50 protein-coding genes and 1 rRNA gene (1 of these 51 running past the window's edge) are annotated in these 57,671 nt (G+C 59.7%); 25 read left to right on the top strand and 26 right to left on the bottom strand.

What is annotated here, in order from left to right; translation table 11 throughout:
* Together AB5Z02_RS01340 and AB5Z02_RS01335 are read right to left on the bottom strand one after the other, a co-directional pair.
* Positions 1 to 169: the 5' portion of a sigma-70 family RNA polymerase sigma factor gene (locus AB5Z02_RS01340; RefSeq protein ID WP_005355542.1), read on the bottom strand. 401 nt of this gene lie to the left of the window's left edge; the window shows 169 of its 570 coding nt (coding positions 1-169); its start codon is at positions 167 to 169; the stop codon falls past the left edge of the window.
* 141 nt (positions 170 to 310) lie between these two features.
* Entirely contained in the window at positions 311 to 877 is a 567-nt protein-coding gene (locus tag AB5Z02_RS01335; protein WP_368215049.1) for an LON peptidase substrate-binding domain-containing protein, read from the bottom strand.
* Between the two features lie 310 nt (positions 878 to 1,187).
* Between AB5Z02_RS01335 and argS the strand changes: the two genes are divergently transcribed.
* The 14 genes from argS to mgtE all read left to right on the top strand — a co-directional run bounded on the left by argS (position 1,188) and on the right by mgtE (position 18,741).
* Positions 1,188 to 2,933 (top strand): arginine--tRNA ligase, encoded by a 1,746-nt coding sequence (argS, locus tag AB5Z02_RS01330; RefSeq protein WP_005355547.1) that lies wholly within the window; start codon positions 1,188 to 1,190, stop codon positions 2,931 to 2,933.
* A gap of 3 nt (positions 2,934 to 2,936) precedes the next feature.
* Positions 2,937 to 3,782 carry an SPOR domain-containing protein gene (locus AB5Z02_RS01325; RefSeq protein ID WP_005340771.1) on the top strand — a complete coding sequence of 282 codons (846 nt, stop codon included), beginning with the start codon at positions 2,937 to 2,939 and terminating at the stop codon, positions 3,780 to 3,782.
* Positions 3,783 to 3,969: 187 nt separating this feature from the next.
* Positions 3,970 to 4,503, top strand: coding sequence for an ATP-dependent protease subunit HslV (gene hslV, locus AB5Z02_RS01320; RefSeq protein ID WP_005342555.1), 534 nt, complete (start codon positions 3,970 to 3,972; stop codon positions 4,501 to 4,503).
* Positions 4,504 to 4,569: 66 nt separating this feature from the next.
* Positions 4,570 to 5,898, top strand: coding sequence for an HslU--HslV peptidase ATPase subunit (gene hslU, locus AB5Z02_RS01315; protein ID WP_124928187.1), 1,329 nt, complete (start codon positions 4,570 to 4,572; stop codon positions 5,896 to 5,898).
* 259 nt (positions 5,899 to 6,157) lie between these two features.
* Positions 6,158 to 6,799, top strand: a complete 642-nt coding sequence (locus AB5Z02_RS01310; protein ID WP_041209771.1) for a TetR/AcrR family transcriptional regulator — start codon at positions 6,158 to 6,160, stop codon at positions 6,797 to 6,799.
* The gene (gene hlyD, locus AB5Z02_RS01305; protein ID WP_368215047.1) at positions 6,796 to 7,764 is read left to right on the top strand and encodes a secretion protein HlyD; all 969 of its coding nucleotides are present in this window, start codon (positions 6,796 to 6,798) and stop codon (positions 7,762 to 7,764) included. The genes AB5Z02_RS01310 and hlyD overlap by 4 nt, the downstream gene beginning before the upstream one ends.
* Entirely contained in the window at positions 7,761 to 9,530 is a 1,770-nt protein-coding gene (locus AB5Z02_RS01300; RefSeq protein WP_368215046.1) for an ATP-binding cassette domain-containing protein, read from the top strand. The genes hlyD and AB5Z02_RS01300 overlap by 4 nt, the downstream gene beginning before the upstream one ends.
* On the top strand, positions 9,527 to 10,636 hold the full coding sequence (locus tag AB5Z02_RS01295; protein WP_139459629.1) for an ABC transporter permease: 1,110 nt from the start codon (positions 9,527 to 9,529) through the stop codon (positions 10,634 to 10,636). The genes AB5Z02_RS01300 and AB5Z02_RS01295 overlap by 4 nt, the downstream gene beginning before the upstream one ends.
* A 3-nt stretch (positions 10,637 to 10,639) precedes the next feature.
* The gene (locus AB5Z02_RS01290) at positions 10,640 to 11,728 is read left to right on the top strand and encodes an ABC transporter permease (RefSeq protein WP_156854376.1); all 1,089 of its coding nucleotides are present in this window, start codon (positions 10,640 to 10,642) and stop codon (positions 11,726 to 11,728) included.
* Positions 11,729 to 12,023: 295 nt separating this feature from the next.
* Complete coding sequence (gene nirB, locus AB5Z02_RS01285; protein WP_368215043.1) at positions 12,024 to 14,570, top strand: nitrite reductase large subunit NirB; 2,547 nt, start codon at positions 12,024 to 12,026, stop codon at positions 14,568 to 14,570.
* Positions 14,570 to 14,887, top strand: a complete 318-nt coding sequence (gene nirD / locus AB5Z02_RS01280; RefSeq protein WP_123174093.1) for a nitrite reductase small subunit NirD — start codon at positions 14,570 to 14,572, stop codon at positions 14,885 to 14,887. The genes nirB and nirD overlap by 1 nt, the downstream gene beginning before the upstream one ends.
* A 57-nt stretch (positions 14,888 to 14,944) precedes the next feature.
* Positions 14,945 to 15,757 (top strand): nitrite transporter NirC, encoded by an 813-nt coding sequence (gene nirC, locus AB5Z02_RS01275; RefSeq protein ID WP_123172128.1) that lies wholly within the window; start codon positions 14,945 to 14,947, stop codon positions 15,755 to 15,757.
* Between the two features lie 12 nt (positions 15,758 to 15,769).
* Positions 15,770 to 17,170 carry a siroheme synthase CysG gene (gene cysG / locus AB5Z02_RS01270; RefSeq protein WP_123172127.1) on the top strand — a complete coding sequence of 467 codons (1,401 nt, stop codon included), beginning with the start codon at positions 15,770 to 15,772 and terminating at the stop codon, positions 17,168 to 17,170.
* Positions 17,171 to 17,316: 146 nt separating this feature from the next.
* A complete protein-coding gene (gene mgtE, locus AB5Z02_RS01265) occupies positions 17,317 to 18,741 on the top strand; it encodes a magnesium transporter (RefSeq protein WP_139494638.1) in 1,425 nt (474 codons plus the stop codon).
* Between the two features lie 80 nt (positions 18,742 to 18,821).
* Here mgtE and AB5Z02_RS01260 read toward each other — a convergent pair whose 3' ends face one another.
* Positions 18,822 to 19,763, bottom strand: coding sequence for a hypothetical protein (locus tag AB5Z02_RS01260; RefSeq protein WP_368215040.1), 942 nt, complete (start codon positions 19,761 to 19,763; stop codon positions 18,822 to 18,824).
* 361 nt (positions 19,764 to 20,124) lie between these two features.
* Between AB5Z02_RS01260 and AB5Z02_RS01255 the strand changes: the two genes are divergently transcribed.
* Entirely contained in the window at positions 20,125 to 22,116 is a 1,992-nt protein-coding gene (locus AB5Z02_RS01255; RefSeq protein WP_368215038.1) for a bifunctional 2',3'-cyclic-nucleotide 2'-phosphodiesterase/3'-nucleotidase, read from the top strand.
* Between the two features lie 266 nt (positions 22,117 to 22,382).
* On the opposite strand, the gene AB5Z02_RS01250 is transcribed toward AB5Z02_RS01255, so the two are convergent.
* From AB5Z02_RS01250 to AB5Z02_RS01235, 4 genes are all read right to left on the bottom strand, one after another.
* Positions 22,383 to 23,348, bottom strand: a complete 966-nt coding sequence (locus AB5Z02_RS01250; RefSeq protein ID WP_021230728.1) for an ABC transporter permease — start codon at positions 23,346 to 23,348, stop codon at positions 22,383 to 22,385.
* 2 nt (positions 23,349 to 23,350) lie between these two features.
* The gene (locus AB5Z02_RS01245; protein WP_368215036.1) at positions 23,351 to 24,469 is read right to left on the bottom strand and encodes an ABC transporter permease; all 1,119 of its coding nucleotides are present in this window, start codon (positions 24,467 to 24,469) and stop codon (positions 23,351 to 23,353) included.
* On the bottom strand, positions 24,469 to 26,034 hold the full coding sequence (locus AB5Z02_RS01240; protein ID WP_075116180.1) for an ABC transporter ATP-binding protein: 1,566 nt from the start codon (positions 26,032 to 26,034) through the stop codon (positions 24,469 to 24,471). Before AB5Z02_RS01240 ends, AB5Z02_RS01245 begins: the two co-directional genes overlap by 1 nt.
* A gap of 85 nt (positions 26,035 to 26,119) precedes the next feature.
* Positions 26,120 to 27,118 (bottom strand): BMP family protein, encoded by a 999-nt coding sequence (locus AB5Z02_RS01235; protein ID WP_005340803.1) that lies wholly within the window; start codon positions 27,116 to 27,118, stop codon positions 26,120 to 26,122.
* Between the two features lie 506 nt (positions 27,119 to 27,624).
* Here AB5Z02_RS01235 and uvrD point away from each other — a divergent pair.
* Positions 27,625 to 29,796: a DNA helicase II gene (uvrD, locus tag AB5Z02_RS01230; protein ID WP_368215034.1), complete on the top strand. Its 2,172-nt coding sequence runs from the start codon at positions 27,625 to 27,627 to the stop codon at positions 29,794 to 29,796.
* 465 nt (positions 29,797 to 30,261) lie between these two features.
* Here the strand turns inward: uvrD and AB5Z02_RS01225 are convergent, their stop codons facing one another.
* From AB5Z02_RS01225 to ydfZ, 4 genes are all read right to left on the bottom strand, one after another.
* A complete protein-coding gene (locus AB5Z02_RS01225; RefSeq protein ID WP_158653277.1) occupies positions 30,262 to 30,408 on the bottom strand; it encodes a hypothetical protein in 147 nt (48 codons plus the stop codon).
* A 413-nt stretch (positions 30,409 to 30,821) separates the two neighbouring features.
* Positions 30,822 to 31,352, bottom strand: coding sequence for a transposase (locus tag AB5Z02_RS01220; RefSeq protein ID WP_139408915.1), 531 nt, complete (start codon positions 31,350 to 31,352; stop codon positions 30,822 to 30,824).
* Between the two features lie 209 nt (positions 31,353 to 31,561).
* Positions 31,562 to 31,999 carry a DUF2846 domain-containing protein gene (locus AB5Z02_RS01215; RefSeq protein ID WP_362785704.1) on the bottom strand — a complete coding sequence of 146 codons (438 nt, stop codon included), beginning with the start codon at positions 31,997 to 31,999 and terminating at the stop codon, positions 31,562 to 31,564.
* Positions 32,000 to 32,204: 205 nt separating this feature from the next.
* On the bottom strand, positions 32,205 to 32,402 hold the full coding sequence (ydfZ, locus tag AB5Z02_RS01210; protein ID WP_005357022.1) for a putative selenium delivery protein YdfZ: 198 nt from the start codon (positions 32,400 to 32,402) through the stop codon (positions 32,205 to 32,207).
* Between the two features lie 311 nt (positions 32,403 to 32,713).
* Here ydfZ and AB5Z02_RS01205 point away from each other — a divergent pair, with 311 nt between their 5' ends.
* Positions 32,714 to 33,214, top strand: coding sequence for a DUF1993 domain-containing protein (locus AB5Z02_RS01205; RefSeq protein ID WP_111901569.1), 501 nt, complete (start codon positions 32,714 to 32,716; stop codon positions 33,212 to 33,214).
* Between the two features lie 101 nt (positions 33,215 to 33,315).
* Here the strand turns inward: AB5Z02_RS01205 and AB5Z02_RS01200 are convergent, their stop codons facing one another.
* The 7 genes from AB5Z02_RS01200 to AB5Z02_RS01170 form a co-directional block, all read right to left on the bottom strand.
* Positions 33,316 to 33,828, bottom strand: coding sequence for a cupin domain-containing protein (locus AB5Z02_RS01200; protein WP_236358646.1), 513 nt, complete (start codon positions 33,826 to 33,828; stop codon positions 33,316 to 33,318).
* Between the two features lie 124 nt (positions 33,829 to 33,952).
* On the bottom strand, positions 33,953 to 34,315 hold the full coding sequence (locus AB5Z02_RS01195) for a cystatin domain-containing protein (protein WP_362785710.1): 363 nt from the start codon (positions 34,313 to 34,315) through the stop codon (positions 33,953 to 33,955).
* A 100-nt stretch (positions 34,316 to 34,415) separates the two neighbouring features.
* Positions 34,416 to 35,072 (bottom strand): DUF3313 domain-containing protein, encoded by a 657-nt coding sequence (locus AB5Z02_RS01190; protein ID WP_368215032.1) that lies wholly within the window; start codon positions 35,070 to 35,072, stop codon positions 34,416 to 34,418.
* Positions 35,073 to 35,462: 390 nt separating this feature from the next.
* On the bottom strand, positions 35,463 to 36,593 hold the full coding sequence (locus AB5Z02_RS01185; RefSeq protein WP_362785713.1) for a PotD/PotF family extracellular solute-binding protein: 1,131 nt from the start codon (positions 36,591 to 36,593) through the stop codon (positions 35,463 to 35,465).
* A 57-nt stretch (positions 36,594 to 36,650) separates the two neighbouring features.
* Complete coding sequence (locus tag AB5Z02_RS01180) at positions 36,651 to 37,286, bottom strand: LysE family translocator (protein ID WP_058059345.1); 636 nt, start codon at positions 37,284 to 37,286, stop codon at positions 36,651 to 36,653.
* 40 nt (positions 37,287 to 37,326) lie between these two features.
* Positions 37,327 to 38,148, bottom strand: coding sequence for an AraC family transcriptional regulator (locus AB5Z02_RS01175; RefSeq protein WP_005357044.1), 822 nt, complete (start codon positions 38,146 to 38,148; stop codon positions 37,327 to 37,329).
* A 60-nt stretch (positions 38,149 to 38,208) separates the two neighbouring features.
* The gene (locus tag AB5Z02_RS01170) at positions 38,209 to 38,925 is read right to left on the bottom strand and encodes a transporter substrate-binding domain-containing protein (RefSeq protein ID WP_362785716.1); all 717 of its coding nucleotides are present in this window, start codon (positions 38,923 to 38,925) and stop codon (positions 38,209 to 38,211) included.
* Positions 38,926 to 39,224: 299 nt separating this feature from the next.
* Between AB5Z02_RS01170 and AB5Z02_RS01165 the strand changes: the two genes are divergently transcribed.
* Positions 39,225 to 39,764, top strand: a complete 540-nt coding sequence (locus tag AB5Z02_RS01165) for a hypothetical protein (protein ID WP_362785719.1) — start codon at positions 39,225 to 39,227, stop codon at positions 39,762 to 39,764.
* A gap of 43 nt (positions 39,765 to 39,807) precedes the next feature.
* On the opposite strand, the gene AB5Z02_RS01160 is transcribed toward AB5Z02_RS01165, so the two are convergent.
* The 5 genes from AB5Z02_RS01160 to rfaD all read right to left on the bottom strand — a co-directional run bounded on the left by AB5Z02_RS01160 (position 39,808) and on the right by rfaD (position 46,322).
* The gene (locus AB5Z02_RS01160; protein ID WP_362787043.1) at positions 39,808 to 41,007 is read right to left on the bottom strand and encodes a 3-deoxy-D-manno-octulosonic acid transferase; all 1,200 of its coding nucleotides are present in this window, start codon (positions 41,005 to 41,007) and stop codon (positions 39,808 to 39,810) included.
* Between the two features lie 116 nt (positions 41,008 to 41,123).
* Positions 41,124 to 42,131, bottom strand: a complete 1,008-nt coding sequence (locus tag AB5Z02_RS01155) for a glycosyltransferase family 4 protein (protein WP_368215029.1) — start codon at positions 42,129 to 42,131, stop codon at positions 41,124 to 41,126.
* Positions 42,132 to 42,183: 52 nt separating this feature from the next.
* Positions 42,184 to 43,503 carry an O-antigen ligase gene (locus AB5Z02_RS01150; RefSeq protein ID WP_230599610.1) on the bottom strand — a complete coding sequence of 440 codons (1,320 nt, stop codon included), beginning with the start codon at positions 43,501 to 43,503 and terminating at the stop codon, positions 42,184 to 42,186.
* A complete protein-coding gene (locus AB5Z02_RS01145; protein WP_368215027.1) occupies positions 43,487 to 45,247 on the bottom strand; it encodes a polysaccharide deacetylase family protein in 1,761 nt (586 codons plus the stop codon). Before AB5Z02_RS01145 ends, AB5Z02_RS01150 begins: the two co-directional genes overlap by 17 nt.
* Positions 45,248 to 45,365: 118 nt before the next feature.
* On the bottom strand, positions 45,366 to 46,322 hold the full coding sequence (gene rfaD / locus AB5Z02_RS01140; RefSeq protein WP_005340846.1) for an ADP-glyceromanno-heptose 6-epimerase: 957 nt from the start codon (positions 46,320 to 46,322) through the stop codon (positions 45,366 to 45,368).
* Between the two features lie 158 nt (positions 46,323 to 46,480).
* Between rfaD and AB5Z02_RS01135 the strand changes: the two genes are divergently transcribed.
* The 5 genes from AB5Z02_RS01135 to AB5Z02_RS01115 all read left to right on the top strand — a co-directional run bounded on the left by AB5Z02_RS01135 (position 46,481) and on the right by AB5Z02_RS01115 (position 52,529).
* Positions 46,481 to 47,125, top strand: a complete 645-nt coding sequence (locus tag AB5Z02_RS01135; protein ID WP_005340848.1) for a TetR/AcrR family transcriptional regulator — start codon at positions 46,481 to 46,483, stop codon at positions 47,123 to 47,125.
* Between the two features lie 115 nt (positions 47,126 to 47,240).
* Entirely contained in the window at positions 47,241 to 48,431 is a 1,191-nt protein-coding gene (locus tag AB5Z02_RS01130) for a glycine C-acetyltransferase (protein WP_265776511.1), read from the top strand.
* A 55-nt stretch (positions 48,432 to 48,486) separates the two neighbouring features.
* Entirely contained in the window at positions 48,487 to 49,515 is a 1,029-nt protein-coding gene (tdh, locus tag AB5Z02_RS01125; RefSeq protein ID WP_368215025.1) for an L-threonine 3-dehydrogenase, read from the top strand.
* 197 nt (positions 49,516 to 49,712) lie between these two features.
* A complete protein-coding gene (locus AB5Z02_RS01120; protein ID WP_041234042.1) occupies positions 49,713 to 50,168 on the top strand; it encodes a cytochrome c5 family protein in 456 nt (151 codons plus the stop codon).
* An 84-nt stretch (positions 50,169 to 50,252) separates the two neighbouring features.
* A complete protein-coding gene (locus tag AB5Z02_RS01115) occupies positions 50,253 to 52,529 on the top strand; it encodes a putative bifunctional diguanylate cyclase/phosphodiesterase (RefSeq protein ID WP_368215023.1) in 2,277 nt (758 codons plus the stop codon).
* A 2-nt stretch (positions 52,530 to 52,531) separates the two neighbouring features.
* On the opposite strand, the gene rep is transcribed toward AB5Z02_RS01115, so the two are convergent.
* Positions 52,532 to 54,544, bottom strand: a complete 2,013-nt coding sequence (gene rep / locus AB5Z02_RS01110; protein WP_368215022.1) for a DNA helicase Rep — start codon at positions 54,542 to 54,544, stop codon at positions 52,532 to 52,534.
* 180 nt (positions 54,545 to 54,724) lie between these two features.
* On the opposite strand from rep, the gene AB5Z02_RS01105 reads away from it, so the two are divergent.
* Together AB5Z02_RS01105 and AB5Z02_RS01100 are read left to right on the top strand one after the other, a co-directional pair.
* A complete protein-coding gene (locus AB5Z02_RS01105) occupies positions 54,725 to 55,945 on the top strand; it encodes a SufS family cysteine desulfurase (protein ID WP_231721668.1) in 1,221 nt (406 codons plus the stop codon).
* A gap of 13 nt (positions 55,946 to 55,958) precedes the next feature.
* Complete coding sequence (locus AB5Z02_RS01100; protein WP_231721667.1) at positions 55,959 to 56,393, top strand: SufE family protein; 435 nt, start codon at positions 55,959 to 55,961, stop codon at positions 56,391 to 56,393.
* A 21-nt stretch (positions 56,394 to 56,414) separates the two neighbouring features.
* Here AB5Z02_RS01100 and tcdA read toward each other — a convergent pair whose 3' ends face one another.
* Positions 56,415 to 57,251 (bottom strand): tRNA cyclic N6-threonylcarbamoyladenosine(37) synthase TcdA, encoded by an 837-nt coding sequence (gene tcdA, locus AB5Z02_RS01095; protein WP_231721666.1) that lies wholly within the window; start codon positions 57,249 to 57,251, stop codon positions 56,415 to 56,417.
* Positions 57,252 to 57,445: 194 nt separating this feature from the next.
* Positions 57,446 to 57,560: ribosomal RNA gene (gene rrf, locus AB5Z02_RS01090) — 5S ribosomal RNA — on the bottom strand.
* Positions 57,561 to 57,671: the final 111 nt, after the last annotated feature.

Below are 57,671 nucleotides of genomic sequence, written 5' to 3'. Positions count from 1 at the left end.
TGGTCTCCTGCACCAGCTCCATGGCGTTGGCTTCGCTGCCGAGGTGGCGCAGGCCGTAGCTGCGAATGCGCGGCGCAAAGTGTTGGAACAGGCGGGCAAAAGCAGCCTTGTCGGCCTGCTCTGCCACCCTGATCAGCAGAGATTTGAGGTCGCCATCCGGGTTATCCATCACGGGCGAGGTCCTGCGTATGGTCGAGTGTGGTTGGCCAGTATATGCCATTGCGCCATCCCTTTGGTGTGCTGTCGAACATGCTGTGGTGATGACTTGTACGGCGCTGCGGCAGTGGCGGATCAGCGGGTCAGGAAAAAATCAGTGGCTGGCCACCAGTACCCCCTTGAGCAGGGCGATGGCGGGCTGATTGTCGGCGGCGGCCAGCAGCAGTTGTTTCTGTTCAGGGGGGATCGGCAACACCTCCAGCCAGCGCTGGGCCACCCAGTTGCCATCGTCCCAGCGGGGGGCGGGATAGAGGGCGGCATAGTCGGGATAGTCGGCAAACACCTCCCGCAGCGCATCAACCAGTGGTTGCTGATCGGGATGGAGCCGGCGGGGCGGCCAGGCCGGCAGCGGCGTCACCTCGCCGATACGCAGGCCATCCTGCTCCTGCCACAGATCCTCTATCTGCACCCGCTCCATCCCCTGCACCGTGATCCCCAGCATGCCGTCCGGCAACCGGTCGAAGTCGATGATGGTGACCCGGGTGGCGATGGGCAGCATGTTGCGCAGGGCGTCGGGCTGGCGAGGGTCCACCATGCAGAGGGCAAAGCCGGACTCCCCCGCCTCGGCGATCATCCGCTGGTATCTCGGTTCGAAGATCCGCAGCGGCATGATGCCGCCGGGCAGCAGGTGGGCAGATAGGGGAAACAGCGCCAGTCGCATCGCAAACTCCTCGGTTGGGAACGTATGTTGATACGCTGGGCCAGAGGGAGGAGATCATTCCCGTCAGCGGAAAGGAAAAACCCTTAACAATCAGGGGAAAATAGCCTGGACAAGCCGCTTCGATATGCAGTAGAAATGGATAAGCACCGTAATTTCCGCCCAATATTCTGGAATATGGCGCCAAACGCAGTGAAATATCCGCCCGACAGCGAGCGGCGGGTCATCCCTATAGTTTTCTCGAGCCGATGCGGGTAAAATTCACGCCCTTATATATCAGTCATTTTTCGACGCGCAACCTTGGTGGTCAGTTATGAAAGAGCATATTCATCATCTACTTGAACAAACGGTAGCCAATCTCAAGTCAGCAGGCGTCCTGCCGGCGGACCTGGAAGCCCGCGTGCAAGTAGACCGATGCAAGGAAAAAGCTCACGGCGACCTGGCTACCAACCTGGCCATGCTGCTGGCCAAACCGGCCCGCAAGAATCCCCGTGAGCTGGCGGCTGCCATCATCGAGCACCTGCCTGCCTCCGACCTGATCGCCAAGGTCGAGATCGCCGGTCCCGGCTTCATCAACTTCTTCTTCGACCAGCGCTGGCTGGCCGGTCAGGTCGAGGCCATGGTGACCTCTGCCAACGCCAACGTACGGTTGCCCGCGCCACAAACCGTGGTGGTGGACTACTCCGCCCCCAACGTGGCCAAAGAGATGGCGGTGCACCACATCCGCTCCACCGTACTCGGTGACGTAGCTGCGCGCGCGCTGGAATTCCTCGGCCACAAAGTGATCCGTGCCAACCACATCGGCGACTGGGGCACCCAGTTCGGCATGCTGATCGCCTACCTGGAGAAGATGTCCAACGAACACGCCAGCGACATGGCGCTCAAGGATCTGGAAGCCTTCTACACCCAGGCCAAGCGTTGCTACGACGAAGACGAAGCCTTCGCCGAGCGCGCCCGTAACTACGTGGTCAAGCTGCAGGGCGGCGACGAATACTGCCGTACCATGTGGAAGAAGCTGGTCGACATGACCATGGAACAGAACCAGATCAACTACGACCGCCTCAATGTCTCCCTGACCAACAAGGACATCATGGGCGAGTCCATGTACAACGACATGCTGCCGGAGATCGTTGCAGACCTGAAAGCCAAGGGGCTGGCGGTCGAGAGCGAAGGCGCCACCGTTGTCTTCCTGGACGAGTTCAAGAACAAGGATGGCGAGGCCATGGGCGTCATCATCCAGAAGAGCGATGGCGGTTTCCTCTACACCACCACCGACATCGCCTGTGCCAAATACCGTTATGAAACCCTGGGCGCCGACCGTGTCATGTACTTCATCGACTCACGTCAGCACCAGCACCTGATGCAGGCCTGGACCATCACCCGCAAGGCGGGCTATGTGCCGGAATCCGTCCCCCTCGAGCACCACGCCTTCGGCATGATGCTGGGCAAGGATGGTCGTCCCTACAAGACCCGCTCCGGTGGTACCGTCAAGCTGGTTGACCTGCTGAACGAAGCGGAAGAGCGCGCCGCCGCCCTGCTGGAGAGCCGCAACAGCGACCTCTCTGCCGAAGAGAAGGCCAACGTGGTCAACGCCATCGCCATGGGCGCGGTCAAGTATGCGGATCTCTCCAAGAACCGTACTACCGACTACATCTTCGACTGGGATCTGATGCTCTCCTTTGAAGGCAACACCGCCCCTTACCTGCAGTACGCCTACACCCGTATACAGTCCATCTTCCGCAAGGCCAACATCGATGCCGAAACGCTGACCGGCAACGTGACCCTGAACGAAGAGGCCGAAGAGGTGCTGGCCCAGAAGCTGATCCAGTTCTCCGACGCGGTCAACGGCGTGGCCGACAAAGGCATGCCGCACCTGCTCTGTACCTACCTGTACGAGTTGTCCGGCAACTTCATGACCTTCTATGAAGCCTGCCCGATCAACAAGGATGGCGTGGACGAGGCAACCCGTCAGAGCCGTCTGCTGCTGTGCGCCGCCACCGCCAAGGTGCTGAAGCTGGGCCTCGGCGTACTGGGCATCCATACCCTGGAGCGCATGTAATAGATGGCAACCCGGGATTATGTCGGCAGCCGCCCGCGACGTCGGGCGGGTGGCCGCAATACCAAGAAAGCGGCCCCTCGCCGCTTTCCTGTTATTCCAGTGCTGCTGGTCGTGGCACTGCTGGCAGGCTTTGGTGGCTTCCTTTACATGATCAATGGCAAGGGCAACGATGCCCCCACCATTGAGGAGCAGGTAAAGGCCAACAAGCCAAAAGCGCAGAATAACGGGCTGCCTCAGGAGAAGTGGAGCTACATCGAACGGCTTGAGAACAAGCAGGTCGATATCATAGAGCCGCCGACCCAGCCGGGTGTGCTGCCGCCACCACCGGCAGATACCATGACCCTGCAACCGGAAAAACTGCCGCAGCCGGTGCCGACCGACATTCCCCAACCGGGAACACCCATCGGCCAGCCCAAGCCCTATCAGCCCAATCCGGCGACCACCCCTTCCACCTCGGGTGCACCGGTTGCCAGCGCGCAAGAGCAGGTGATCGACCGCAAGGCCGAACGGGAACGGATGGAGCGGGAGATCCGCGCCGAGCTGGAACGGGAGCGCGCCGAAGCGGCCAAGGCCAAAGCGGCCACTCCGCCAGCCCAGACCGCAGCCGCCGACAGCGGTCGCTATATGATGCAGTGCGCCGCCCTGCGCTCGCAGGATTCCGCAGAGTCGCTCAAGGCGCGTATCGCCTTCACCGCCGGCCTCTCCTCCAGCCTGCAGGTGATCAATGGCGCCAACGGCACCGTCTACAAGGTGATGGTCGGCCCCTTCAACGGCAAGGCGGCCGCCGACGCGGCCAACAGCAAGCTGCAGAGCTCCGGCATCAGCGGCTGCATTCCCAAGAAAGGGTAATCCGCTTACCGATGACGCAGGGCCGGGTGGCAACACCCGGCCCTGTTCTTTTGGTGCCACTCGCACCCACGCTGTTTGCTACCCCGTTTATCCCGACCAAAGGCAGGGTTGAAAAGCCCGTTTGCCATCCCCATCTTTCTTGCCATGCACAGTCAGGCCGTCATTCGGCTCAAGCGAGGTAAGTAAAGTGACTACCATAGTTTCAGTTCGCCGCAACGGTCAGGTCGTCATCGGTGGCGATGGCCAGGTCTCTCTTGGCAACACCGTCATGAAGGGCAACGCCCGCAAGGTTCATCGTCTCTATAACGGCAAGGTGCTGGCCGGTTTCGCTGGCGGTACCGCCGACGCCTTCACCCTGCTCGAACGTTTCGAAGCAAAACTGCAGGCCCATCAGGGTAATCTGGAGCGCGCCGCCGTGGCGCTGGCCAAAGATTGGCGCACCGATCGCGCCCTGCGCCGCCTCGAAGCGCTGCTGGCCGTGGCCGACGAACACAAATCCTTCATCATCACCGGCAACGGTGACGTGGTGCAGCCGGAGCACGATCTCATCGCCATCGGCAGCGGCGGCAACTTCGCCCAGTCCGCCGCTATCGCGCTGCTGGAAAACACCGAGCTGGATGCCAGGACCATTGTCGAGAAGTCCCTCAAGATTGCGGGCGACATCTGCGTCTTCACCAACGGCAACCACACCATCGAAGTGCTGGACTACGCTGCCAAGTAAGGCCGCCAGCCAAACCCAATTTCCCAAGGGGCGGGCACTGCCCGCCCCGGATACAGGAACACCATCATGTCCGAGATGACCCCGAGAGAAATCGTCCACGAGCTGGATCGTCACATCATTGGTCAGGCCGATGCCAAGCGCGCCGTTGCCGTTGCCCTGCGCAACCGCTGGCGCCGGATGCAGCTCAACGAAGAGATGCGCCATGAAGTGACCCCGAAAAACATCCTGATGATCGGCCCGACCGGTGTCGGCAAGACCGAGATCGCCCGTCGTCTGGCCAAGCTGGCCAACGCCCCCTTCATCAAGGTGGAAGCGACCAAGTTCACCGAAGTGGGCTATGTCGGCAAGGAAGTGGACAGCATCATCCGCGATCTGACCGATGCCGCCATCAAGCTGGTGCGCGAGACCGAGATGGAGAAGATGAAATACCGCGCCGAGGAAGCCGCCGAAGAGCGCATCCTCGACGCCCTGCTGCCCAACCCGCGCAACACCTGGGGTGAGGAAGAGAAAGCCGACAACTCCAACACCCGCCAGATCTTCCGCAAGAAACTGCGTGAAGGTCAGCTGGATGACAAGGAGATCGAATTGGAGCTCTCTGCCTCCCCTATGGGTGTCGAAATCATGACCCCGCCGGGCATGGAAGAGATGGCCAACCAGCTGCAGGGGCTGTTCCAGAACCTGGGACAGAACCAGAAGAAAAAGCGCAAGATCAAGGTCAAAGAGGCCATGAAGGCGCTGATCGAAGAGGAAGCAGCCCGTCTGGTCAATCCGGAAGAGCTGAAGCAGAAAGCGATCGCTGCGGTCGAGAACAACGGCATCGTCTTCCTCGACGAGATCGACAAGATCTGCAAGCGCGGCGAAAGCTCGGGCCCGGATGTCTCCCGTGAAGGGGTTCAGCGCGACCTGCTGCCGCTGGTTGAAGGTTGCACCGTCAACACCAAGCACGGCATGGTCAAGACCGACCACATCCTGTTTGTCGCCTCCGGCGCCTTCCAGATCGCCAAGCCGTCCGACCTCATCCCCGAGCTGCAGGGTCGTCTGCCGATCCGGGTCGAGCTGACCGCCCTGACCACAGATGACTTCGAGCGCATCCTGACCGAACCGAACGCCTCGCTGACCGATCAGTACAAGGCGCTGATGGCCACCGAAGGGGTCAACATCGAGTTCACCAAGGATGGCATCCGCCGTCTGGCTGAAGCGGCGTGGCAGGTTAACGAGCGTACCGAGAACATCGGTGCCCGTCGTCTGCACACCGTGATGGAGCGCCTGATGGAAGATATCTCCTATGACGCCTCCGAGAAGTCCGGCGAGACCTTTGTCATCAACACCGACTACGTCAACGCCCACCTCGGCAAGCTGATTGAAGACGAGGATCTGAGCCGCTTTATTCTGTAAGCACGATCGATGGACCTGAAAACGCCTCCCTTGTGGAGGCGTTTTTATTTCTCCACCGCCTCCGTCCTCTACACGGATTCTGGCCCTTATCTGCGGCAACCCATTCAATCAAAGGACGTTTTCAAACCATCTCTTTCGAATGCCCGCCGTTTTTCATCCCTGCTGAAATCTGCTCAAAAAAAGATCTGTCTACTTCTGTGCAATTGATTTATACATACGTATAAATCAGATCACAATCTGTGCAACAGGAACCAGAAAGATGAATCCAACCCGGCAGAAACTGCTCGATACCGGCCTCGCCATCGCCACCGAGAAGGGGCTGCGCGGCCTGACGGTGCGCGAGCTGGCGGCGGCGGCAGAGGTGAACCTCGGCTCCTTCGTCTACCACTTCGGCAACCGCGACGCCTTTATCGACGAGCTGGTCGAGCTCTGGTATGCCCCCCTCTATGACGAGCTCAAGGCGGTGGCAGCCAAAGGCTCCTACCCCTCTGCCATTGCCATGTTCGAGGCCACCATGGAGGCGCTGATCGGGCTGGTGGCGCGCCAGCGCGGCTTTATCAACCACCTGTTTGGCGATGCGCTGGCGGGTGAAGGGGCGGCCCAGCGCTTTCTGCTCAGCCTGCCGCGCCGCCATCCCCTGCTGCTGATCGAGCAGGTACGGATGGCACAGGCGGAAGGGTCGCTGGTCGCGGGTCACCCGCTCCAGCTGATGATCTTCATCATGGGGTCGGTCGGCCTGCCGCTGGTGATCGCCGGCAGCGGTCGCCAGCTCGGCTGGCTGCCCGAACAGGCCGCCCCCTTTCTCAGTCAGATAGACAGCCCTGAGGCCGCCAGACAGCGGCTGGTATGGGCCCTGCGCGGCCTGCGCCCCACCGACATGAAAGAAGGAGAAGCGGCATGAAACAACGCATTGCAATCGTAGCCCTGCTGCTAACCGTTATCGGTGGCTACCTCTGGTGGCAGGGGCGCCCGGCCGACGGCTCCATCCTCTACGGCAACGTCGATATTCGCGACGTCAATCTGGCCTTTCGGGTCGGCGGCCGGGTCGATCAGGTGCTGTTCGATGAGGGGGATAGCGTAAAAGCCGGTCAACTGCTGGCCCGCCTCGATCCGGCTCCCCTCACCCACAGCCGCGACAGCGCCCGCGCCAATTTGGCGGCGCTCACTGCCGCCAACGCCTTGATCCACAAAGGCTATCGCAGCGAAGAGACCGACCGCGCCCGGGCCGCACTGGCCGCCGCCGAAGCCGCTGCGCTGGAGGCCGACCAGCAGTGGCGCCGCCAGAGTGCATTGGCAGCCACCGGCGCCATCTCCCGCGGTCAGCTCGATACCGCCCGCTCCCAGCGGGATCAGACCCAGGCGCAGGTACGCTCCGCCCGCGAGCAGCTCGCCCAGCTCGAAACCGGCTACCGCCCGGAGGAAATCGCCCAGTCCGATGCCCAGCTGGAAGGGGCCAAAGCGGCGCTCGCCAGTGCCGAACTGGCGCTGGCAGATGCCAGCCTGACCGCCCCCAGCGACGGCATCATCATCAGCCGCGCTGTCGAGAACGGCAGCATGGTGCAGAGCGGAGCGACCGCCTTCAACCTCTCCCTGACTGCGCCAGTCTGGGTGCGCGCCTATGTGGAGGAGCCCTGGCTCGGCCACTTCCCGAGCGGCGCCAAAGTGACCCTCACCACCGACTCGCGGCCGGATCAGCCCTATCACGGGGTGGTGGGATTTGTCTCGCCCACCGCCGAGTTCACCCCGAAATCGGTGGAGACGCCGGACCTGCGCACTCACCTCGTCTACCGGCTGCGCATCGTGGTGCAGGATCCCGACCCGGCCCTGCGCCAAGGGATGCCGGTCACCGTCAGGCTGGCTCCATGAACAGCGCCATCTCCCTTGAGGGGCTCACCAAACGCTTTGGCGAGCGGGTCGCCCTCAACGCCATCTCGGCCACCATTCCGACCGGTGGCATCACCGGGCTGGTCGGCCCCGACGGCGCGGGCAAGAGCACTTTGCTTCGCCTGCTGGCCGGTCTGCTGATCCCGGAAGCAGGCACCATCCGGGTGCTGGGGCTGGACCCGGTGAGCGAGGGGGATCTGCTGCGCCTGCGCCTTGGCTACATGCCCCAGCAGTTCGGCCTCTACGAGGATCTTAGCGTACTGGAGAACCTCACCCTCTACGCTGACTTGCGCGGCGTACTGGAGCCCGAACGCACGCCCACCTTCGCGCGGCTGCTCGCCTTCACCGATCTCGCGCGCTTCACCGCACGACCGGCAGGCAAGCTCTCTGGCGGGATGAAGCAGAAACTCGGGCTGGCCTGCGCCCTGCTCGGCACCCCGGATGTGCTGCTGCTCGATGAACCCGGGGTCGGGGTCGATCCCATCTCCCGCCGCGCCCTCTGGCAGATGGTGCGCGAGCTGGCCAAGGGAGGGATGACGGTGCTCTGGAGTACCGCCTATCTCGATGAGGCGGAGCTGTGCGACCACGTGCTGCTGATGGCGGATGGCGAGGTGCGCACCAGCGGCACCCCGGCCGATCTGATGGGAGCCATGGCCAGCCGCTGCTGGCTGCTGGAGGCGGGGCAACTGGATGGCCGCGAGCGGCGCGCCCTGCTGCGCCGGGCACTGGCTCACCCGGCGGTGATGGATGGCGCGGTGGCGGGGGAGCGGGTTCGCCTGCTGCTGCACCCGGGCATGACGCCCCCGCCGCTGGCGGAGCTGCAACTGGCCAACGGCGCCTTTCAACCGGCCCAGCCCCGGCTGGAGGATGCCTTTATCGACCTACTCGGCGGCGGCCCCGGCGGGGAGTCAAGTCTGGCAGCCGGGATGCGGGAAGCCGAACTGCCGCAGGGAGTCTCCTCCGAGGCGGTGATCGAGGCACGCCACCTCACCAAGCGCTTCGGCGATTTCGCCGCCACCGATGATGTCACCTTTGCGGTGCGCCGCGGCGAGATCTTCGGCCTGCTCGGCCCCAACGGGGCGGGCAAGTCCACTACCTTCAAGATGGAGTGCGGCCTGCTGCGCCCGAGCGAGGGACAGGCGCTGGTAACCGGCATCGATCTGGCTCACAGCCCCTCGGCGGCACGCCAGCGCCTCGGCTACATGGCGCAGAAGTTCTCCCTCTACAAGCAGCTTACCGTGGCGCAGAACCTCTCCTTCTTCGCCGGTATCTACGGCCTGTTCGGCCGCCACCAGCAAACGCGGATCGACGCCATGGTGACTGCCTTTGCCCTCGCCCCCTGGCTCGATCAGAAGGCGGAATCCCTGCCGCTCGGCCTACGCCAGCGCTTATCGCTGGCCTGCGCCCTGCTGCACGAGCCGCCGCTGCTGTTCCTCGACGAGCCCACCTCCGGGGTCGATCCGGTGACCCGGCGCGAGTTCTGGTCTCACATCAACGCGCTGGCCGGCCACGGCGTCACCGTGCTGGTCACCACCCACTTTATGGACGAGGCGGAGTATTGCGACCGCATCGCCCTCATCTATCGCGGCAAGCTGCTGGCGCTCGGCACCCCGGACGATCTCAAGGGGCTGGCTGCCAAAGAGGCGGTGACCTCTTTGCCAACCGGCTCCTTGCCGACCTGTTCTTTGCCAACAATGGAAGAGGCCTTTATCACCCTGGTCGAGCGGGCCAGCGAGGAGGACGCATGAGCATCAACCGTCGGCGACTGCTGGCCCTCTGCCGCAAGGAGACGCTGCAAATCGTCCGCGATCCGAGCAGCATCCTCATCGCCTTCATCATGCCGGTGGTGCTGCTGGTGGTGATGGGTTACGCCATCAATCTGGATGTGGACCATCTGCGCCTCGGCATCTGGCGTACCGACAGCGGCGCCCCGGCGGTGCGGCTGGAGCAGGCCCTGCGCGGCTCTACCGCGCTGGAGATCCACAGCGGGCCGAGCAAGGAGTCCCTGCTCGCCAGTCTGGCCCGTGGCGAGATCCGCGGCCTGCTGGTGATCGACGACGGCTTCTCCCGCGCGCTGGCCGGTCAGGGCAATGGCACGCCGCAGGCGCTGCTGCTGACCGACGGCTCAGAGCCCAACACCGCCAACTTCGTCACCAACTATGTGCAGGGGATCTGGCAGGGATGGCTCGCTGGCGAGGGGGTCGCCATGCCGGTGTCGATAGAGAGCCGCGCCTGGTTCAACCCGGCGCTGGTGAGCCGCAACTTTCTGGTGCCGGGCTCCATTGCGGTGGTGATGACCATCATAGGCGCCCTGCTCACCTCGCTGGTGGTGGCGCGGGAGTGGGAGCGCGGCACCATGGAGGCGCTGCTCGCCACCCCGGTCACCAAGGGGGAGCTGCTGCTCTCCAAGCTGTTGCCCTACTATGGCCTTGGCATCATTGCCATGCTGCTCTGCCTGCTCTTCTCGGTGGCGGTGATGGGCGTGCCGTGGCGCGGCTCCCTGCTGCTGCTCTTTCTGGTCACCAGCGTCTTTCTCGGCAGCGCCCTCGGGCTCGGCCTGTTCCTCTCCACCGTAATGCGCAGCCAGTTCAACGCCGCGCAGGCTGCGCTGATCGCCGCCTTTCTGCCCGCCGTGATGCTGTCGGGTTTCGTGTTCGAGATCGCCAGCATGCCGCCGCTACTGCGGGCCATCACCCACCTCATTCCGGCCCGTTACTTCGCGAGCTCGCTGCAGACCCTCTATCAGGCGGGCAGCGTCTTCTCGATCCTGCTGGTCAACGGTTTCTGTCTGCTGCTGCTGGCCGGTTTCTGGCTGGCCCTGACCGCCCGCAAGACGCGGCGCACTCTGGAGTAACCCATGCTGATCCGACTCTGGTGGCTGATCCGAAAAGAGCTGCAGGCCCTGATGGGCAATACTCAGGGGCGCTTTCTGCTCATCATGCCGGTGCTGCTGCAAACCGCCCTCTTCCCGTTCGCCGCCACTCTGGAGGTGACCGGCAATACGCTGGCCATCTACAACCAGGATGGCGGTGCCCAGAGCCGCGAGCTGCTGGAGCGCCTCACCCATATGCCCGCCTTCACCACCATCATCCCGGTGCAGGGCGAGGCGGGCATGACCGAGGCCATCACCGGACAGCGGGCACTGCTCGGGCTGATTATTCCGGGGGATTTCTCGCGCCGGCTGGCGCGCGGCGAACCGGCCAAGGTGCAGCTGATCATCGACGGGCGCCGCTCCAATGGCGGTCAGGTGGCGGCGGGCTACATCAGTCAGGTGATCGCCCGCTGGCAAAGTGAGGGCAAGGGGCAACCCGAGCTGGCGGTACGCAACCTCTACAACCCCAACGTCGAGTTCCACTGGCATATCCTGCCAGCGCTGGTGGCCATCATTACCACCACCGGCTGCCTTATCGTTACCGCCCTCTCGGTCGCGCGGGAGCGGGAAGAGGGCACCTTCGATCAGCTGCTGGTCTCCCCCCTCACCGCAGGCTGGATCATGGCGGGCAAGGCGGTGCCCGGCATCATGGTGGCGGTGGGGCAAGGGTGCATAGTCGCGCTGGCCGCCCGTTTTGTCTTTCACCTCCCCTTTGCCGGCAGCCTCAGCCTGCTGATGGCGGGCATGGTCTGCTACGGGCTGGCACTGGCCGGGATCGGGCTCTTCATCTCGTCGTTCTGCTCGACCCAGCAGCAGGCCTTTCTCGGGGTCTTCTCCTTCACCGTACCGGCGGTGATCCTCTCGGGCTACATCTCGCCGGTGGAGAACATGCCGCAGGTGTTCCAGTGGCTGGCGGCCATCGACCCCCTCACCCACTTCATCGTGCTGCTCAAGGGGGTCTTCCTCAAGGGGTTCGACTGGTCGGCCGCCTGGCCCCTGCTCTGGCCGCTGCTCGCCATCGCCGGCGTCACCCTGTCGCTGGCGCTCGCCATGTTCCGCCGCCATATTGCCTGACGCGCCACCTTGCTCCGCTGATGCCAGTCTCGCCCAGTGCGAGATCGGCTTTTTCCGATAGAAGTTTTCACTCCCCGGCTTTTGCTAAAGCGCTCTTGCTCTCCACCATCCCTCACCCCGAGCCAGCGCAGAAATCATCAACTGGTATACCTATTTTTATATATCTTTGAATTTTATCGAATTACCCCTGACGAGATATATAAATAGACACTTGATTTGCATCAATTGCCCGCCCCGACTGACTGGGTAGCCTAGCCCCAGAATGATGTTTTATTACTCCAAACTAGAGGCAATCATGAGCAAAGTCAGACTGGTCGTTGTGGGCAACGGCATGGTGGGGCACCGCTTCATCGAAGAGTTGATCGAGCGGGCCGACCCGGGCCGCTACGAGATCACCGTCTTCGGTGCAGAACCCCGTCCCGCCTACGATCGCGTCCATCTCTCCTCCTACTTCTCCCATCACACCAGCGAAGATCTCTCCCTCGTCAAACCCGGCTTCTACGACAAGCACGGCATCCGCCTGCTGCTCGGCGAAGCGGTGAAAAAAATCGACAGGGCCAACCGCGAAGTGCACTCCAACAAGGGCACTGTGATCGGGTACGACAAGCTGGTGCTGGCCACCGGCTCCTACCCCTGGGTGCCGCCCATTGCGGGCAGTCAGCACCACGAGTGCTTTGTCTATCGCACCATCGAGGATCTGAAAGCCATCCGCAGCGCCGCCAGGAGCGGCAAGAGCGGGGTGGTGATCGGGGGCGGTCTGCTTGGCCTGGAAGCCGCCGGCGCCCTCAAGGCGCTGGGTCTCGAAACCCATGTGGTGGAATTTGCCCCTGTGCTGATGGCCGAGCAGCTCGACGGTCAGGGCGGCCAGCTGCTGCGCCGCAAGATTGAATCCATGGGGGTGCAGGTACACACCAGCAAGAGCACCAGCGAGATCCTGATGCATGGCGGCGAGCAGGCGAAACACCGCCTCGCCTTCGCCGACGGCAGCCAGCTGGAAGTGGACGTGGTGGTCTTCTCCACCGGCATTCGTCCGCAAGATACCCTCGGCCGCTACGGTGATCTGGCCATCGCCGAGCGCGGCGGCATCGTCATCGACGATCACTGCCTCACCTCCGATCCCAACATCTACGCCATCGGCGAGTGCGCCGCCTGGCAGGGCCGCTTCTTCGGGCTGGTGGCGCCGGGCTACAAGATGGCCCAGATCACCGTCGACCATCTGCTCGGCGGCGACAGCCGTTTCGAGGGGGCGGACATGAGCGCCAAGCTGAAACTGCTCGGCGTCTCCGTCGGCTCCATCGGCGATGCCCACGGCCGCACCCCGGGCAGCCACAGCTATGTGTTTCAGGACGATCAGGCCGGCGTCTACAAGAAGATCGTGGTGAGCGAAGACAACAGCCGATTGCTCGGCGCCGTGTTGGTGGGTGACGTGGAAGATTACGGCAACCTGCTGCAGATGATGCTCAATGCCCTGCCGCTGCCGAGCCACCCGGACACCCTGATCCTGCCCGCCTACGCCGGTGCCAAGCCGACACTGGGGGTGGATGCCCTGCCGGAGAGCGCCCAGATCTGCTCCTGCTTCGACGTCTCCAAGGGCGACATCGCCCAGGCCGTCGCCGAGGGTCACACCACGCTGGCCGCCATCAAGCAGCACACCAAGGCCGGTACCGGCTGCGGCGGCTGCGTGCCGCTCATCAGTCAGGTGCTCAACGCCGAGCTGGTGAAGCAGGGCATCGAGGTCAACAACCACCTCTGCGCCCACTTCCCCCACTCCCGTCAGGAGCTGTTCCATCTGGTCAAGGTGGAGGGGATCAAGAGCTTCGACGAGCTGCTGGCCAAGCACGGTCAGGGCTATGGCTGTGAGGTGTGCAAACCGACCGTCGGCTCCATCCTCGCCTCCTGCTGGAACGAGCATGTGCTGAGCCCGCGCAACATCCCACTGCAGGACACCAACGACATCTTCCTCGGCAACATGCAAAAGGACGGCAGCTACTCCGTCATCCCGCGCATGGCCGGCGGTGAAGTGACCCCGGAAGGGCTGCTGGCGGTGGCCGAAGTGGCCCGCGACTACAAGCTCTACACCAAGATCACCGGCGCCCAGCGCATCGGCCTGTTCGGGGCTCAGAAGGATGACCTGCCCGCCATCTGGCGCAAGCTGCTGGCAGCCGGATTCGAGACAGGTCAGGCCTATGCCAAGGCGCTGCGTATGGCCAAGACCTGTGTCGGCAGCACCTGGTGCCGCTTCGGCGTGCAGGACAGCGTTGGCCTCGGGGTCTTCCTCGAGAACCGCTACAAGGGGATTCGCACCCCGCACAAGATGAAGTTCGGCGTCTCCGGCTGTACCCGCGAATGTGCGGAAGCCCAGGGCAAGGATGTCGGCATCATCGCCACCGATGCGGGCTGGAACCTCTATGTGGGCGGCAACGGCGGCATGAAACCGCGCCACGCCGATCTGCTGGCTTCTGACCTTGACCGCGAAACCCTCATCAAGCTGATCGACCGCTTTATGATGTTCTACGTCACCAGCGCCGACAAACTGCAGCGCACATCGGTCTGGCTCGGCAATCTGGAAGGGGGTGTCGACTACCTGCGCGAGGTGATCGTCGACGACAAGCTGGGACTGGCCGAGACGCTGGAGCGCGATATCCAGACCCTCATCGACAGCTACGAGTGCGAATGGTCGCGCACCCTCAACGAAGAGGAGGCGCTCAAGCGCTTCAGCCACTTCATCAACAGCGACAAGCGCGATCCGGACGTGCAGTTCGTCAGCGAGCGCGACCAGCACAGACCCGCCACTCCGGCCGAGCGCATCCCCGTCTACCAGATCGAGGTGGAGACCAAATGATGAAATTCGCCTGCCAACTCAACGACATCCTGCCGGGAACCGGCGTCTGTGCACTCATTGAGGGTCGTCAGATCGCCCTGTTCCGCCCGAGCGCGGCGGCCGAGGTGTTCGCCATCGACAACCGGGATCCCTTCTTCGCCGCCAACGTGCTGTCGCGGGGCCTGATCTGCGAACACGACGGCGAGCTCTGGGTCGCCAGCCCGCTCAAGAAGCAGCGCTTTCGCCTGAGCGATGGCCACTGTTTCGACAACCCTGCGATGTCGGTTCAAAGCTACCCCGTTGAAGTGCGCGACCAGCTGGTCTGGGTCGCCGTCTAAAGCCAAATTCACTCTCTTTCGGGCTGCCAGAGGGCAGCCCTTTCAAGGACTCACAAGATGTACACGGAAACCATCAACAAGTGCGCCGCCAACGCGGCCCGCATCAACCGCTTCGAGCGCAGCGACAAGCTCGGCTTCTGGCTCAGCTCCGCCATGGCGGGGGCCTATGTGGGCCTCGGCATCATCCTCATCTTCACCCTCGGCAATCTGGTGGATCCGAGCATCCGACCGCTGGTGATGGGGGCCACCTTCGGCATCGCCCTGACGCTCGTCATCATCGCCGGCTCCGAGCTGTTCACCGGCCACACCATGTTCCTCACCTTCGGGGTGAAGACGGGCAAGATCACCATGGCCGACCTGCTGCGTATCCTGCCGCAGACCTGGGCGGGCAATCTGATTGGCTCCGTTGTGGTGGCGCTCATCTACTCCTACGGCGGCAGCCTGCTGCCGGACGCAGGCAGCCTGGCCCACAAGGTGGCGCTGGCCAAGACCCAGGCCCCGGCGCTGACCCTGTTTATGAAGGGGATCCTCTGCAACTGGTTGGTCTGCCTCGCCATCTGGATGGCGCTGCGCACCGAAGGAGCCGCCCGCTTCATCGCCATCTGGTGGTGCCTGCTCGCCTTTATCGCCTCCGGCTACGAACACTCCATCGCCAACATGACCCTGTTCGCCCTCTCCTGGTTTGGCGCCCACTCGGAGGCCTACACCCTGAGCGGCATCGGCCACAACCTGCTGTGGGTGACCCTGGGCAACACCGTCTCCGGCGCCCTCTTTATGGGCCTCGGCTACTGGTATGCCACCCCCAAGGCTGAGCGCCCGGTCGCGGTGAGCGACGCCACCACCACTGCCAACCAGACCCGAACCGCCTGATCAGGAGGCCCCATGGACTACTTGCCCATCTTTTGCCGACTCGACAACAAACCCGTGCTGCTGGTCGGCGGCGGCGAGGTGGCGGAGCGCAAAGCGCGCCTGCTGCTGGATGCCGGTGCTCGCCTCACTGTGGTCGCGCCCGAGCTCGACCCCGAGCTGGCGGAACTGGCTGCCAACGGCAGCATCGAGTGGCTGGCCGGTGAATTTGCATCGGAACAACTGGCGGGCAAGTGGCTGGTGGTGGCCGCCACCGATCGGCGCGAGGTGAATGCGCTGGTCTACCAGAGCGCCAACCGGGCGCGGATCTTTGCCAACGTGGTGGACGATCCGAAACGCTCCAGCTTCATCATGCCGTCGATCATCGACCGCTCGCCGCTGATGGTGGCCATCTCCTCCGGCGGCAAGGCGCCGGTGCTGGCCCGGCTGCTGCGGGAAAAACTGGAAGCCCTGCTGCCGCAACATCTGGGGGCCGTGGCGACCTTTGCCGGTAGCCTGCGGGAGCGGGTCAAGGCCCGCTTCGCTACCATGGGGGAGCGGCGCCGCTTCTGGGAGCGGCTGCTCGGGGCGGATCGGCTCGGTCAGGCGCTGGCACGGGGCGATAGCGCCTCTGCCCACCAGCTGGCCGATAGCCTGTTTGCCGATGAAAGCCACTCCAGTGGCGAAGTGGTGCTGGTGGGAGCCGGCCCCGGCGATCCGGGTCTGCTCACCCTGCACGCCCTACGCCAGATGCAGCAGGCCGACGTGGTGGTCTATGACCGGCTGGTCTCCGACGAGGTGATGGCACTGGTGCGCCGGGATGCCAAGCGCATCTTCGTCGGCAAGCAGGCGGGCAACCACTGCGTGCCGCAGGAGGGGATCAACCAGCTCTTGCTGGAGGAGGCGAAGAAGGGCCAGCGGGTGGTGCGGCTGAAGGGGGGTGACCCCTTTATCTTCGGCCGTGGCGGCGAAGAGCTGGAGACGCTGGTCGGCAGCGGCATCGGCTTTCAGGTGGTGCCGGGGATCACTGCGGCCAGCGGCTGCGCCGCCTACGCCGGCATTCCGCTCACCCACCGCGATCACGCCCAGAGCGTTCGCTTCGTCACCGCCCACGGCAAGGGGGGCGCCCGGGATCTCGACTGGCCGCTGCTGGCCAAAGATCGGCAAACGCTGGTCTTCTACATGGGGCTCTCCTCCTGCGCCACCATCCGCGAGCAGTTGCTGGCCCACGGCAAGGCGAGCAACACCCCGGTGGCGCTGATCGAGCGTGGCACCCAGCCCTGCCAGCGGGTCATTCGCGGCACCCTCGATGAGCTGCCCGCACTGGCGGTGGGGGTCGAAAGCCCGGCGCTGATCATGGTGGGCTCGGTAGTGACCCTGGCCGACCGGCTCGCCTGGTTTGGCGAGGCCCCACAGCGCCAACGAGCCCTCGCCTGAGGGATCCTCGGCAACTCACCATGAGGCCACCAGCAGGTGGCCTCACTTTTACCTCCCTCTTCTCCCATCACGGTCATAACCTGTTGTTTTAAGTCTGGTATCCTATGGGCATTGAGCCCTTGGCTACCATCTCAGGAATTCATCCCATGTCTCTTCCCATCAAGAACAGCGCCCGGCAGCGCGCGGATGACAGATCCCGCATTCTCACCCTGCTGCTGCGCGATGATGCCCTCACCGACAGCCTGCTGGATCCGCAGGTGGTGCAGGATGCCGAGCAGCGCGATCAGACCAGCGAACTCACTGCGCTGGTCAACGGGTTGCCTGCCGCCGACGTCGCCGATGCGCTGGAATCGCTGCCGCCTGATGAGCGTCATGCCCTGTGGGCGCTGGTGGAGGAGGAGAAGCGCGGCCAGATCCTGGTCGAAGCGTCGGAGACGGTGTGGGACAGCCTCATCAGCGGGATGAGCGACAAGGAGCTGCTGCACGCCCTGCGCACCCTGGATATCGATGACCAGATCTATCTGGGCCAGTATCTGCCGCGCAACCTGATGGGGCGGCTGCTCACCTATATGGCCCCCGCCGACCGGGATCGGGTGCGGGAGGTGATCCGCTACGGCAAGCACACCGTCGGCGCCATGATGGACTTCGAGATCATCACCATCCGCCCCGAGGTGAGTCTGGCCACGGTGCAGCGCTATCTGCGCCTGCGCGGCAAGATCCCCGCCAACACCGACAAGCTGTTCGTCATCGATCGACGCAACCATCTGCTGGGGGAGCTGCCGCTCACCACTGTACTGCTGCACAAACCCGCCACCCTGGTGAGCGACGTGATGGAGCGGGATCCGGTCACCTTCGATCCGGAGGATAACGACGAAGCGGCCGCCCGCACCTTCGAGCGGGATGACCTGCTCTCCGCCGCCGTGGTGGATGGCAAGGGCAAGCTGATGGGCCGCCTCACCGTCGAAGAGGTGGTGGATCTGGTCTATGAGGAGAGTGACACAGACCTGCGCCGGATGGGGGGTATCAGCGAGGATGAAGACGTGTTCGCCCCGGTCTCCAAGGCGGTCAAGACCCGCTGGGCCTGGCTTGCCATCAACCTCTGCACCGCCTTTGTCGCCTCGAGGGTGATCGGTCTGTTCGAGCACACCATCTCCCAGCTGGTGGCACTGGCGGCGCTGATGCCCATTGTCGCCGGGATCGGCGGCAACACCGGCAACCAGACCATCACCATGATAGTGCGGGCGCTGGCGCTGCAGCACATTCAGGCGGGCAACCTCTCCTTCCTGCTGCTGCGGGAACTTGGCGTCGCCTTTATCAACGGGCTGGTGTGGGGCGGCACCATGGGCATTGCCACCTATCTGCTCTATCAGGATGCGGCGCTCGGCGCCGTGATGACGCTCGCCATGATGCTCAACCTGCTGGTGGCGGCGCTGATGGGGGTCATCATCCCCATGACCATGACCCGACTCGGCCGCGACCCGGCAGTCGGTGCCAGCGTGATGATCACCGCCATCACCGATACCGGCGGCTTCTTTATCTTCCTCGGGCTGGCGACCTTGTTCCTGCTGTAAACCGTGCGTTGAAAACAACAAGGGAGCCACTGGCTCCCTTGTTGTTTCAGGCGCGTTTGCCCACCCCTGCCGTTAGCTGCTTATCGCTTGTCAGCGGTGATCAGCAAGCCATTGGTGTCGGGGAAGCCGATGACCAGCGCCTCTTTTTTGGCATCCGTGGTATAGGTGGCGACATAGGCGACGCGGTTATCCATCGCCCGGGCCAGAGCGGCATTCCAGAGGTTTTCGATCGGCGTGGCGGCAGCGGATTGCTTGAAGTTGCACTTGCCAAACCCGGTCATGGTCAGCTTGCTCAACCCGGCAGTGGCACTCCCCTCGCCCACCAGCGTACAACCTGCCGCCGGAAACTCGATCGCCACCGTCAGCTTGCCGCCGTTGTTGGTGGTATCCACCTTGCCCACCATGTCGCTGCTGAAGCCATCGCTGCCCGTGGCACTCCAGCTGGCCGTGGTCACCGCTTTGGTGGTCAGGGCCGTCACCGCCACATGACCGCTGAAACCGGAATAGATGGGGGAGTTGTCGGAGAACTTGGTGCCGGTCCGGGTGAAATCAAAAACCCAGCGCTTGATCTCCTTGCCCTGCAGATCGATGACCGGCTGATCCTGGAAGGTGATGAGGTTGTGGTCGTTGGTCACCGAGCTGAGCGCCGTGCTGGTGCCGAGCCGTTCGCTGTTGCGGATCAACTGCACCGGGTAGATCCCGTCTTTGTCGGCTTTCTGGTCAGCCTGACCCAGCCACTGGCTGTTGGTCTCGACCTTGCCCACCTGATGATCCACCCAGACACCCCAGTGCTGCACGGTTTCACCCTTCGGGTAGACCAGCGCCAGACCATCCAGATCCTTGATCATGCGCGGCGTCGTCTTGTCGCCGTCGCGGCTCATCAGATTCGCTTGGTAAAGACCCGCCTCAGGCAGAGCCAGCGGCACCCGCTTGGCAATGCTGTTGGCAGCTTTTTCGCTGTCACAGGCAGATAGGGCCGCAGCGCAGGCGATGGCCAGCAGCGCTTTGTTGTGCATTTTCATGAGGTTTTATTCCTTGCTGTCGCTTTGTAATTTTTAGATGCAATCAATCGCCGCTGAATTTAAGGGAAAGGTCATCTATCAGTCGAATGGAGATCTGTAACCAACCATTACAGCCTCGCAGGAGCGGCAGGCCGCGCCGCTTGCCCCGACCGCACAGCGGTGACGACAACAGGGTGACTAACAGTGAAATAGCATTGAGGGTGGCGGCCCAGAAGAAAGACAAAAAACAGATGAAAATCAGAGCCATAACTCTATTAACAGGAGGGTAATTAGCCCGAATTGCCAGCCTGCTCACAATCGGATTCTTTTGCTGTCGATAGAATGCACCACGCTGGCATACCCATAACAAGAGAATCCAACAATGAAAACCACCCTCAAACTGAGCGCGGTGGCAGTTATCTTTTTGCTGTCCGGCTGTGATGACAACAACTCTCAGGCCCCCGGTGATCTCACCCTGCGGCTGATCGAAACCTCTGATATCCACTCCAACCTGCTGAGCTACGACTACTACCAGAACAAGCCGGATGCCTCGCTGGGCTTTGCCCGCACCGCTGTGCTGATCCGCAAGGCCCGCGAAGAGAACGCCAACAACCTGCTGATCGACAACGGCGACCTGATCCAGGGCACCCCGCTGGCCGACTATATCCACGACCAGCAGGTCAAACAGCAGTGGCTGAGCAAGCAGACCCACCCCGCCATCAAGGCGCTCAACACCATGAGCTATGATGTCGGCAACCTGGGCAACCACGAATTCAACTTCGGTCTCGACTTCCTTTCAGAGACCCTGAAAGGGGCCAACTACCCCTACATCAACGCCAACGTCTTCCAGGCCGATGCCTTCAGTCGTGATGGCAAGGGCACCATCGACTGGGGCAAGCAGAAGTTCAAACCCTATGTGGTGCTGGATCGTCAGGTGAAGGATGCCAACGGCAATACCCAGACCATCAAGGTCGGTGTGCTGGGGCTGACTCCGCCCCAGATCACCCAGTGGGACAAGCGCAATCTGGAAGGCAAGGTGGTGGTGGCCGATATGGTCGAGACCGCCGAGCACTATGTACCCGAAATCCGCGCCAAGGGCGCTGACATCGTCGTGGTCGTGGCCCACACTGGCATCATTGGTGACCCGCGCGAACCCATGATGGAGAACGCAGCCCTGCCGCTGGCCAAGGTAAAAGGGGTCGATGCCCTGCTGCTGGGTCACGCCCACCGCACCTTCCCGGGCGACTACCCCAACATGACCGACGTGGACAACGAGAAAGGCACCCTGGCGGGCGTACCGACCGTGATGCCGGGCGTCTGGGGTAACCACCTCGGCATCATCGACCTGCACATGACCTGGAAAGAGGGTCGCTGGGAAGTGGCCTCCAGCCAGTCCCAGCTGCGAAAGATCGACAGCAGCGCCAGCAGCACCGAAGATCAGGCGGTGGTCGATCAGGTCATTGCCGAGCACGAGCAGGCCAACCAGTGGCTGGACGAGCCCCTCAGCAAGATCACCAAGCCAATCCACAGCTTCTTCGCGCTGGTGCAGGATGACCCCTCCATCCAGATCGTCAGCGACGCCCAGCTGTGGCATGCCAAGAAGCTGCAACAGGATGGTCAGCTCAAGGAGAAATGGCCCATCCTCTCCGCCGCCGCGCCATTCCGTGGCGGTCGCAACGGCCCGACCGACTTCACCTATGTACCGGCTGGCGATATCTCCCTGCGCAACGTGGCCGACCTCTATGTCTACCCCAACACCCTGCAGGTGGTCGCCATCAATGGCGCGACCGTACAGGAGTGGCTGGAGAAGAGCGCCGTCCAGTTCAACAAGATCGATGCCGCCAGCACCGCTACCCAGTGGTTGGTGAACGAGAAGTACCGCACCTACAACTTCGACGTGATCGACGGTGTGAACTATCAGGTCGATGTGACCAAACCCGCCCGTTACGATGTGGATGGCAACAAGGTGAGCGACAGCTATCGCATCACCAACCTCACCTATCAGGGCAAGGCGATCGACCCGACCCAGATGTTCTACGTGGTGACCAACAACTACCGCGCCAGCGGTGGTGGCAACTTCCCGGGCATCAACGCCAAGGTGATCGTCCATGAAGATCAGTTCGAAACCCGCGAAGTGCTCTCCGAATACCTCAAGGATCTGGCAGAGAAGAATCCGGCCGGTTTCGAGCCCCCGGCAGACAACAACTGGCAGCTGGCCCCCCTGCCCGCCAATCTGGATCTGCGCATCTACAGCTCGCCACGCAGCGAGGCGCAAGCCCTGACCGGTGGCAAGCTGAACTATGTAGAGACCCTGCCGCCCACCGATGCCAAACACCCCGGCTTTGGTGTCTACAAGCTGGTGCTGGCACCCTGAGCCTCAGGGTTAATCCGGCAATAACCAGTGCAACCCCCTCCTGATACGAGGGGGTTTTTTATGGGGCTGGCAGAGGGGTCAGCTCTTGTACACCAGCCGCTACCCGCAGCAACTCACGCAGCCCCTTTATCCCTTCACGCCATTGTCACCCTCTATCACACCATCCAGATCCCGGCTGGCCTGCCCCGTCCCGCCCATAAAAAAACAGGCCCACCGAAGTGGGCCTGCTGTTATTTGCGTGGGTGGGAATATCGCGATAGAGGGCGCTACTCCCGCTCCTTCACATAGGGTGTACCAAGCGCCTTCGGCGCCACCGCGCGGCCGATAAAGCCGGCCAGCAGGAACACGGTCAGGATGTAGGGCAGTGCCTCGATGGCCTGCACCGGAATGGCGAAGCCGCCGATGCTGACCCCTTGCAGGCGGATGGCGACCGCATCGAGGAAGCCGAACAGCAGGCAGGCTGCCATGGCATTCCAGGGACGCCACTTGCCGAACACCAGCGCCGCCAGCGCCATAAAGCCCTTGCCCGCACTCATGTTGGGGATGAACTGGGCCGTCTGGGCCACCGCCAGATAGGTACCGCCGATACCGGCCAGCAGGCCGCCGATGAGGAGCGCGGTGTAGCGCATCCGCACCACAGAGATACCGGCGGTATCGACCGCTGCGGGCGCCTCACCCACCGCCCGCAGACGCAGACCGAAGCGGGTACGGAACATCACCCACCATGCCAGCGGCACGCAGGCGAACGCCACGTACTCCAGCAGGGAGTGGCCGCTCAGCAGCTCGCTGTAGAGCTGGCCGATCACCGGCACATCCCACAACTCCTTGGCATAGGGCAGATCGATGGGGGCGAAACGGGCATCACCGGAGAGCGCTGGCGTCTGGCCACCCTGATCGAACCAGTAACGGCCCAGGGTGACGGTCAGACCGGCCGCCAGAATGTTGATGGCCATGCCGCTCACCACCTGATCACCGCGATGGGTGATGGTGGCAAAACCGTGCATCAGGGCAAACAGGATGGAGACACCCACCCCGGCACCCAGACCTATCCAGGCAGAACCGGAGACCGCAGCCGCCGCGCCACTGGCGAACGCCGCCGCCAGCAGTTTGCCTTCCAGCGCGATGTTGACCACCCCGGAGCGCTCGCAAAACATGCCCGCCATGGCCGCCAGAATGAGCGGCGGCGCGGTACGAATGGTCGCATCCAGCATCAGGATCAGAATTTCAAACATGATCAGACTCCTTTAGCTTGCGCGGCTGAGCGGTTGGCAAACGCCAGATAGAGCTGCTCGATGCGCGGACGCATCATGTGCTCAAGGGCGCCACAGAACAGGATCACCAGACCCTGCAACACCACCACGATGTTGCGGTCGACACCGAACTCGAAGCTGAGCTCGGCGCCCCCCTGATAGAGGAAACCGAACAGCAGGCTGGCGATGATGACGCCGACCGGATGGTTGCGCCCCATCAGCGCTACCGCGATACCGGTGAAGCCGAACCCTTCCACGAAGTTGAGCTTGATCTGGTGCAGCTCACCCTGCAGCACGTTGAGGGCAAAGAAGCCCGACAGCATGCCGGAGATGACCATGGCCAGGATCACCACCTTGGGATAGGAGATACCGGCATAGGCGGAGGCACTCTGGCTGGCCCCGACCGAGCGGATCTCGTAACCCCAGCGAGTGTGCCAGATAAAGACCCACACCAGCGCCGCACAGATCAGCGCCCAGAAGAAGCTGACATTGAGCGGGCTGTTGGGGATCTCCATCCCGAACAGGTTCGCCAGCCCGCTCATCTTGGGCAGCCAGCTTGCCTCGGCAAACACCTTGCTCTCGGTCGCCATCGAGCCGGGCGGCTTGAACACCTCCACCAGCAGATAGGCCATCAGGGAGGCGGCGATGAAGTTGAACATGATGGTGGTGATAACAATATGGCTGCCGCGCTTGGCTTGCAGCCAGGCCGGAATAAAGGCCCAGGCCGCACCGAACAGACCACCGGCAATGATGGAGAGCGGCAACAGCAGGGCAAACGGCAGCACATCGCCGAGCATCAGACAGACCAGACCGACACCGAGGCCGCCGATATAGGCCTGACCTTCACCACCGATGTTGAACAGACCGGCGTGGAAGGCGACCGCCACCGACAGACCGGTAAAGATAAAGCCGGTTGCGTAGTAGAGGGTAAAGCCAACCCCTTCACCGGTGCCGAACGCGCCGTACCACATGATCTTGGCGGCATCGACCGGGTTGATGTCGAGGTAGTAGAACAGAATGGCCGACACCAGGAAGGCCAGCAGGATGTTGACCGCAGACAAGACGCCCACGGAGACCCAGGCAGGAATACGTACTTGGCTCATCAGTGGGCCTCCTTGGCTACTTCATCGGGAACGATATTCGCCATCATCAAACCAATGGTGCGCTCATCCGCCTTGGCACCATCCAGCTCGCCGACGATGCGACCATCAGCAATGACCAGGATCCGGTCAGCGAGGCTCATGATCTCGTCCAGCTCAACCGAGACCAGCAAGACAGCCTTGCCCTTGTCGCGCATGGCGATGATCTGCTGGTGGATATACTCGATGGCGCCGATGTCGACCCCGCGGGTCGGCTGGCCGATCAACAGCACATCCGGGTCCTGCTCCACTTCACGGGCGATCACCAGCTTCTGCTGGTTGCCACCGGAGAAGTTGGCGGTCTTGTGATCGGGATGGGGCGGGCGCACGTCCCACTTCTCCATCTTGGCCTGACAATCCTGCTGGATCGCCTCCTTGTTCTGCAGCCAACCCTTGTTGTATTGCGGGCGGCGGTGATAACCGAGAATAAAGGCCTCTTTCGCCTCGAAGCGGTTGATCAGCCCCATCTTGTGGCGATCTTCCGGCACATGACCGAGGCCGTAGTTGCGCACCAGCTCGGGATCGGCCGGGTGCTCAGCACTCACCTTGTGCACGCCGCTGCGACTGCTGATGGTGAAGCTGCCCTTGCTCGGCTTGAGAATACCGCCAAGCAGACTGAGCAGTTCGGACTGACCGTTGCCGGAGACCCCGGCGATGCCAACCACTTCACCGGCCCGCACCTCGAAGCTGACCGATTTGACCCGCTCCACCTTGCTGGCGTCGAAATAGCTGAGCCCTTCGATCTTCAGCTTGGCTTCACCGGGCTGGGTTGGCCCCTTGTCGACCTTGAGGCGCACCTTGCGGCCCACCATCAGTTCGGCCAGCTGCTCCTTGTCGGTATCCTTGGTGGCGACGTGCGCCACCATCTCGCCACGGCGCATGATGGAGACCTGATCGGTAATGGCCAGGATCTCCCGCAGCTTGTGGGTGATGAGGATGATGGTTGCCCCCTGATCCCGCAGCTTTTTCAGCACCTCGAACAGGTGATCCGCCTCTTGCGGGGTCAGTACCCCGGTCGGCTCGTCGAGGATCAGGATGCGGGCGCCGCGATAGAGCGCCTTGAGAATTTCGACCCGCTGTTGCAAGCCAACCGGCAGATCTTCGACCTTTTCGTGCAGCGGCACGTCTAGGCCATAGTCTCGCGCCAGTTCGCCAAGCAGCTTTTCGGCTGACGCCACGCTCTGCTGAAGGTGCCAGCCGTTCTCAGCGCCGAGGATGACGTTTTCCAATACGGTGAAGTTATTGACCAGCATGAAGTGCTGGTGAACCATGCCCACCCCTGCGGCAATCGCATCTTGTGAGCCATGGGGTTTGAAAGGATTCCCGTCGATCAGCATCTCGCCTTTGTCGGCATGGTAGAAACCATAAATGATGCTCATCAGGGTGGACTTACCGGCGCCATTTTCGCCGACAATGCCGTGGATACTGCCTTTGCGAACCTTAAGGTCGATCAGCTTGTTGGCGTACACTTCGCCGAACCGCTTATCGATACCTCTTAATTCGATGGCATAGCGATCTGTCTGGTCCATGATGCAGCCCTGCGTTTCATGAAATAAGACTAAAAACCGGCCCGTGCGGGCCGGTGGTGCGTTGAGAGTCGTAGCAGCTATCTAATTAGTATTTGCAGGTGTTATCGCTCATGTAGTCATGAACTTTGACCTTGCCAGCGATGATTTCTGCCTTGATGGCATCCACCTTGGCTTTCATTTCCGGGGTGATCAGCTTCTCGTTGTCCTTGTCGAGCGCCCAATCCACACCGCCTTCGGCCAGACCCAGGTTCTTGATACCAGGCTTCCACTCGCCTTTGGCAGCGTCATCCCAGGTCTGGTAAGCGGCCAGACCGACAGACTTGACCATGGAAGTCAGCATGGTGCCCGGTTGCAGGTGGTTCTGGTTGGAGTCCACACCGATGGCGAACTTGCCGCTGTCCTTGGCTGCCTGATAGACACCGATACCGGTACCGCCAGCTGCGGCGTAAACCACGTCAGCGCCCTTGGCGAATTGGGACTTGGCCAGCTCGGCACCTTTGGCCGGGTCAGCAAACGCGGCAGGGGTGGAGCCCGCCATGTTCTGGAACACTTCGATCTTCGGATTGACGAACTTGGCACCCTGCTCGTAACCGCACTGGAATTTGCGGATCAGCGGGATATCCATGCCGCCCACGAAGCCGACCTTGCCGCTCTTGGAAGCGATGGCAGCCAGCGCGCCCACCAGGAAGGAACCTTCATGCTCCTTGAAGATAACGGACTGGACGTTCGGCTTGTCGACCACCATGTCGATGATGGTGAACTGGGTTTTCGGGAATTCGGTCGCAACCTTCTCTACCGCGGAACCCATGTTGAAACCGACTGCCACGATCGGGCCGTTGCCACGGCTGGCCAGACGACGCAGACCCTGCTCGCGCTGGGCTTCGTTCTGGGGTTCAAACTCTTTGACCTTGACGCCCTTGTCCTTGTTGTAGAGCTCGACGCCGTTACGGAACACGGCTTCGTTGAATGATTTGTCATACTTGCCCGCAGTGTCATAAATGACGGCTGGCTCGGAAGCAGCCTGAGCAGAGAGAGCAGCGAGAGTGAGGGAGGCCACAGTGGCCAGCTTGAGCACTTTAGTCACGATCGTATCCTTGATTGTTATTAAGTGAGGGAACTTGCTTGCCTGTCAGAGCAGGCTATCTAGCACGCAGGCTTACTCTAAGTCAGCCCCGATGCGGGTCAAGCAAATGATAAGGGAAAAACGTTTGCGTTAACGGTTTGAATTCTAAGCAAATAACCTTATAAGCAGTTGTTTTTTAGCTACTTTTCAGTTTTTTATGCTAACAACCAAAAGACCCAAACGACATTTCTCTTATTGTTCAGCAAGTTACTGTAAACCGTTTTCCCCTGTTATTCATCCAGCCCCCCGGCAAGCCCGTGATCCGGCTCGCAAAATCCCCACAAACCGCGCGAGCAAGGATTGGCTACAGCTGGAGACCTCCCCGTCCCGTTCTCTCGGCGCCAGCCAAAAATGGCCGCACCGGCGCCCTTGCAAGACCCCATCTCACCCCTCCCCCCGAGTTTGGATTTGGTCTGGCAGGGGGATGGCCGTATAATCCCCGCCTGTATAAATAAACAGGAGTGGTGATGGACGTTTCAACCCTGCTCGACGGGCTCAACGACAAGCAAAGAGATGCCGTTGCGGCGCCCCGCAGCAACCTGCTGGTGCTGGCCGGTGCCGGTTCGGGCAAGACCCGGGTGCTGGTGCACCGTATCGCCTGGCTGATGCAGGTGGAACGCTGTTCACCCTTCTCCATCATCGCGGTCACCTTTACCAACAAGGCGGCGGCCGAGATGCGCGGCCGGGTCGAGAAGGTGTTAGGCAGCTCGCAGCGTGGCATGTGGATCGGCACCTTCCACGGTATCGCCCACCGCCTGCTGCGGGCCCACCATCTGGATGCCGGCTTGCCGCAGGATTTCCAGATCCTCGACTCCGACGACCAGTACCGTCTCATTCGCCGGGTGCTCAAGGCGCTCAACCTCGACGAGAAGCACTGGGCCCCGCGCGCCGTGATGGGCTACATCAACGGCAAGAAGGATGAGGGCTTGCGCCCCGGCGACATCGACCTCTACGGCGACCCCGTCACCCGCACCTATCAGCAGATCTACAAGACCTATCAGGAGACCTGCGATCGCTCCGGTCTGGTGGATTTTGCCGAACTGCTGCTGCGCGCCCACGAGCTGTGGCTCAACAAACCGCACATCCTCGAGCACTACCGCGACCGCTTCCAGAACATCCTGGTGGACGAATTTCAGGATACCAACGGCATCCAGTACGCCTGGCTGCGGATGCTGGCGGGCAACAGCGGCAAGGTGATGATCGTCGGCGACGATGACCAGTCCATCTACGGCTGGCGCGGCGCCAAGATCGAGAACATCCAGCGCTTCCTGACCGATTATCAGGGCGCCGAGACCATCCGCCTCGAGCAGAACTACCGCTCCACCGCCAATATCCTCAAGGCCGCCAACAGCGTCATCGCCAACAACGCCGAGCGCCTTGGCAAGGAGCTGTGGACCGAAGGGGCCGAGGGCGAACCGATTTCCCTTTACGCCGCCTTCAACGAGGTGGACGAGGCCCGCTTCGTGGTCGGCCGCCTCAAGGATTGGAAGGAAAAGGGCGGCTTGCTCGCCGACTGCGCCATCCTCTATCGCTCTAACGCCCAGTCACGGGTGCTGGAAGAGGCGCTGATGCAGGACGCCATGCCCTACCGCATCTACGGTGGCCTGCGCTTCTTCGAGCGGCAAGAGATCAAGGACGCCATGGCCTACCTGCGGCTTATCAACAACCGTGGCGATGACGCCAGCTTCGAGCGGGTGGTCAACACCCCGACCCGCGGCATCGGCGATCGCACCCTCGAGATCCTGCGCGGCAACGCCCGCGATCAGGGGCTCAACCTGTGGCAATCGGCCAAGGCGCTGCTCAATGACAAGGTGCTGACCGGTCGCGCCGGTAACGCGGTGCGCGGCTTTGTGGATCTCATCGACGCGCTGGAGGAGCAGGTCTCCATGCTGCCGCTGCACCAGCAGGCCGATATCGCCATCCAGAACTCCGGCCTCAAGGCGATGTATCTGGCGGAAAAAGGCGAGAAATCCCAGGCGCGGGTAGAGAACCTGGACGAACTGGTCACCGCCTGCCGCCAGTACCAGCGCCCGGACGAGCTGGAAGATATGAGCGATCTCTCCGCCTTCCTCGCCCACGCGGCGCTGGAGTCCGGCGAGAATCAGGCCGACGAATATGCCGATGCGGTGCAGCTGATGACATTGCACAGTGCCAAGGGCTTGGAGTTCCCGCTGGTGCTGCTGGTCGGCGTCGAGGAAGGGATGTTCCCCAGCCAGCAATCGACCGAGGAGTCGGGCCGGCTGGAAGAGGAGCGCCGCCTCTGTTACGTCGGTATGACCCGCGCCATGGAGAAGCTCTACATCTGTTATGCCGAGAGCCGCCGCATCTACGGCCGCGAGATGTTCCACAAGCCGAGCCGCTTTATCCGCGAGATGCCCGCCGAGTGCCTGGAAGAGATCCGGCTGCGCACCCAGGTGAGCCGCCCCACCCAGTACGGCCGCTTTAGCCAGAACGAAGTGCAGCAGAGCTTCGACGCCAGCGGCATCAAGCTCGGCCAGCGGGTGCTCCATCCGAAATTCGGCGAAGGGGTGGTACTCAACTTCGAAGGGGTCGGCCAGCAGAGCCGGGTGCAGATCCAGTTCGACGACGTCGGCGCCAAGTGGCTGGTGACGGCTTATGCCAGATTGGAAGCGCTTTGATTTTTCCTGCCTTTTGAAATAACCAACCCGGCTTAGGCCGGGTTGATTTTTATATGACCCATCGTGACAACTTTAAATACGCGATCGTCCGAATACGCTTCGCTATTCGAACCTACAGCTGTGTTTAAGCTGTGGAAGAACAATATTTGTCCCATATTGGACAAGGTATATTCAACTTAAGTTTGCTATTAAAAAAGCACCCTTTTCGCAAGCAAAAAAAGTTATTTAAATTTTCCATCCTTGATCGGGAGACTTGTATTTAGCGGAGCGGACGGATGAAAACCCGCTCAGTGTGAGTGGATACTAACAGACAGAGTGGGACTCACAATTTATCCACAGCACGCCAGTTATCCACACATTGCAACAATGTCTCTGCACCATTATCTTGTGTTACGAAGCGGCAGGAGCACCACATATAGTGGTTTTACATCAAATGAGGAGCAACTCATGGTGATAAACGAAGTATCAAAACCCTTCCCGGGCAAAACTGTGTCCATCCCATGGCAAATGATGGAGGTTATCCATGCCAAAAAGACCACGACGTTCACGTCGTTCAACACCAAAGGCTACAAATGATAAAGCCACCCTTCCAAAGTGGATCAGGTGGCTCATATCAGGGTTCCTAGACGCTTTAAGGCAAAAGCTTGTAGGATTTGTGTTTTTACTTCTGCTTAGTGCAGTCCCGCACGATTACAACGATTACTCTTGGAGTACCAGTCCAGAGGCAATCAAAGTGCAGTACTACCAGATCTAACCAGGGGCCTTCGGGCCCTTTTTTACACCCTTAACTTACAATTTGTGAGTCAAATGTGTAACCGGAATCATGGACAATCGTGACCTAGCCGTCAATGAAAATATATCACTATTTGTGATACACCAACGTTCAGAGAAGCACAAAACCACAATATATTCATATTGTTAAATGACGCAGGACCGTAGGTTCGATTAGCGAAGCGTAATCGGACGATCGAGTAATCAGACGTTCGCGTAATCGAACGCTTACAACGGAACAACCCTTTAGGGGTTTACTCCAATCCCCCCGATGCCCCATCCACCGACCCGCACCAATCCGGTGGATAGACGCCGCTCGCCACATAACGATGGAAGGTGGAATACGGCCAATCGGCCACCCGGGTGACATGACCATGCTTGAGCGGGTTGATATGGACGTAATCCATATGGCGGCGGTAATCCTGCTCATCCCGGATCAGATGTTCCCAATAATGGCGTTGCCAGATGCCCCGCTCCCCGTGACGTAACCGCGTCTGGCTGCGCCGCTCGTTCACCGGCAAGGCGCGGGAAAAGTGGCTTTTGATCAACCGCCACCGCAGGGGGAAATCGGTGTCTCCTTCCGGCAAAGAGAGAATGCAGTGGAGATGGTCGGGCAACACCACCCATGCATGAATGGCGAAGGGGTGAGCCTGTTGCACCTTGGTAACGCTATGGCGCAGCAAGTCGATCTGCTCCACCAGCAACCGGTTATTGCGCCGCTCCAGCAGGTTGACGGTAAAGAACCAGGTTCCTCCGGGCCACCATGCCCGCCGCCAATTGGCCATCCCTTTCCCCTCGTTGAGACCGAAAAGCCAAGCATAGCCTTGCCTCACTTCGATCTGCTTGCGGGCCGTGATGATGCGGATGTTACTTACGCGATCGTCCGATTACGCTTCGCTAATCGAACCTACATGGACAGGAAATCTGGAACACCCACTTTCGGGCAAAGGCGTAACTGGTGGAGCTACGCCTTGTTTTTGGTGAAAGCCTCTGGTCACTTGACCAACTTGCTCTCCATCACCCCTTGCTTGCCCTCCTCTTCACTGACCTGACTCAGCTTGGAGCGGGCCATCAGCAGGCCCATCTTGACCTCCTGCCAGACGTAGTAGTTTTTACCCGCCTCGGTGCTGAGGGTCAGGGTGGCATCGTTCTCCGACTTGGAGGTGATGGTGTGGCTGCCCGGTGTCACCTGCTTGAGGATGTAGGTGTGGGCCACGGTATCGCCGACCGCCACGCCATCCACCAGCAGCGGCATTTTGACGGCCGCACCGAAGGTCTCATTGCGATAGATATAGAGGTTGGCCGCATCCTTGGGCGCCACAAACTGCTTGGCCTGCGCATCTGCGGTGGCATCGGCCATGGGTACGGAAGCACAACCGGAAAGCAGCGCCGCCGACAGCAGGGCGGCACTCATCATTATTTGCCTGAACATAGTCGTTATTTTTTAGTGGGTTAACGGGATTTAAAGGTTCGCATGAGCCTGTGCTGGCTGACAATCGCTCAAATCGGTCGGGGTGTGACCCGGTTCAATTTTTCGGCATTTGGTGGGATGAAGGTGGGAGAACTCAGAAACCCGGCCGCCAGATGGGGCGCGGTGGCCGGGTGAATTGTAAAGAGTAGGGTGACAGGGAAAGGGATCAGCCTAGTCTAATCAACTCGATGGGGGCGTAGCGCTCACCGGAGTTTGCCAGCAGCACGCACTTCTCATGCTCCGCCTGATAGGGGGTCATGTTGTCGGTATGAGCCTCTTTCAGGAAGTCGACGGCGCCGGTGGCGGCAATCATCACGCGCTGACCCTGATTCAGCACATTGCGGTTACGGTCATAGATCTTCATTTCATTCTCCTTTTCTTGTGTCCTGGCGAATGCGCAGGCGTCTGTCCAGGACAACGGCATTCAGCCTACGCCCCTGAAAAAAGGTGATTTATGTCACAGATCAAAAAAGGGGCGATAAGGGACTCACAGGCTCAAAAAGCGAGCATGGCCCCTTGGCCAACGGCTGTCGCACGCAGTGGTGCTGCCCTGCCCTTTTCGTCGCGGCGGGCTCGAACCCGGCAGCGGTTGGGGTATATTGGTGGCCGATTAGCCAGTCTCATTCACTGTGGCCGCGCAAGCGGGCCGCTGTTTCAACAAGATGGAGAGTGCTCATGAATCGCGACATTACCGCCCAGTTCATCAAGATGCTGACCAATCTGGATCACTGTCTGGCCAAGGCCGAGGCCCACGCTGCGGCGAAGCAGTTCAACGTGGAGAACTTCTTCGGCGAGCGGCTGATCGTCGATATGCTACCGCTGTCCAAGCAGGTGCTGATCTGCTGCGATTCGGCCCGCGCCGTGGTCGCCACCGCCAGCCACAGCGAGCTGCCGGTGCTGGGGGATGACCCCAAAACCATGGCGGACCTGCGCGCCCATCTCGGCAAGACCATCAGCTATCTGCAAGGCAAGCTGGACGCAGACTACAGCCAGTATGCCAGCGGCCGTTACGTGCCCCACTGGGCGGGCGGCAAGGGGATGGATGGCCATACCTGCGTCCATGAGTACGGCATTCCCAACTTCTACTTCCACCTCACCATGGCCTACGCCCTGCTGCGCCGCGCCGGGGTCGATCTCGGCAAGCGCGACTATCTGGGCGGGCTCAACCTGCAATAAGCGCTGCACGCCACTGGCTGCAAACAGATAGCAAAAGCCTGCCACGCGGCAGGCTTTTTTATATCGGGTGGTGCAGGGCTGGTGCGCAGAAGAGCTGCGCCCTAGAAGGGGCCGTTGCTCTCGCGCAGCTTGTCGGGCAGGCCGTCGTGATCCCCCAGCTCGCGCTCGGGCACATCATCCCAGTGCAGCTTGCCAAGGGTGAGATTGCGCTCGGGGTGAACGGCGTAGTGGATGCGGTTGTCCTCCCGATCCGTATCGCCGATGCAAAGCAGCCGGACAGTCTCTTCGGTGTTGTTGATAAAAGCGTGGGCCAGCCCGTCACCGGCCTTGAAGCCCACCGAATCACCCGGTTGCAGCCGGTAGAGCACGCCGTCGAGCCAGACATCCGGCGTCCCCTCCAGCACGTGGACGAACTCGTCCTCGGTCTTCTCGGCATGGGGCCAGCTGGTGCGATGGCCGGGTTCGACAATCTCGTGGTGAATGCCGATGCGGCTAAAGCCGAAGTGTTTGCCGAGGGCACAGCCGCGAGAAAGGGGCTCCTGACTGCCGGAGTAGTAGCGCGGCGTCTGCTCTTGCAGCTCGCTCCAGTGTTTGATGCAGGGGTGGCGATTCATAGCGGTTCCTTTTCTATGAGGATGCAGTCACGGGAAGGGTCATCCTGACTGCCAGAATGCGGGGAGAAAGCAGAAATTTTCTGGTCAGATGAGCCCCTCTGACGAGAGGCTCAACAAGCAGGAATTACTTGGCCTTGACGCAAGGCAAGGGAGGAAGCTCGCCCTGTGCAGCCGGGCGGGTCATCTGGTAGTTGCCGGCAAGATCCCGATAGACACGGGTGTTCCACACCTCTCCGTTGTCGAGCTGGAACTCGATGTCGTAGTTGACCCCGGAGACCACCTGGCTGCGCACCTCGCGGATGCTCTGCAGTTTGGCGGCCGTGTTCATGCGAGCCAGCACGCTGGCCAGCGCAGCCTCTCCTTCAGCATTGGGCAACGGCTGACTCTGCCAGCCACCCGCCATCTGCGCACACTCAGGCGTGGGTGACGAGGTGCTGCAGGCACTCAACAGGCCAGCAACAAGGATGGGTAACAACACGCGTTTCATATCATTTTCTCCTGCCTGAAAAATGACCACCATATCAATATCTTGCCATTATTGCAGCCCAAAAGGCTCCCGCTGCGCCCCGCTTGGACGCACCAATCGTTCAGCGCCCCAGATTGTCCGCCAGCTGTTTGGCGCGGCTGGCCGCCCACTGGTCGATCATCTTCTCCATCTCCCCGGCGGTGATGGGCTCATCCTTGTGGGTAGTATCCGTACTCTCGCGGGCATCCATCACCCGCACCAGCAGCTTGCCGCTCCGGGAGTCGAGCAACTGGGCCATGCTGCCCACCTTGAGCAGGTAGGGCTCCTTGCCGATCACTTCGCGGGTGACGTTGATGGCGATCTTGGCCGGCAGCAGGTCACGTAGCTTGGGGTCGGGACGGGTCAGGTCGAAGTTGGTGACGGCGGCCTGGATCCGCATCACTTTCGGGCCGGGGGCGGTGGCGATCTTGACGCCCTGCTTGATCAGCTCGCTCTGGAACTTGTCGTGGTAGTAGCGGCCAATCTGGTTCTGTTCATTGGCGGTCAGCAGATACCACTGACCGTTCTCCTGACGAATAAACTGCAGCGGATCGAGCAGCACCTCATTGTATTGGCGCAGATCAACGCCCGGCTCCTTGTAGACGCGCTGATTGGGGTTGCTCTCGCTCTGCTGGAAGGCTGTCAGCGGGAGCGCCTGCAAGCTGTGGGATACCTGATTCTTGACGGCGCAGCCACCCAGAAGGGCCGCAGCCACGGCAACCATCACGACCTTTTTCATATTTGCTCCTGCATTTTACTGTTTGTTTTTGCTGTGGATTTCGCACCACATGGCTGGAGAACCCGTGCCGGATGCCGCCAATGTCACAGAGAAATAACCTATTCATCACCTTCCCACAAGGGACAGATCAGGATTGTTCAGCTCACATCCAAGTTGTCACAATTGAGGCACTTTTGTACAGGGTCAGCCAGGGTATGAGCGGCAGTCTGGCGAGGGTTCGGTTGTTTAATCCGGCTAAATGGAGCGGCGGAAAGCGCTCAGTTTTTTCAAACGATGCGAGCCCGCGAGCGGCGTGAGTTGAACGGGGGAATGCCCTGGAACGGGCGATGACCGATCATCAATCATCTTGCGCAAACTTGCCTGCCACCGGAGAAGCGGCAGGCTCATTCATCAGTTATCCAGATCCCAGGGGCACTGCTTGACCAGCCCCTCTTTGCCGCTGGCGACGATCGCCTGCTGCACCATCCGTTTGTAGCGATTCTTGATATGGGCGGGCAACGCGGGCACCAGCAGTCGCTCGTCAAACTCCGGCAGCGGGCGATCCGGCAGCACCGCCTGCTCCTGCGGGCTGAGCGGCGGCCGGGAGGCCATATTGCTGGCCGAAATGGTGGGCGTGCCCACCAGCATCTGGCGTTGCAGCGGCGCGCTCAGCAGAAAATCCACCAGCAGGTAGGCGGCCTTGAGCCGTGCAGGATCATCGCCAACATGACGGGCGATGGAGATCGCATCGAGGGCATAGATGGCCCCCTCCTGCACCATGGCGATCCGCCACTGCTGCTCGTTCTGCTTGTTGCACTCCACCAGCTCCAGCCCCCAGGTGGTGGCAAAGGTCTGCTGGCGCAGATCCTCACAGCGGTTGGCCTGATTGAACCAGAAGCCGCGACTGGCTCGCAGCCGCTGCGAGAGCTGCTGCTCCACCTCTTGCTGCAAGGTCTTGTCGGCCAGCATCTCGCCGCTGGCAAACAGGGCGGGCGACTTGCCCAGCGAGAGCAGCACCGAAAAGAGCAGCGGCTCGAACTGGTCGCAGAACTCGGCAAACTGACCCGACGGCGAGCTGTTGGCGAGCACCTGCCAACTGGTGGGCGCTTGCGGCACCTGCTTGCTGTCATAGGCGAGGCTGAACATGGCGTAGGAGAAGGGCACCGAGTAGTTGCGCTCCCCCTGCTTGTCATACTCGGTGTTCTTGAGGGCGGGCTTCACCTCGGCGTAGTGCTGCAGGCGATTGAAATCGATGGGGAGCAGCAGCTTGAACAGCGGCTGGTGATGGGCCTTGTAAAAGTAGCTGGTCGGCAGCACCACATCGGCGCTGCGGGTGCGCAGGGCACGGTAGACGCTGTCGAAATCGGTCAGCAGCGGCTCGATCCGGCTGACCGTCGCCTCCACCCCATGGGCTTTGGCGTAGTCGGCAAACTGTTGTTCATAACCCGCAGGCAGATAGCCCCACTCCAGCAATTTGAGCTGAACCGGGGCCGCCAGCGCCGGGGTCATCCCCAACAACCAGCAAAGAGGCAGTAGACGCATGGCCGGGCACTCCTGACAGGTAAACCTTGTTGGAGTATAGGCCCATGCGCCGACTCGTCAGGCCACCAGCTCGGCCCCCATGCTCGCCAGAATGGAGAGGCTGACCACCGCAAACAGCACGCCGGTCACCAGATTGAGCGGCCGCTGCACCCGCAGCAGCAAGCGCTGGGCACGATCGGTGGAGAGGCTCCACGCCAGCAGCCCGAACCAGCAGAGGGAGATGATGAAGAGCTCGCCCACCAGCAGGCTGCGGGTCATTCCGTCCACCTCTGGCGTCACCATGGCGGCCAGCAGACCGATAAAGAACACCAGCGCCTTGGGGTTAAGCAGGTTGGTGGCAAGGCCAGTGCGCACGCCCCTGCCCCAGCCGCGCAGCTCGTTGGCGGCGCTGGCCATCACGGTACTGCTCTGCTGGCGAGCCGCCATCAGGGCACCCCACCCCAACCAGCCCAGATAGAGGGCACCGCAGCACTTGATCACCATAAACAGCAGCGGGTGGCTGGCAATCAGCATGCTGATCCCGGTCAGACTCAGGGTGGCGTGCACCATGATCGCCAGCGAGATGCCCAGCGCCGCGCCAAGAGCGGTCGGCCGGTGCAGGCTGGTGCGCAGGATCAGGGCGAAATCGGGGCCGGGGCTGGCCAGTGCAATCAGGTGCATCAGGCCGAGGGTAACGAACAGACTGGTCAGCATAACAACTCTCGCTTTAACGACGGAGAGCCAGCATGGCGGATCAGCGGGGGGCGCGGCTTGTAAAAGATTGCATCTGGGCACGAAATTCGGCGGGTGTCAGACCGAATGCCTGGCGAAAGCCGTGGTGGAAGTGACTCTGATCGAAGAAGCCGACCGCCAGCGCCACCTCGCTCACCGCCATGCCGCTCGCCAGCAGCCGCTTGCCCTGCTCCAGCCGCAGCCGTTTCAGCCAGGCGTAGGGAGTCATGCCGCTGCGCTTCTTGAACTGGCGCAGGAAGGCGAAACGATCGAGCCCGAGCAGCCCCGCCAGCTCTTCCAGCGAGTGGGGCTCGTCGAGGGCGGCCATCAAATAATCGCGCAGAAATCGCAGTTGGGGATCTGCCAACTGGTGTACCTCGGGGGCCAGATGCAGCAGCTCCCCCAGCAGGGCGAGCAGCTGGCTCTCGATCAGCAGGCCATCGGCCTTGGGGTTGTCGAGATAGCCGTGCAGCTGGGCAAAACCCTGATAGAGGTCGGGGCGGCTCTGCAATCCCTTGTCGAAGAAGGGTTCCGGCTGCTCCGGCAGCCAGAGCGCCAGCTGCTGCGGATCGATGGCAAAGACCCGTACCTCATACCCTTCCGGCAGCAGGCTGAGGCCGTCGTGCACCTCATCCGGGTTAACGGTAGAGAGCACCCCGCGCACCAGATGGTGGCTGTTTCCCTTGTGGATAAACTTCTGGCCACCCCGCTGCACCAGCCCGATATGGTAGTCGAGATGGACATGGCGGCCGTAGCTGAACGCCCTGTGGTGGGAGTGTGACAGCTCGACCCCCGGCAGGTGCGGGGATTGCCAGTAGCGGATGAGGGAATCGGTGGTATTCATGGGTTATAGATACACCAGAAGCGGGCCTTGGACTTGTAGATTATTGCACGCAACCCCCTCTCAACGCCCCCACAGCCGCGGGGTTGGCTCCACCAGCGAGGCGAGCGGCACCCGCTCCACCATCTGACGCATCTGTTGCACCAGCTCGGGATTGCCATCCCCCAATGACTTGTTCAGCACGGTATGCACCTGCAGCGGGGTGACCGGCAGGTAGATGAGGCGGGTCGCCGCAGGGAGCTTGGCACGAAAATGGTTGGCGGAAATATCGTTGGAGAAGAGCGCTGCATCGATGCGCCCGCGCAGCAACTTCTGCATGTTGCCATGCTCCCAGCTGAGCTGGGAGAGGGTGTCGATATGGATCTGCGGATGCTGCAACAGCGGCGGCACGATCGCCTGACTCGACCAGCCGATGGTGGTGCCGTAGAGATCTTCTTGCCGTTCAACCGCGTGAAGTCGCGATGGTACCAGTACCACCAGCACCGGCCGCAGCAGCAACAGGTGGGGGTCGATATAGCGAAAGTGACGAGCACGCTCGGGACTGTAACTCAGCAATGGGGTCAGATCGCACTCGCCGCTCTCGAGGTTGCTTAGCAGCCGCGCCACATTGAGCCCCTGCCACTCGATGGTACGCCCGATCGCGGGTTCGATATGACGGCGAAAGTAGTCGATCACCGGCCCGGAGACCTCGCCCTGCTGATCGATGGTGACCAGCGGCGCCAGCTGGAAGACGCATCCCCGCAGTGGCGCGTTGATCGCCACAGCCTGACTGATGGTCATAAGAGGGAGAAGAAGTGCCGATAGCAGTAATACCAAACGCGTGCCCAAACGAGAGATGCCCATAAGTGCCGACCCGATGCCCTGATAGCCATCAGCATGGCACAAGGCAAAAGGGCGGGCTATCCGCTCCTGCCGCGCTTCGGCCTCTCGCACCCCCTACGCCCATGACCAATGGGCCCCCGTTTTATTGCGGTGCAAATCAATACTTCCGCGGCTTTGATGGATTTTGGTCTCTTGAGATATAGTGCGGCCCCATTCATCAAACCGGCGGATGAGCGCCCCGCCGGACAGGTAGATTCATGAGACTGTTTTTGCTGTTGTTGTCGTTGTTTGCTGCGACTGTAAGTTCTGATGAAAAGCCGCGTCTGCCCTATTACGACTGGGGTCGCTGCCCGTTTGAAGGTTGTACCTATCAGGCGTGGACCACCAAGCAAGAGGTGATCGTCAGAGCCGAGCCATCCCTGACGGCCAAAGCGCTGTTCCGGCTACCCCGTGGCCAGCAGGTGGAAGGGCTGACCGGGGTCGTCATTACCGAACAACCGGGGATCGTCGAAATACTCAGATCGGTCAAGCTGGGCTACAACGAGGAGGGAAAAGGGCCGCTGTTGAATATGAAGGCAGGGGAAACGCTTTATATCCTCGGCGGACTGGGCGAAGGCAATAGCCTGTTCTGGTACAAGGGCAAAACCTACATTCTCGATTATGACTATGCGCGCAAAGAGATCAGATACGGCCGGTCACCGCAGAACCAGTGGTGGGTAAAAATTCGGGACAAGCAGGGGCGTGAGGGTTGGGTTGCCGAAGCCAAAAACTTCGCCCATATGGACCGTTTCGAATAGTGATAGCCAGCCCCCCGAGATCGGGGAGCTGGGCGTGGATGACTCACTGCTTGGGTTGCAGCTTCATCTCTTGCAGATACTCCAGCACCTGGGTTTTGTAGTCCGCCTGATAGGAGAACTTGGTGCTGTCGCACGCCGCGATCAGGTTCACCGCGGTGCAGAACAGAGTTGCCGCCAGCAGCCCCTTGCCAACCCACTGCGGATAACGACGGCTCCAGCGCACCAGCAACAGCAGGATCGGGAACAGGGCGTAGGGGAAAATCAGCATCAGGTGCCAGTAGTTGAAAATGATGGGCGAGAGCGCCGCACTCACCAGCACCGCCAGCACCGCCGCCAGCGCATAGAGACCGAGCCAGCTTTCACCATCCACTGGAGCACGGTCGCTGCGCAGCAGACGCGGCTTGAGTTCGCGCCACAGCTGCCAGTTGGCCTTGGCCGCCAGCAATACGGTCGCCGAGCCTACCCCGTAGATCACCACCCGCCACAGCCAGACTGCCGCCATCTGCAGGTATTCGTGCCCAGCCAGCCAGATGAACTGGGTGTCGTTGACCAGCTTGCTGGCAAATAGCCAGGAGCCGTAACGCAGCCAGTAGAGCACCGATTTCAACACCGGATAGACATGCACCAGCCCCCAGCCGATATAGCGCTGGCGCGCCTCGGGATCGACGTTCTGGGTGATATGGCTGTTGCTCATCACTTCCATGACGTAAGGGATCAGGGAGGCACCGATCAGCAGAGTAGCCACCACCACCCCGCTCCAGCTCACCTTGAGAGTGCGGCGCCAGAACAGATAGGTGGACATTACCGCCAGCAGCGGCCAGGAGTAGTGCAGTTGCATCGCCATGCCGATGGCCAGCAGGTGAACGATCATGTGCCAGAAGGAGGCCCGCTCACGCATATGCCAGGCAGACCAGCAGTGCATGGCCGAGAAGAGGAACAGATAGGAGGGGTTGTAGAGCAGACTCTCGTACTGGAACCAGGGGTTGAGCCAGCAGAGCACCAGAAACAGCAGACGCACCCTGTCATCAAACACCTGACGAATCACTGCATCAAACAGCAGGAATCCGACCAACCGCATCGCCAGTAGCAACACCATGGGGGCATAGGGAGAATCCCACAGCAGCAGCGGCCCGCCAATCAGCCAGGCCGACAAGCTCCCCGGCACATTGCCCACAGCACTCGCCGCATTGCCATAGCTGAGCCAGACCCCCTCATAAGCCCCAAGGTAACCCTTGTAGAGCATCTGGGTCTGGTCGCCGGTGAGGAGTTGGTGATCGGAAAACAGCCAGGAAAGCAGCAGCCCGGCAAATATACAGGCCGCGAATAATGCGTTATTGTTTCTTCCGAGAAAGTCCATTACTATGCCACACCCATAGCAAGAAAATAGCTTTCAATTTCACTTTCTAATGAAAACACTTCTCTGGCTAACTCTATATTTTTCCTTGCATTACTCAACTCAAACTCATAGTTATCAAGAATTTCTTTAATTTTTTCATTTAATTTTTTTACATCCCCATTGGGAATAATATGAATATAAAAACCTAACTCAACAAATTCTTTAAAAACCGTATTGTCATAAGTAATACATACCAAACCTGCACCCAATGCTTCAACTAATGCGTTTCCCAACCCCTCACCATAACTGGGAAAAACAAATAAACCATGTTTCCACAGCTCATTTTTAACTATGGTTGGCTCAAGATAGCCTGTGAAGTGATATTTTTCCACATCTGACGCTGGAATTGCTGACTTTAATTCATCAATATACGCAGGCTCCCCTCCACCCACAATATAAACATTTATATTTATATCTTTTGTGGCTATAATGAGATCTTTATGTCCCTTACCATCAACCACACGAGATACATTGATTATTGATTTTTGCCGTTCAACTCCATCCATTTTAACATCAAGAAAATCCGTACCGGCATAAATTCTAGTGACGACTGATGATGGTGAAACAGGGATTATTTTCTTTATATTTTCGACTATATGCTGGCTAATGCCAACATGCACGTTGACACAGCTATAAAAAAGTCTATGCAGTGGATCTTTTTTACTAGACCCCATTGTTGTCCCATATCGAATTGCTAATTTCAATCTACCCCTGAATATCATCTTTGCAAAAAAAATTGATTTAATTTCTGATGTACCCAAAAATATGGCATTATTTATATAAAACTCCTTGAAAATGTTTAATAAAGACCATATCAAGCTAACGCTTAATTTAGTTTTAAAGTTCACTGCACGAAATGGTATGCCTTGAGCTTCTGCATAATTTTGTAGCTCAGAGCCATCCTTGCATATCAACACTGTTTTACACTTTATATTAAAAGATTTTGCAAGCTTTAATGCATCAAGCTCCATCCCTCCCCAATAATGGGAGAGACAGATTATCGCAATGCTTTTATTTTTGTAATCATTTGATACCATTAGGCCCACCAAAAACTATCGACATGAATATGACCAATGAAGAAAAAACAAATGTTGAACCTGAATTATGCCCCAGAAAAGCTTGACTAAGAGAATAATCAATACAACTAAAGACTGTTACAATAACCAATGCGGCTCCACAGTGTACATCTATATCATGGGGCGCGCGTAAACGCCTTTTTACCAAGAAGAGCGGGGTTAAAAGTATTAATAGAAAAGCCACAAGGCCGATAATGCCACGTTTTGCCATTTCATCAAGAAACTGGTTATGGGCATGGTAGTTAAAGTCGTAGATAAACTGGCTGATCTCACCTTGCCCAAGTTGCTCTTGCTGTGAGATTCGAATCCCATGGTTTCCCCAACCAAACAACGGCTTTTGGGTAAAACTCTGCCAAGCGCTCTGCCATAGCTGGAGTCTGATCCCCAGAGAGGTGTTGAGATTTGTCTTGTCAAGATACTGGCTAATATCGTGCTGAGCCTGCTCAATCCGAGCCTCTACACCACTCTGTGGCTGAAGAACTAGAATTCCCCCGCACAGCAAGATACAAGTAATCAGAGCGATTGACCCCTTTCTATAGAGGTACTCTTTGAACACCATGCCAATGGTGAGTAAAATCACAGGGAGTAATACCCAGCCTCCGCGGGTACCTGAAAGGAAACTCGCCCCCATCCCACCGCAAGCTCCCAATAACATAAAGAGCGAGAATGCCAACCTTTCTTTCTTTTGTGCCCAAAACATACCGCAGAGGCAAAATAGTCCCAATGACATTGCAATATTGCCACTCTGGATTGGCATCATATCGCTAAAAGCCCGCTCATAACCCAAAACAAACTTGTCATAAACTGCGATGCCAAAAGCCAAAATAGAACCAATACCAATGCCAGATAACAACATTGGAAGACGTACCGGCACGCGGGCCAGTAGAGGCAACATGGCCGCAGCCATCAATGCTCGGCTAGCCCTATCAATCTCGCTTATCCTGCCTCCATCCAGCCATACCGATATCGACATAACTACGAAATAAAAAACAAACGCCAGACTAATAATCTTCAATTCAAATGGCAACGACAAAGCAGAGGAACGTTTGCAAATAATAAAACCCAACCCTGCCAGCAGCAATAATCCTGGGCCGTAGGAGTAGCCACTGGGCATTGTCAACGCTAGAGCCCCAAAAAGAAAAGCAGATAGCTGAACGAGAAGTGGAAATATATTTCTTCGGTTTAAAAAGAAATGACTCCCAATGATTGTCGGATTTTTTTCTAATGACATTTGTTTTTCCACGGCAACATTATTTTCTGAAAACATAGTTCCCCCTGATTTTACGCCACAGCCCGAATACATCGGTTCGGGGGAAGATAGCAATCCGGCGGATCTGGTAGGGGTCCTGGTGCATCGCTTTGGGGCCGCTATTGGTAGCAACGGCAAAACGATACCCGGCGGCGATAGCCTGCTCCTTGGCACTCTCGTTCATATCTCCGTAAGGGTAGGCAAACGAGAGCAGCGGATGGCCAAGCAGGGCCTCCAGTTGGCGTTTATTCTCCTGAATTTCATGGGCTTGTTGTTCGGGTGTGAGCTTGCTCAAGCGGGGGTGAGTCAGGGTATGACCACCAATTTCCACATGACCGCTGGCGGCCAGCGCCTTGACCTGCTCACCACTCATCAATGAGACCTTGGTGTCCGGATTGGTCGGATGCTCCACATCCCAACGGTTATAGCCTTCACCGGTAACCACGTACACCACGGCTTTATAACCATATTTTTCCAGCAGCGGCAGCATGCGGGTCAGGTTGTCCTGATAGCCGTCATCGGCGGTGATCATCAGGTACTTCTTGCCGTATTGCAGACGGTGGATAAAGCTTTTGTCCGCCAAATCGCGGAAAGTCAGGGTTTCGTAGCCTAGCCACTTCATCAGTCGCAGATGCTTCTCGAACATGGTGATCGGCATCCAGGTGCCATGCACCCCTTTCTCGCTATCCTGCTCGATAAAACGGTGGTACATGATAACCGGCATCTCGCGGCGCAGGGTTTCGACTACAGCATCCTGATAGATGGCTTCGAGGCCGGAGACCACCCCCTGCAAGCCATACTCATCCTGAATGCGTTGGCGAATGACTTCCGGCACCACCTTGCTGGCCAGAGCGGATTTGATCTCGCCCTTCAGCGCAGCAAAATCGATAGCCAGATCCTTGGGGCCGATATCGCCAAAATTACTCGCCAGCGCCTCGTCCAGATTCTGTTCGGTCACCAGACCAATGGCCCTGGCTTCACCAATGGCAAAGGCGGGCCGACCACAGAGCAGTGCTTCCATCGCCACCCGACCGGCACCTATCACCAAATCGCTGCCAGCCAGCAGAGCGGGAACATCATCGACGTACCCAACAAACTCGGCACGGCCTTCGAAACGGGCAAAGCGCTCCGGAACCTTGGTACCGCTGACAATCCGCACCTTGCAGGCATCCAGATCGAGTACCTCGTCGAGCAGACGGTAACAGAGCTCCCCTTTGGGGCCGCTCAAACGGCCAATGATGGCAATCACCAGCTTTGGATTATCCGGCGCAGGCACAGGCTGGAATTTGTCGGTTTCGATACCGTTGCGCAGCACCTGCACAATCGCGGGATCCACTCCCAGATTGTCGACTATCTGATGGGCAATATCTTCACAAACGGCAACCGCCCGATAGCCGAGTGCATGGAACGCCTTGCGCGAAGCGTGCACCGGCTGGCGACCATGCACCGTGGTGATCATCGGGGTGCCAGTCAGCTTGCAAGCCACATAGCTGCTCCAGCCGGAGGCGCGGGAGTGAGCATGCACCAACTGGATATGGTGCTTTTTGATGAGATAGATAAGGTAAAAGACGTGCCAGAAACGGCGCAAGATGCTGCGCTTGTTGAATCGAAGCTTGAAGACGGGGCCAAGGGTCGGCTTGGTCAGGGTATCTGACACATAAAAGACGTTGTGACCACGCCGGGTCAGTTCGTTACCGACCGTGGTGGCATAGACCTCAGCTCCCGTTACCTCGAGCTGGGAGAGTGCCATCAATATATTCATCGCGCGGTTACCCGGTAGAGAAGAGAGGAACGGCAAGCAGCCACAGAGACCAGAAACCGGAAGCAGGCGAGTGCCCACTTCCGGTTTTGCGCTCAAACTGCCGCGTTGTGCTCACCCGTTAGCGGTTGAGCCAGGCCATGTAATCCGCTACCCCTTCGGCAACGGTTTTGAACTCGGCGTCATAACCGACACTGCGCAGCTTGGTCATGTCAGCCTGGGTGAAGCTCTGGTAGCGGCCCTTGAGGTGATCCGGGAAGGGAATGTACTCGATGGCACCCTTCTGATGATGCTTGATCACCGCTTCGGCCACGTTCTGGAACGGCTCGGCACGGCCGGTACCACAGTTGAAGATGCCGGAGTGCTGCGGGTTCTGCCAGAACCAGAGGTTTACCTTGCAGACGTCGTCGATATAGATGAAGTCACGCATCTGACCACCGTTCGGGAAGCCATCGCAACCTTCGAACAGCTTGGGATTCTCGCCCTTCTTCACCTGGGTATTGAGGTGGAAGGCAACGGAGGCCATGGAGCCTTTATGCTGCTCGCGCGGGCCGTAGACGTTGAAGTACTTGAGGCCGACAACCTGAGAGTTGATCTCCGGCATCCAGCGGCGCACGTACTGGTCAAACAGCTGCTTGGAGTAGCCGTAGACGTTGAGCGGCTGTTCGAACTTGGGATCTTCGATGAAGTTGTCGTTGCGGCCACCGTAGGTCGCGGCAGAAGAGGCGTAAATGAACGGGATTTCACGCTCGATGCAGTAGTGGAACAGATCCTTGGAGTACTCGTAGTTGACCTCCATGATGAACTTGCCATTCCACTCGGTGGTAGCAGAGCAGGCACCTTCGTGGAAGATCACCTCGATGCCGTTGTCCCACTCTTCAAACTCGTCACCGGAGACGATCCGAGCCTGAAACTCGTCTTTGTCCATGTAGTCAGCGATGGTCAGATCGACCAGGTTGACGAACTTGGTGCCGTCGGTCAGGTCATCAATGACCACGATATCGGTCCGTCCTTGAGCGTTCAGCTGCTTGACCAGATTGCTGCCGATAAAGCCAGCACCGCCAGTTACTACGATCATGGAGTTTGCCTCTCGTACGTTGATGGCTACATGTGACTGCTTGTTAAAGCTGTGTATAGTGAGCCAATTTGAAATTGCCGAAAAGTTTATCACGGGCCGTCCGGGGATTCGACCTTGTTCAAAACTACCCCGAGCGGAACCTGTTGGAGGAATGAGTGATGAAAACCAGAGACAGGATCATTCACAGCGCGACCGAGCTGTTCAACGATCAGGGTGAACGCAACATCACCACCAACCACATTGCGGCGCATATGGGCATCAGCCCGGGCAACCTCTACTACCACTTCCGCAATAAAGAAGACATCATCCACTCCATCTTCGACCAGTATGCCCGTCACCTGAGCGAGAGCTTCGTGCCGACCCGCAACCGTGAAATCACCCTGCAGGATCTGATGGGCTATCTCGATGCCATCTTCTATCTGATGTGGCAGTTCCGCTTCTTCTACGCCAATCTGCCGGACATCCTGAGCCGCGACGAACCACTGCAACAGAAGTACCTCAAGGCCCAAGAGCAGATGCGCTCCTCCGTGGTCGCCCTGCTCAGAAGCCTGCGCGAAGGCGGCATCATCGATGTCAGCGATGAAGACCTGCCGGATCTGGGCCAGACCATCAAGATGGTGGTGACCTGCTGGATCCCCTTCCAGATTGCCCAGGCCCCCAACACCCGCATCACCAAACCGCTGCTCTATCAGGGCGTGTTGAAGGTGCTGTTCCTGCTGCGCCCCTATGTGCAACCCCAGGTGGCCGGACAGATCCAGCAGCTGGAACAGCACTACCGTCAGCTGGCCCAACCAGCTGGGTGAGATCTGTTTCACATTTGTTGAATATCAGCACAATCATTTGAATTTACCGCAACAGATTGCAGTAAAATGTCGCCCTCTGTTGATACGCAGCTGAAATAGCCACTAAGGATCGAGGATGTCTAACGGATTCTATCGTCACCTGACCGAGCAACTGAACCAGGTGCAAGCTGAAGGGTTGTACAAGCAGGAGCGCATCATCACCTCCGCCCAGCAGGCCAGCATCGCCGTCGGCGGTGAGCAGGTGCTGAACTTCTGTGCCAACAACTATCTTGGGCTGGCCAACCACCCGGATCTGATCGCCGCCGCCCATCAGGGACTCGACAGCCACGGCTTCGGCATGGCCTCGGTACGCTTCATCTGCGGCACCCAGGATCAGCACAAAGCGCTGGAGCAGAAGATGTCTGCCTTCCTCGGCACCGAAGACACCATCCTCTACTCCTCCTGTTTCGATGCCAACGGCGGCCTGTTCGAGACCCTGTTCGGCGCCGAAGATGCCATCATCTCCGATGCCCTCAACCACGCCTCCATCATCGACGGCGTGCGGCTGTGCAAGGCCAAGCGCTATCGCTACGCCAACAACGACATGGCCGAGCTGGAAGCCCAGCTCAAGCAGGCTGACGCCGATGGCGCCCGCTTCAAGCTGATCGCCACCGACGGCGTCTTCTCCATGGATGGGGTCATCGCCGACCTCAAATCCATCTGCGATCTGGCGGACAAATACGATGCGCTGGTGATGGTGGATGACTCCCATGCCGTCGGCTTTATCGGCGAGAATGGTCGTGGCACCCACGAATATTGCGGCGTGATGGATCGGGTCGACATCATCACCGGCACCCTGGGCAAGGCGCTCGGCGGCGCATCCGGCGGCTATACCTCCGGCAAGAAAGAGGTGATCGACTGGCTGCGTCAGCGCTCCCGCCCGTACCTCTTCTCCAACTCGCTGGCCCCCTCCATCGTTGCCGCCACTATCAAGGTGATCGACATGCTGGCGGAAGGTCACGACCTGCGCGCACGTCTGAAAGAGAACAGCCGTTACTTCCGCGAGCGGATGAGCGCCGCCGGCTTCACTCTGGCTGGCGCCGACCACGCCATCATTCCGGTGATGCTGGGGGATGCCAAGCTAGCCTCCGAAATGGCGAGCCGCATGCTGGCAGCCGGCATCTATGTGGTGGGCTTCTCCTTCCCGGTCGTGCCCAAGGGCCAGGCGCGCATTCGCACCCAGATGTCTGCCGCTCACACCCGCGAGCAGCTGGACAAGGCGATCAACGCCTTTATCCGCATCGGCCGTGAACTCGGCGTTATCTGATTTGAATCAAGGGGCAGCAGCCCCTTTTTTCTGCATTCATATTGAAGGAACAGCCATGAAAGCACTCTCCAAACTGCACAAAGAGGTCGGCATCTGGATGACGGATGTACCGGCCCCCGAGCTCGGCCACAACGACCTGCTGATCAAGATCCGCAAAACCGCCATCTGCGGCACCGATATCCACATCTACAACTGGGACGAGTGGTCCCAGAAGACCATTCCGGTACCCATGGTGGTCGGCCATGAATATGTTGGGGAAGTGGTCGCCATCGGTCAGGAGGTGCGCGGCTTCACCATCGGCGATCGGGTCTCCGGTGAAGGGCACATCACCTGCGGTCACTGCCGTAACTGCCGCGCTGGCCGCACTCACCTCTGCCGCAACACCATTGGTGTTGGCGTCAACCGCCCGGGCGCCTTTGCCGAGTATCTGGTGATCCCCGCATTCAACGCCTTCAAGCTGCCGGACAACATCCCGGACGAGCTGGCCGCCATCTTCGACCCGTTCGGCAATGCGGTGCACACCGCCCTCTCCTTCGATCTGGTGGGTGAAGATGTGCTCATCACCGGGGCAGGCCCCATCGGCATCATGGCCGCCGCCGTCTGCCGCCATGTGGGTGCGCGCCACGTGGTGATCACCGACGTCAACGAATACCGGCTGGAGCTGGCCCGCAAGATGGGCGCCACCCGCGCGGTCAACGTGGCCAAGGAGAAGCTGGCCGACGTGATGAGCGAGCTGGGCATGACCGAAGGGTTCGATGTGGGGCTGGAGATGTCCGGCGTCCCGAGCGCCTTCCAGGAGATGCTCGACAAGATGAACCACGGCGGCAAGATCGCCATGCTCGGCATTCCCCCCTCCACCATGGCCATCGACTGGAACAAGGTGATCTTCAAGGGGCTGTTTATCAAAGGGATCTATGGCCGCGAGATGTTCGAGACCTGGTACAAAATGGCCAGCCTGATCCAGTCCGGGCTGGATCTCTCCCCCATCATCACCCACAGATTCCACATCGACGAATTCCAGCAAGGGTTCGATGCGATGCGCTCCGGCCACTCCGGCAAGGTGATCCTGAGCTGGGATAAATAACCCATTTCACCCCTTGGTTACTCGAAACCCGGCGAATGCCGGGTTTCTTTTTATCTCCACCACCCAAATTGCCGTGATATCGGCCAAAACTTTGTACGCAGAGTGTTTAACACTTCACACACAAGCGTTTAAATGGCTGTAACTATTCGGTTATAATCCCGTCGTTTACATGGATAATAAAAGACTGCTGGGAGTATATGAGCGTGTTGAAAAAACTGAGCTATTTGCTGGCTGTCGGGATGACGGCCGCCAGCTTGTCTGGGGCAGTGCTTGCTGCCGATGAAATGTCACCGGAAGCCATTGCCGAGCGGATCAAACCAATCGGTCAGGTCTATACCGCCAAGGATCTGGAAGGTATTGCCGGCGCGAGTGCTGCACCGACTGCGGCCGCCTCTTCCGGTCCCCGCGATGGCGAAACGGTATACAAGGGCGCCTGCTTTGCCTGTCACGACACCGGCGCCGCTGGTGCCCCCAAACGGGGTGACAAGGCAGCCTGGGATCCTCGCATCGCCCAGGGCATTGATACTCTCAAGAAACATGCCATTGAAGGCTTTACCGGCAAGTCCGGCATGATGCCTCCGCGCGGCACTTGTGCAAACTGTAGTGATGAAGAGATTGAAAACGCCATCCACTACATGATCGACAAGCTGTAAGTATTTGAAAGGGCCGCAATTGCGGCCCTTTCAATCTATCGGCTTCCGACTACTCTTGTAAGGTAGACATATCGGGAGTTGCACATGTCGGCCCAATCCATCGAACCCCACTACTCAACTCCTCTGTTGGCGTTGGTCTCTGCCATTATGGACTTCCCGGCGCCACAAACCGCCACATCTGACGATTACGATGCCCTGATCCAGCAGATTGACCAACTCTGCCCGCTGCAACATTTCGGCATGCTGGGCCTCTCCGATACCGGTCTGAACTGGCTTTACGCCTACAAGGTCAGCGACATCTTCAAGCAACAGCTGGGCCGTGAGCAGTCCCGCATCACCGATCAGCTCACCCAGCTGGATGAGGCCGAAGGGTGGTGCGTCTTCCCCATCGAGCATGGCCAGATACAGTGGTTGCTGGCGCGCGGCACCCCCGCCGGCCTGCCGACCCTGCGCCTGCTGCTGGAGTGTCTGGCCAAGCGGCTGACCGAAACCCAGGCGGGATCCCATCTCACCGAGCTGCCTTCGCCGCTGATTCGCAAAGACCCGAACTGGAAAAAGAAAATCGAGAGCATCAGCCGCATCATGCGGCTCGCCAATACCCTGCCGGCTCAGGCGCTCTTCTCCCAACTGGAAGCGGTACTGCGCCAGATGCTCACCATCGAGGACATGCTGCTGGTCAGGTTAACCAGTCAGAAGCTGGAAAAGATCTACCCTGCCCATCCCCATCAGGGAGACGAGTTCATCAGCGGCTTGTGCCACAGCACCAGCAATATCGAGGTGAGCAGGGAGTCCCGCTACTGGCACAGCATGCCGCTGCGGCTGCAACAACAGTACTTCGCCCACTTCATCATCAGCACGGCTCAACCGCTGGAGACCGACGACAAGCTGTTTCTCGACTTTCTGCGTGGCCAGCTCACCCTGCTGCTGGAGCTGAGACGGATCCGCCAGCAGCTCAACGACATCAATACCGAAGACTCCATCAACCAGCGGCTGCAACAGCTGCGTCAGACCAACCTCAGGCTGCAAAAGCAGCTCAAGCAGCATCAGGAGCTGGAACGGCGGCTGCAATTCGATGCGCTTCACGACCCGCTGACCCAGCTGCCCAACCGCGCACTGTTGATGAACCACCTCAACCACGCCATGACCCACTACAACCGCTACAAGTCACCGGGATTCGCGGTGATTTTTATCGATGTGGATCATTTCAAGCAGATCAATGACACCCTGGGCCACAGTGCTGGCGATCAGCTGCTCAAGGAGGTGAGCCGACGCCTGCAGACCTGCATCCGGCAAAACGATCTGGTGGCCAGACTGGGGGGCGACGAGTTTGTCATCTATCTGGACAGCAGCAAGAGCGACGATGACATCAGCCCGGTGCTCAACCGCATTATCAGCCGTCTCTCCTACCCGTTCCGGCTACTCGGCAACGAGTTGAGCATTACCGTCAGCCTTGGGGTATCGAGCGTCTCCGAGCAAACCTCAGATATCAGCCAGCTGCTCCATCAGGCCGATCTGGCCATGTATCAGGCCAAGCGCAATGGTCGCAGTCGCATCGTCAGCTACTCGGATGATTGCATCAACCAGAACTGGAATTCGCCGGAAGAGATGCTGGCCAGAGCCCTGCGGGAGGGGCGTATCGTCCCCTACTTCCAGCCGGTGATCCGGCTGCAGGATAGCCGCCTGACCGGACTGGAGGTGATGGCGCGCTGGCTGACCGAGGAGGGGATTCTGAAGGATGCGTTCGACTTTATTCCGCTGGCAGAGCAGTGCGGTCTGATACTGGAGCTGGATTACCAGATCCTGCGTCACACCTGCCAACAGCTGAAGAACTGGCTGCCAATCTCCGGGCAGGGCAAGTTCAAGGTCGCCATCAATCTGTCGGGCAAGCATCTGGTCAACCATGACCACATCATGCGGCTGATGGGAATTATCGAAGAGGAAGGGGTCGCCCCCGGCTATCTGATTTTTGAATTCAACGAGCGGGAGCTGTCGCGACAAGATTCCGATGCACTGGCATCCCTGCATGACCTGAGGGCCAAGGGTATCCAGATCAGCCTCGATGATTTTGGTACTGGCTTCTCCTCTCTCAACGCCCTGTTCCACTTCCCGGTGGATTACATCAAGGTGGATGACAGCTTTACCCAGCGGATGCTGCAATCGCCCAAAGATTTGGCGCTGATCCGCGCCATGCGGGATATCTGTCAGGATCTCGATTACACCCTGGTAGTCGAGGGGATCGAGAACCAGCAGCAATTGCAGAAGCTGATTGATATCGGCTGCCGGATGGGGCAAGGGCGCTATATCTCTCCGCCCATGCCGGGAGCAGACATAGTGCCGCTACTGACCCCGGCCAATCCTTAGGGTTAATCCTTCTTGAACAACGCCCGCAGGTTGGCAACACCGACCTGCCCCTTCTGCTGGCGCTCCTCGGCAGTCACCTTCTTCTGGTTTTCCCATTCAAGGTCATCCTGCGGCAGCTCCAGCAGGAAGCGGCTCGGCTCCGGACGTACCGACTCGCCAAACTGACGCCGCTCCTTGCAGAGGGTGAAGGTCAGTTCGGTCTGAGCCCGGGTGATCCCCACGTAGGCGAGACGTCGCTCTTCCTCCACATTATCTTCATCGATGCTGGTCTGGTGAGGCAGCAAGCCTTCCTCCATCCCCACCATGTAGACATAGGGGAACTCCAGCCCCTTTGAGGCATGCAGCGTCATCAACTGCACCTGATCCGCATCATCCTCCCCTTCGTTGCGCTCCATCATGTCGCGCAGGGTGAGGCGAGTGACCACCTGAGCCAGCGTCATCGACTCCTCCAGCTCATCCCCTTCCAGCATCTCGGTGATCCAGCGATAGAGGGTGGAGACGTTCTGCATCCGCATCTCGGCCGCTTTCGGACTGGGCGAGGTCTCGTAGAGCCACTCTTCGTAGTGGATCTCCTTGATCATGTCCCGCACCGCTTCCACCGGATTGCCACGCAGCGCTTGATCGCCAAGGCGCACCAGCCAGTTGGTGAAGGCCTGCAGGGCCACGAGTCCGCGCCCGGAGAGATGCTGTTCCAGCCCCAGCTCGAAGCTGGCAGCAAACAGACTTTTGCCGCGCTGGTTGGCGTATTGGCCCAGCTTCTCCAGCGTGGTGGGACCGATCTCGCGGCGCGGCAGGTTGACCACCCTCAGGAAGGCGGTGTCCTCATCCGGATTCACCAGCAGCTTGAGGTAGGCCATGATGTCCTTGATCTCGGTGCGGGAGAAGAACGAGGTGCCGCCGGAGATACGGTAAGGAATCCGGTTGGTCATCAGCGCCTTCTCGAAGATGCGCGACTGATGGTTACCCCGATAGAGGATGGCGTAATCCTTGAACCGGGTGCGGTTCATAAACTTGTGGCCCATCATCTCGGCGGCGATCCGCTCCGCCTCGTGCTCCTCGTTCTTGGCGAGCAACACCTTGAGCTTCACCCCCTCATCCAATTCGGAGAAGAGCGCCTTGTCATAGACGTGCGGGTTGTTGGCGATCAGGATGTTGGCGCACTTGAGGATCCGCCGCTTGGAGCGGTAGTTCTGCTCCAGCTTGATCAGCTTGAGGCTGGGGAAATCTTCACTCAGCAGCACCAGATTCTGCGGCTTGGCACCGCGCCAGGAGTAGATGGACTGGTCATCATCCCCTACCACGGTAAAACGTGCCCGCTCGCCGACGATCTGCTTCACCAGCTCGTACTGGCTGGTATTGGTGTCTTGGTACTCATCGACCAGCAGATAGCGGATCTTGTTCTGCCAGCGCTCACGCACCTCCTGATTGCTCTTGAGCAGCAGGGTCGGCATCACGATGAGGTCGTCAAAATCCAGCGCGTTATAGGCCACCATCTGCCGGTGATAGCGCTCGTAGAGCTGAGCCATCAGCACCTCTTCCGGCCCACGGGCGATGCGCATGGCGCGGGCTGGCAGGATAAGGTCGTTCTTCCAGTTGGAGATTTGGCTGATAAGGGCCGAGAGCTTGTCCTTGTCGTTGTCGAGCTCGTCTTCAGTCAATTCTTTCAGCAGAGCCAGCTGATCGGTATCGTCGAACAGGGAGAAGTTGGCCTTGAGATTCAGGCTCTTGTGCTCCCGGCGGATGATCTCGAGCCCCAGAGTATGGAAGGTGGAGACCATCAGCCCCCGCGCCTCCTTGCGCCCCAAAGTCTGGCCGACCCGCTCCTTCATCTCCCGCGCCGCCTTGTTGGTAAAGGTGACCGCAGCTATGTTGCGCGCACTGTAGCCGCACTGCTGCACCAGATAGGCAATCTTGTTGGTTATGACACGGGTCTTGCCCGACCCGGCACCCGCCAGCACCAGGCAAGGGCCGGAAACATACTTGACCGCTTCGTTCTGATTGGGGTTGAGCTTCATGGGCCGGATCTCTTGGCTTATGATGAGGGGCGGCATTGTACCAGAAATCACCCGATGAGCCGTACCTGATGCAAGGCATGCAACCGCCATTCCGGCTTATCGCGCCTTGTGTTCGGGCGCTATTTTCAGGATCATGGCCGACCTTCGAAATGATGACTTTTTCCAGATAGTGAGGGGAGCATGAATCAGCAACAGCACAACCAACTGCGCAGCCAGTTTCCGGCCTTGGCGCAGGAGGTAAACGGCCACCCTCTGGTCTATCTGGACAACGCCGCCACCACCCAGAAACCACAAGCGGTACTGGATGCCATCGCTCACTACTATCGGGTCGACAACGCCAACGTGCACCGTGCCGCCCACGCCCTGAGTGGCCGCGCGACCCGCGCCTTCGAAGATGCCCGCGAAACGGTCGCCCGCTTTATCAATGCGCCTCACTCTCGCGAGGTGATCTGGACCCGCGGCACCACAGAGGCGATCAATCTGGTGGCCCAGAGCTGGGGGATGAGCGAGCTCAAGGCGGGGGATGAAATCATCCTCAGCACGCTGGAACACCACGCCAATATTGTCCCGTGGCAACTGGTCGCCCAGCGCACCGGCGCAGTCATCCGGGTTATCCCCCTTGATGAGCGGGGCAATCTTGATCTGGCCGCCTATCACGCCATGCTGGGGCCACGCACCCGACTGGTCAGCATGGCCCACGTCTCGAATGCCCTCGGTACTGTCAATCCGGTCACCCGGATGGTGGCTGCCGCCAAAGCGGTTGGCGCCGTGACGCTGATCGACGGCGCCCAGGCGGTGGCTCATCTCGAGGTGGATGTGCAAGCCATCGGTTGCGACTTCTACGCCTTCTCCGGTCATAAACTCTATGGCCCGACCGGCATCGGCGTGTTATGGGGCCGCACCGAGCTGTTGGAGCGGATGCCGCCCTGGCAAGCAGGTGGTGAAATGATCGACCGGGTCAGTTTCAGCGGCACCACCTTCAATAGCCTGCCCTTCAAATTCGAGGCGGGCACCCCCCATATCGCTGGCGCAATCGGCCTCGCCGCCGCCATCGACTTTGTGATGGCGCAAGATCGGCAATGGCTCGCCAGCCATGAGCAGACACTGACCGACTATCTGGTCGCTGGCCTGCAACAGGTGCCGGGGCTGCGTCTGGTCGGCGAACCTGGCCAACGCGCCGGTGCGGTCTCTTTCTTGCTCGAGGATATCCACCCGCAGGATGCCGCCACCCTGCTCGACATGCAGGGTATCGCCCTGCGAGTCGGCCATCACTGTGCCATGCCGCTGATGGAATCGCTCGGGATCGGTGGCACGATGCGTGCTTCGCTGGCCTGCTACAACAATCGGGATGATGTCGACGCCCTGCTGGCCGCCCTGCATAAACTCAGTGACTTCTTCTAAGGCAGACAACCGAATGAGTGACCTTGCAAGCTATACCCAGATTGGCCTTGAGCCCAACACCGACAGCATACGCCAGCAGTTTGCTGCCGCTCACGGCTGGGAGAACCAGTACCGGCTCATCATCCAGCTCGGCAAGCAGTTGCCGGTGCTACCCAGCGAATGGCAGCAGGAAGAATTCCGCCTCAAGGGGTGTGAAAGCCAGGCCTGGTTGAAGGGAGAACAAAGCGAGGATGGCTGCTGGCACTTTGCCTGTGATTCCGATGCCCGCATCGTGCGTGGCCTTATCGTCATCGTGCTGGCGGCACTCAACCACCAATCGTCTACGGCGATCCAGGCTTTTGATATGGAAGGGTATTTCAGCGAACTGGGGCTTGAGAAACACTTGAGCCCGTCACGAGGTAACGGGCTCAGAGCGATCGTGCTGGCGATCCGGGAGCAGGCAGTCTAATCCGCTTTGTGCAGAGGTCGATTAGGCTTCGCTAATCGACCCTACTTCTTCATTCCCGGCATCTTTCTCGGCGCGGGCACCCCGCTCGGCAATTTTCTTCAATACCCGGGACGTGGCAACCAGCCCGAAGGTTGCCGTCACCGGCGTCACAGCGCCAAAGCCGGAGGCGCAATCCATCTTCATGGTGCCATCGCTGGCCGCCTTGGCCTGACAGGTACCGCCATTGCCATCCGGATAACTCAACTGCTCGGTTGAGAAGACACACTCCACCCCGAATTTGCGCGCCGGATTCTTGCTGAAGTTGTGCAACCGGCGCAGGTCGGAGCGCACCTTGGCCGCCAACGGGTCTTGAATAGTCTTGGCCAGATCCGCCACAGTGATCTGGGTCGGATCCATCTGCCCGCCAGCACCTCCCGCCACAATCACCGGGATTTTGTTGCGCTTGCAGAAGGCAATCAGCGCCACCTTGGCCTTGACCGAGTCGATGGCGTCCACCACATAGTCAAACTCCCGCTTGATATGCTCGGCCAGATTGTCGGCGGTGACGAAATCGTCTACCTCGATCACGTCGCAATCCGGATTGATAGCGCGAATGCGCTCGGCCATAACCTCGGTCTTGAGGCGACCAACCGTCCCCTGCATAGCGTGGATCTGGCGATTGGTGTTGGTGATACAGATATCGTCCATGTCGATCAGGGTGATCTGGTTGATACCGGCACGGGCCAGCGCCTCGGCTGCCCAGGAGCCCACACCGCCGATCCCCACCACACAGACCTTGGCCTGGCTAAAGGAACGCAGCGCGCTCTGACCATAAAGACGGGCAATACCCCCGAATCGCTGTAGATATTCTGCTTTCATACCACCACCTTGCTTGAGGGCGGCCATTATAGCGACAACCACCGCCAGCGGCGATGGCATAACCGGAGAAAATCGGGGAGGAAAAACAGAGAAAACGGCAGGGAAGAGAGAATAAAAGGTCAATTATCAGCCGACTTTCTGAATGGCAGCCAATAAAAAACCCCGCTCGATGAGCGGGGTTTCTTGTATTGGGTGCCTGGCAGTGTCCTACTCTCGCATGGCGAATGCCACACTACCATCGGCGCTACCGCGTTTCACTTCTGAGTTCGGCATGGGATCAGGTGGTTCCACGGCGCTATTGCCGCCAGGCAAATTCTTTAATCTAGAAAGCTGACGTGAGTAGTGATGTTGCGCTTGGCTTGTCACTATCACTGAATTTGAGTAGTTCGCTTGGTATCTGTTACAAGCCTTAGAACACTT

The sequence above is a fragment of the Aeromonas sp. R2-3 genome, assembly GCF_040908375.1.
Taxonomy (GTDB): Bacteria; Pseudomonadota; Gammaproteobacteria; order Enterobacterales; family Aeromonadaceae; genus Aeromonas; species Aeromonas veronii.
This window is presented reverse-complemented; position numbering and strand designations above follow the sequence as displayed.

Bases quoted from the DNA above. Each gene is read 5' to 3' on its own strand.
- AB5Z02_RS01335 (WP_368215049.1), bottom strand. From the start codon at position 877: ATGCGACTGGCGCTGTTTCCCCTATCTGCCCACCTGCTGCCCGGCGGC.
- argS (WP_005355547.1), top strand. From the start codon at position 1,188: ATGAAAGAGCATATTCATCATCTACTTGAACAAACGGTAGCCAATCTC.
- AB5Z02_RS01325 (WP_005340771.1), top strand. From the start codon at position 2,937: ATGGCAACCCGGGATTATGTCGGCAGCCGCCCGCGACGTCGGGCGGGT.
- hslU (WP_124928187.1), top strand. From the start codon at position 4,570: ATGTCCGAGATGACCCCGAGAGAAATCGTCCACGAGCTGGATCGTCAC.
- AB5Z02_RS01310 (WP_041209771.1), top strand. From the start codon at position 6,158: ATGAATCCAACCCGGCAGAAACTGCTCGATACCGGCCTCGCCATCGCC.
- hlyD (WP_368215047.1), top strand. From the start codon at position 6,796: ATGAAACAACGCATTGCAATCGTAGCCCTGCTGCTAACCGTTATCGGT.
- AB5Z02_RS01300 (WP_368215046.1), top strand. From the start codon at position 7,761: ATGAACAGCGCCATCTCCCTTGAGGGGCTCACCAAACGCTTTGGCGAG.
- AB5Z02_RS01295 (WP_139459629.1), top strand. From the start codon at position 9,527: ATGAGCATCAACCGTCGGCGACTGCTGGCCCTCTGCCGCAAGGAGACG.
- AB5Z02_RS01290 (WP_156854376.1), top strand. From the start codon at position 10,640: ATGCTGATCCGACTCTGGTGGCTGATCCGAAAAGAGCTGCAGGCCCTG.
- nirB (WP_368215043.1), top strand. From the start codon at position 12,024: ATGAGCAAAGTCAGACTGGTCGTTGTGGGCAACGGCATGGTGGGGCAC.
- nirD (WP_123174093.1), top strand. From the start codon at position 14,570: ATGAAATTCGCCTGCCAACTCAACGACATCCTGCCGGGAACCGGCGTC.
- nirC (WP_123172128.1), top strand. From the start codon at position 14,945: ATGTACACGGAAACCATCAACAAGTGCGCCGCCAACGCGGCCCGCATC.
- cysG (WP_123172127.1), top strand. From the start codon at position 15,770: ATGGACTACTTGCCCATCTTTTGCCGACTCGACAACAAACCCGTGCTG.
- mgtE (WP_139494638.1), top strand. From the start codon at position 17,317: ATGTCTCTTCCCATCAAGAACAGCGCCCGGCAGCGCGCGGATGACAGA.
- AB5Z02_RS01260 (WP_368215040.1), bottom strand. From the start codon at position 19,763: ATGAAAATGCACAACAAAGCGCTGCTGGCCATCGCCTGCGCTGCGGCC.
- AB5Z02_RS01255 (WP_368215038.1), top strand. From the start codon at position 20,125: ATGAAAACCACCCTCAAACTGAGCGCGGTGGCAGTTATCTTTTTGCTG.
- AB5Z02_RS01250 (WP_021230728.1), bottom strand. From the start codon at position 23,348: ATGTTTGAAATTCTGATCCTGATGCTGGATGCGACCATTCGTACCGCG.
- AB5Z02_RS01245 (WP_368215036.1), bottom strand. From the start codon at position 24,469: ATGAGCCAAGTACGTATTCCTGCCTGGGTCTCCGTGGGCGTCTTGTCT.
- AB5Z02_RS01240 (WP_075116180.1), bottom strand. From the start codon at position 26,034: ATGGACCAGACAGATCGCTATGCCATCGAATTAAGAGGTATCGATAAG.
- uvrD (WP_368215034.1), top strand. From the start codon at position 27,625: ATGGACGTTTCAACCCTGCTCGACGGGCTCAACGACAAGCAAAGAGAT.
- AB5Z02_RS01225 (WP_158653277.1), bottom strand. From the start codon at position 30,408: ATGAGCCACCTGATCCACTTTGGAAGGGTGGCTTTATCATTTGTAGCC.
- AB5Z02_RS01220 (WP_139408915.1), bottom strand. From the start codon at position 31,352: ATGGCCAATTGGCGGCGGGCATGGTGGCCCGGAGGAACCTGGTTCTTT.
- AB5Z02_RS01215 (WP_362785704.1), bottom strand. From the start codon at position 31,999: ATGTTCAGGCAAATAATGATGAGTGCCGCCCTGCTGTCGGCGGCGCTG.
- ydfZ (WP_005357022.1), bottom strand. From the start codon at position 32,402: ATGAAGATCTATGACCGTAACCGCAATGTGCTGAATCAGGGTCAGCGC.
- AB5Z02_RS01205 (WP_111901569.1), top strand. From the start codon at position 32,714: ATGAATCGCGACATTACCGCCCAGTTCATCAAGATGCTGACCAATCTG.
- AB5Z02_RS01200 (WP_236358646.1), bottom strand. From the start codon at position 33,828: ATGAATCGCCACCCCTGCATCAAACACTGGAGCGAGCTGCAAGAGCAG.
- AB5Z02_RS01195 (WP_362785710.1), bottom strand. From the start codon at position 34,315: ATGAAACGCGTGTTGTTACCCATCCTTGTTGCTGGCCTGTTGAGTGCC.
- AB5Z02_RS01190 (WP_368215032.1), bottom strand. From the start codon at position 35,072: ATGAAAAAGGTCGTGATGGTTGCCGTGGCTGCGGCCCTTCTGGGTGGC.
- AB5Z02_RS01185 (WP_362785713.1), bottom strand. From the start codon at position 36,593: ATGCGTCTACTGCCTCTTTGCTGGTTGTTGGGGATGACCCCGGCGCTG.
- AB5Z02_RS01180 (WP_058059345.1), bottom strand. From the start codon at position 37,286: ATGCTGACCAGTCTGTTCGTTACCCTCGGCCTGATGCACCTGATTGCA.
- AB5Z02_RS01175 (WP_005357044.1), bottom strand. From the start codon at position 38,148: ATGAATACCACCGATTCCCTCATCCGCTACTGGCAATCCCCGCACCTG.
- AB5Z02_RS01170 (WP_362785716.1), bottom strand. From the start codon at position 38,925: ATGACCATCAGTCAGGCTGTGGCGATCAACGCGCCACTGCGGGGATGC.
- AB5Z02_RS01165 (WP_362785719.1), top strand. From the start codon at position 39,225: ATGAGACTGTTTTTGCTGTTGTTGTCGTTGTTTGCTGCGACTGTAAGT.
- AB5Z02_RS01160 (WP_362787043.1), bottom strand. From the start codon at position 41,007: ATGCTCTACAAGGGTTACCTTGGGGCTTATGAGGGGGTCTGGCTCAGC.
- AB5Z02_RS01155 (WP_368215029.1), bottom strand. From the start codon at position 42,131: ATGGAGCTTGATGCATTAAAGCTTGCAAAATCTTTTAATATAAAGTGT.
- AB5Z02_RS01150 (WP_230599610.1), bottom strand. From the start codon at position 43,503: ATGTTTTCAGAAAATAATGTTGCCGTGGAAAAACAAATGTCATTAGAA.
- AB5Z02_RS01145 (WP_368215027.1), bottom strand. From the start codon at position 45,247: ATGAATATATTGATGGCACTCTCCCAGCTCGAGGTAACGGGAGCTGAG.
- rfaD (WP_005340846.1), bottom strand. From the start codon at position 46,322: ATGATCGTAGTAACTGGCGGTGCTGGCTTTATCGGCAGCAATCTGGTC.
- AB5Z02_RS01135 (WP_005340848.1), top strand. From the start codon at position 46,481: ATGAAAACCAGAGACAGGATCATTCACAGCGCGACCGAGCTGTTCAAC.
- AB5Z02_RS01130 (WP_265776511.1), top strand. From the start codon at position 47,241: ATGTCTAACGGATTCTATCGTCACCTGACCGAGCAACTGAACCAGGTG.
- tdh (WP_368215025.1), top strand. From the start codon at position 48,487: ATGAAAGCACTCTCCAAACTGCACAAAGAGGTCGGCATCTGGATGACG.
- AB5Z02_RS01120 (WP_041234042.1), top strand. From the start codon at position 49,713: ATGAGCGTGTTGAAAAAACTGAGCTATTTGCTGGCTGTCGGGATGACG.
- AB5Z02_RS01115 (WP_368215023.1), top strand. From the start codon at position 50,253: ATGTCGGCCCAATCCATCGAACCCCACTACTCAACTCCTCTGTTGGCG.
- rep (WP_368215022.1), bottom strand. From the start codon at position 54,544: ATGAAGCTCAACCCCAATCAGAACGAAGCGGTCAAGTATGTTTCCGGC.
- AB5Z02_RS01105 (WP_231721668.1), top strand. From the start codon at position 54,725: ATGAATCAGCAACAGCACAACCAACTGCGCAGCCAGTTTCCGGCCTTG.
- AB5Z02_RS01100 (WP_231721667.1), top strand. From the start codon at position 55,959: ATGAGTGACCTTGCAAGCTATACCCAGATTGGCCTTGAGCCCAACACC.
- tcdA (WP_231721666.1), bottom strand. From the start codon at position 57,251: ATGAAAGCAGAATATCTACAGCGATTCGGGGGTATTGCCCGTCTTTAT.